Genomic DNA, 56,568 nt, shown 5'->3' with positions numbered 1-56,568 from the left:
AAACTTTTCCTTTAGCATCAATCTGAAAATAAGCATTTCCGCTTCTTGCATAAATTCTTGGCTCTTGATTATCATATCTGTAGAAATCATTTAGATTAGGATAAATTTCATCATAAATAAAATCACATAAAATTTTTCCTTCTTCATTTATAATCCCAGCTTTGTTTTGTTTCTTAGCGAAAATTAAGCCATTGAGATAACTAAATTTATCATAAATCGGTGGTATCGTAATTTTTAAAGTTTCGTGATTAATTAAACCTGTTTTTCCATTTTTTACAATAAATTTAGAATGTCGTGGTCCATATTCAGTCCAATTTGAGATTTCATCGTATTCCAACGGAAGAATTATTTTTTTGTCGATATTAATAATCCCAAATTTTTTGTTCTTGGAAACAATAAAATAACTATGATTATCGAAAATGGGTACAATCAAATTATATCCGTCAATTAGCACTTTGTTATTGATGTTAATTACTTTATTGTCTGCAATAAACAAATTCTTTTTACTTAGTTCTTCATCATCAAATTTATCATAGAGCGGGTATATTTCGTGGTATTGAAGAGGAATTTTGATCTGTCCCTTTTCATCAATGATTCCAAAACTATCCCCAATTGCAACACTCAGAAATGGTGTTCCCTCAATTTCATCCATTCTGTCATATACAAAAGGTATCAAAGTTTCACCTTGCCAATCAACCATTCCAAACTTATTTTTCAGATTTTTAAAAATTATGATTGGATCATCTATTGTAAAATCATTGTAAACAGGCTCATAAGAAAGTCCTATTTCTTTGAGTTCCTTATTTAAAATGTGATAAATTTTTCCTTTTCTTGCATTATAATATTCGGAATAAACTCCATGACTGGTATCGTAAGGTTCTATAAAGTCATATTCTAGGGGAATTTTAAATTCACCATTGGTCTTTATCATTCCATACTTCCCGTTTCTTTTGACAATCGCATTTTTGAAGGTATCGAATACACTTGCAGAATCAAATTTATTATTTGGAAACGCAGCTTGAGCTTTTAAATTTATAAATTCAAATTTGCCGTCTCTTTCCACAAGAGCTGCACCATTTTTAAAATAGGTAGAAGCATCTCTTTTAAAAAAATCTTTAGAAAAATCTGTAATGTCTGTACGATGAATTTTATCATAAATAAAATCTGCAAGTTGCTTACCTTGATTATCGAAAACAGCCCACTTCCCGTTTTTCTTTACAATTACATTAGTATCGAGCATTTGCTGATCAACTTCGGGATATATAATTGGAATAATCTCATTACCTTTCTTATTTATAAATCCCCACTTGCCGCTTTTTTGAACAGCGCATAAGCCACTTGATCTAAAATAATCAACCTTATCATACTGAGGAGGAATCACAAATTGCCCTTGAATATTAATAAATCCCCATTTTTGCTTTTTTCTGGCAGAAGCAAGTCCTTCAGAAAAAATGTTGATTGCTTCAAAATCTCCTTCTAATTTTAAATTTTTTTTTGTGATGAAAAATTCTTTGCCATTATTTTTCGCATATGCCAATCCATTTTCAAAAGGATTCAAAAAATCATATTCAAAAGGAATTATAACTAAACTGTCTTTATTTATGAATCCCCATTTATTTGGTTGATGAAGATTTACTCTAATCCAACCCGTCTCTTCATCTTTTTCGAAATATGAAATGTTTTTTCTTGACAAATCAATCATTTCCTGTGAATTTGAATTACAAGAAATAAAAAATAATACAACGATAAAGAACAGATTTTTCATTTTTTAAGAAATTTCCAGCTCAATGACATACCCTTCATGCCCTCTCACATTTATAAAGTTCCCACCTTCGAAGCTCAGATACTGTCCTTTAATTCCAACCAACTTTCCGGTAAACTCCGGTTTTTTATCTAAAGTGAAAGAAGTTATTTTTTCCGGTTTTGAAAAAGGATAATCAAACTTCCACATATTTTCACCTTCAGAATAGAACTTCTGGAAATCTTCAGGGAAATACTCTCTGATTTTCTGCTGAAAATCCTGCAAATCAATCTCATCTTCAAAATCGTCCTGAAGCATCTTGCGCCAGTTGGTTTTATCGGCAACATGCTCTTTCAGGGCAACTTCTATCATTCCCGCTTCGTAACGGTTTTCTGTTCTTGCAATCGGAAGTGCAAATGTGGCTCCCTGATCAATCCATCGTGTAGGAATTTGCGAGTTTCTGGTAACACCTACTTTCACATCGCCTGTGTAAGCTAAGTAAACAGTGTGCGGCTGCAGCTGAATTTGTTTTTCCACGTCAAGATCTCTTTCACCAACGCCCAAATGCGCTGTAGAAAGCTCCGGACGAATAATGGTATCACTGGCATACGGACTTTCGAAGAAACAGTTTTTGCAGAAACCCATTCTGTACACTGTTTTGTCCAATCCGCAGTTTACACACTGGTAACCTGTATATTTTATTGTCAGATTTTTTCCGAACAGCTCATTCATGTGAATCAGATCGCCGGAAAGATTGAGATAATATTGTATAGGCTGAGCATCAAAACTCGTCATTTTTAAAATTTGCCCTTGGAACTTCATAGTATTAAAATAAAAAAATAAAGGTATTGATTTTTATGCAAAAATATTTTTAAAATTATTTGTGGTATTTTAAAAATAAAATATATTTGTGAAAATAAAACACTTATTATTATGAAAAAAATCTATGCGATTCTATCGTTGTTTGCAACGATTTCTTTGTTTTCTCAAACAACAATCTACTCTGAAAATTTTGGCACACCTGCAGCAACAACCGTTCTGACGACCTATACTGGTTATCAAAACAGCAGTCCCATTGTTTATTCCGGTACGGCAGACGTCAGAACATCTACACCTTCGGAAGGATATACAGGAGCCAGCGGCAACGGATGTGTATTTTTAGGTGCCACTACTCTAGCATCAGGAAATCCGGCAAAAACTCTGATTATTGAAGGAGTCAATACCACGAATTTTACTGGTATAACAATGTCTTTGGGTCATCAAAAGAGCACCAATGCCGGAAGCAACGAATTGACAATTGAAGTGAGTTCAGACGGATCGAGCTGGTCGCCACTCACATACACACGACCTACCGGAACCGCAACATCAAACTGGATTTTGATCAATCCTACAGGAACAATACCGGCAACAGCAAATTTGAGAATAAAATTAACCAATGTTTTAGATTCTAATGTGGGTTTTAGAGTTGATGACATAAAACTTACAGGAACTGCGGTAAGTTTGGCTTCCAACGAAAGCAATAAGAAAGAATTTAAGATTTATCCTACTTTGGTTACAGACGGTAAGATTTATATTATGTCAGGTAAAAATTCTGATAAAAAAATAAAAATCTTCGATCAAATGGGAAGATTGCTTACTGAAAAGACGATTAAACATGAACTCAACATTTCTGAATTTCCAAAAGGAAATTACATTTTAAATGTAGAAGAAAATCATAATTTGGTATCCCAAAAAATCGTAATTAAGTAATCATAATATTTATTCAAGAAAAAGAATCTCAGTTTTTTTATTGAGATTCTTTTTTAGTTTATGAATATATTTGTGGAAGAAATTTAGCCATGACATATCTCATTACCGGCGGAAGCGGATTTATCGGTTCTCATCTAATAGAAAACCTGTTGAAAAACGGACATTCTGTCATCAGCATCGATAATTTTGATGATTTCTACGATTATAAAATCAAAATCAGGAATACTTTAGAATCTGTAGGTTTCAATTCTTCATTTAATTTTAAAGATAAACTAAATGATATTCAGGCTCTGACTGAACAGACAAAATCTGAACGTTTCCAGCTTTACAACGTTGATATCAGAGATAAAAACGGTTTAGAAGAAATTTTTAAAAATCATACAATTGATTTAATAATTCATCTCGCTGCACTTGCCGGCGTGAGACCATCCATCGAAAGGCCGTTAGATTATGAGGAAGTCAATATCAAAGGAACCATGCATCTGTGGGAGCTGGCGAAAGATTTCGGGATTAAAAAAATGATCTGCGCTTCATCATCCAGCATTTACGGTAACAACGAAAAAATACCTTTTTCAGAAAGTGACGCCGTTGACCAACCTATTTCTCCCTATGCCGCCACAAAAAGAGCTGTTGAAATCTTAGGCAATGTTTATCACAGTCTGTATAAAATCGACATGATTCATTTGAGATTTTTTACTGTTTACGGTCCGAGACAACGCCCCGATCTTGCCATTCATAAATTCACAAAACTTATTTCTGAAAATAAAGAAATCCCGTTCTATGGCGACGGATCCACCGCACGGGATTATACTTTTATAGACGACATCATCCATGGAATTATTGGTTCAATAGAATATTTGGAGAACAGTGACAGGGCTTATGAAATTATTAATTTAGGTGAAAACGAAGTGATCACACTCAACGAAATGGTCGCTACGTTAGAAAAAGCTTTGGGACAGACAGCAAACCGAAAAAATCTGCCAATGCAGGCCGGTGATGTCACAAAAACGAACGCAGATATTGCCAAAGCAGCCACATTATTGGCTTATAAACCTACTGCAAACTTCCAAAATGGCATAAAAATTTTCGTGGAATGGTTTTTGAGAAATCGAGAACAGAATAGCTGACAGAGTGTGTAAATACTTCACGCTGTTCATAAATATTTAACAAAAAGAATTGAAAATCAAGTATAAAAAAGGCTATAATATAACCTAATTTTATACTTTTGCAAAAATTAAAATATTATGTACTGGACATTAGAATTAGCATCCTACTTAAGTGACGCGCCTTGGCCAATGACAAAGGCAGAATTGATCGACTACGCAATCAGAACCGGTGCACCGATGGAGGTGGTAGAAAATCTTCAGGCTATCGAAGATGAAGGTGAAGTTTACGATGCCATCGACGAAATCTGGAGCGACTATCCTACAGACGAGGATTATCTTTGGAACGAAGACGAATATTAAGATAGCAACAGCTGATGGCTTCCGTCATTGGCTTTTTTATATAATTACTAACGCAATTAGCCACAGGTTATTTGCTAAAAGCTAAATAAATGAGTTTTTTAAACAAAGTTCTTAAAGGGTTTTTGGGAGACAAGAAAGCGCAGGACCTAAAGGAAGTAAAAAAAGTTGTAACAAAAATCAAAGCTGTTGAGCCTGGAATTCAGCAATTGTCTGATGATGGTTTAAGAGAAAAAACGGCCGAGTTTAAAGAAAATATCAGTTCTGCAACCAGCAAAATTACTGCTCAGGTTGAAGAAACAAAAGAGCTTATCAAAAACTCAACTAATGTTGACGAAAAAGAAGCTTTATTCTCAAAAATCGACACACTGAAGAAAGAATCGTACGAAATTGAAGAGAAAGTACTTCTTCAGATTCTTCCGGAAGTTTTTGCTTTAGTAAAAGAAACAGCAAGACGATGGGCTGAAAACGGAGAAATCCGTGTGACGGCTACAGAATGGGACAGACAACTGGCTGCCTCTGGAAAAGATTTTGTAGAAATTCAGGGTGACCAGGCGGTTTGGAAAAACCATTGGGATGCTGCCGGAACTCCGGTAAACTGGGATATGGTACATTACGATGTGCAGTTTATTGGTGGGGTTATTCTTCACAGCGGTAAAATTGCCGAGATGGCAACCGGTGAAGGTAAAACTTTGGTAGGAACACTTCCTATTTTCCTTAATGCTCTGCCAGGGAGAGGCGTACACGTGGTAACCGTGAATGATTATTTGGCAAAACGTGACTCCGCGTGGATGGGACCATTGTACCAGTTCCACGGAATGTCTATCGACTGTATCGACAATCATCAGCCGAATTCAGACGGAAGAAGAAAAGCATACAATTCAGACATTACCTACGGAACGAATAACGAATTTGGTTTTGATTACCTGAGAGACAACATGGTGAGCTCTCCGACAGAATTGGTTCAGAGAGAATTAAACTTTGCCATTGTGGATGAGGTAGATTCAGTTTTGGTAGATGATGCAAGAACGCCGTTGATTATTTCCGGACCGGTACCTCAGGGTGACAGACAGGAATTTGATGTTCTGAAACCTTCTATCGACAGAATTGTTGAGGTTCAGAAAAAAACAGTTTCTGCAATATTTAATGAAGCTAAAAAATTAATCGCTGCCGGAAATACCAAGGAAGGTGGGTTTAAATTACTTCAGGCTTACAGAGGTCTTCCGAAAAACAGACAGCTGATTAAATTCTTATCAGAAAGCGGAAACCGTGCATTGCTTCAGAAAGTTGAGGCTCAGTACATGGCAGACAACAACCGCGAAATGCCGACGGTTGATAAAGATCTATACTTCGTTATTGAAGAAAAAAATAATCAGGTAGACCTTACAGACAAAGGTGTAGAATACATGTCTCAGGGGAATTCAGATAATAACTTCTTTGTACTTCCTGATATCGGAACTGAAATCGCAGAGGTTGAAGCTAAAAATTTATCTAAAGAAGAAGAATTTGAAGCTAAAGAAAGACTTTTTGCAGATTTTGCTGAGAAATCAGAGAGAGTTCACACCATGAGTCAGTTGCTTAAAGCTTACACATTGTTTGAAAAAGATGATGAGTATGTTGTAATCGACGGTGAAGTAAAAATCGTTGACGAGCAGACTGGCCGTATTATGGAAGGTCGCCGTTATTCAGATGGTTTGCACCAGGCGATTGAAGCTAAAGAAAGTGTAAAAATCGAAGCGGCAACGCAGACTTTTGCTACCGTAACCCTTCAGAACTATTTCCGTATGTACAACAAACTTGCGGGGATGACGGGTACAGCTGAAACTGAAGCAGGTGAACTTTGGCAGATTTATAAATTAGACGTTGTGGTAATTCCTACCAACCGTCAAATTTTGAGAAATGACAAACAGGATTTGGTTTTCAAAACCAACAGAGAAAAATACAATGCCGTAATTGAAGAAGTTGAGCAGTTAACAGCTGCAGGAAGACCTGTTTTGGTCGGTACAACATCGGTTGAGATTTCTCAGTTGCTTTCAAAAGCACTTCAGTTAAGAAAAATTCCACACCAGGTTTTAAATGCGAAACTTCACAAGAAAGAAGCGGAAATCGTTGCAGGAGCTGGACAGCCGGGAGTTGTAACTATTGCAACCAACATGGCAGGTCGTGGAACGGATATTAAACTTTCAAAAGAAGTGAAAGAATCCGGTGGTTTAGCAATTATCGGTACAGAAAGACACGATTCAAGACGTGTGGACAGACAGTTGAGAGGTAGAGCGGGGCGTCAGGGAGATCCTGGAAGTTCGCAGTTCTATGTTTCTTTGGAAGACAACTTAATGCGTTTATTCGGTTCTGAAAGAATTGCTAAAATGATGGACAGAATGGGTCATAAAGAAGGTGAAGTAATTCAGCATTCTATGATTTCAAAATCTATTGAGAGAGCTCAGAAAAAAGTGGAGGAAAACAACTTCGGAACAAGAAAAAGACTTCTTGAGTACGATGATGTCATGAACAAGCAGCGTGATGTCATCTACAAAAGAAGAAAGAACGCACTTTTTGGAGATCACCTGAAGTATGACATCACAAATATGATTTTCGATGTTGCCAATTCTATCGTTGCGAAAGGAAAAGCTACCGGAAGTTATAAAGAATTTGAGTACGAAATCATCAAAACTTTCACAATGGAATCTCCAGTTTCAGAGGACGATTTCAAAGCTAAGACTGTTGCAGATCTTACGAATACTTTGTTCAGCGCAGCTCAGGAAGATTACAACATGAAACTGAATCTGTTGAAAGAAAAATCTTTCCCGATTATAGAAAATGTTTTCCAGACGCAGGGTTCAATGTTTAAAATGATTCAGGTTCCTTTCACAGACGGTATCAAAACAATGACAATTGTTACTGATTTGAAAGAAGCTTATGATTCTAAATGTGAAACCATGATCAACGATTTTGAAAAGAACATCACTCTTTCCATCATCGATGAAAACTGGAAACTTCACCTCCGTGAAATGGATGATTTGAGAAAATCTTCTCAGGGAGCTGTTTACGAGCAGAAAGATCCGTTGGTAATTTATAAACAGGAATCTTTCCACCTTTTCAGTGAAATGATCGATAAATTAAACAGAGAAATTATTTCATTCTTATACAAAGGAGAGATTCCTGCATAAGAGATAAATTTCATTTTATATAAAAACCGTTTCTTTTGAGACGGTTTTTTTGTTATTTACTGAATATTAATTGTGATTTAAATATGACAAATATCAATTTTAAGATTTATTTAGAATAATTAAAAAGAATATATTTGCAGAAAATTAAGTCTACATGAATAAGCTATTGATTTGTGCTTCACTATTAGGAACAGTGTTCGCATTTGCACAGGAAAAAGATTCTGCCAACTCCAAAAATATAGAAGAAGTTATCATTAATACCGTACTTAAGAAGGATAGTGAGTACTCAAACAAAATGCCTTTAAAAGCTATTGAAGATCCTCAGGTTCTATCTTCAGTGAGCAGAGTTGCTCTGGAAAATCAGGCAATCTTTACTGTAGATGACGCTTACAGAAACGTAACTGGTTTGCAAAAAATGTGGAATGCTACAAGCAGAGCGGGCGACGGAGGTGCATTTGTAGTTTTGAGAGGTTTTGTATCTAGCAGTTCTATGAGAAACGGCTTAGTATCTCCTGTTACAACAACGGTTGATGCTATTAATTTAGAAAAATTAGAAGTTTTAAAAGGCCCTTCAGGAACTTTGTATGGAAGTAATGTTGCTTCTTACGGCGGTCTTATCAACAGAGTTACCAAAAAACCAAACGAAACTTTTGGTGGAAATGTTTCTTTAATGGCTGGAAGCTATAATACTTACAGAGCACAGGCTGATTTAAATACCCCTCTTACACAGGATAAAAAACTTCTATTAAGAATAAACACGGCTTACACGAACGAGGGTAGCTTTCAGAAAACAGATCAGAAAAATTCTTTCTTCGCATTTACGCCATCTCTTACGTACAATGCTTCAGATAAATTACAGTTTAATGTAGAATACGAAATGTTCAACACCAGAGCGGTTGGTGAGCAGTTATTTTTCTATCTTTCACCTAATGCATTAGGCGGAATAGACAATATGCTTGATCTGGAGAAAAAAGGTCTGGATTATAAGCAGTCTTATTTAGGAGATGATCTGTACACAACTGCAAGAGTAAATAACATCTTCGGTCAGATTAATTATAAAATCAACGACAATATCAGATCGTCTACTAATATCAATAATTCTCATAGCTATTCTGACGGTTTCGGGCCTTACTTTTCTGCTGGTGTTGTGGCAGATCAGGTATTTGTTAACAGATACGACCAGGGAACAAGAGACAGCAAAAAGTCATGGTTTCAGATTCAGCAGAATTTCAACTTAGATTATACTTTCGGAAACGGTATGAGAAACAGAACAGTTGCTGGTTTTGATTTCTTACAAACTAAAGACCGATCAAGATTTATTTACCTTACTGTAGATGGCGGATTTAATCCTGTTCCTGCAAACGGTGGAGATTACTCAGGATTCAACGGTACCGTGATGGGTAACCTTTACAGCAATCCCGGCAACATCGGCAACTATGATGTAAATTCAGATCTTAATACTTACAGTGGTTACGTGTCCAACGTATTTACCCCTGTTACCGGTCTAAATTTGGTAGTGGGAATCCGATATGAAAGCAATGAATCTAAGGGAGGTGATGTTTTCATGGTACCAACAGATCCGTACACTCAGTCTGCATGGTCGCCAAAAGCCGGTTTGGTTTATGAGATTGCCAAAGATAAATTCTCAGTTTTTGGAAATTATCAGAACAGCTTTAAAAGCAATGGATACTATACGTTTAATTCAGCCGGAAATATAGCTTTATCTGATCCCGAAAGAGCGAATCAGTTTGAAGGAGGTTTTAAAACCAATTTAATTAACGGAAAAATTAACGCAACAGTAAGTTATTACGACATTAAAGCTAAAAATTATCTTGTAACGACCGGCTATACTGCAAACAACAGAGCTATCCAAAATCAAACAGGTGAAATACACAGCAAAGGCATTGAGCTTGAAGTAAATGCTTATCTGGTAAAAGGATTCTCTTTAATCGGAGGTCTCGCATATAATGACACAGAAGATCTATCAACTGGTCTGAGACCTGCCACAGCCGGTTCGCATTGGTTAGGAAACTTTAATGCAAGCTACCAGTTTCTGGATGGAAGCCTTAAAGGTCTTGGATTTGGCGTTGGTGGAAACTATGCAGGTGAAAATAAAATTCTCAACAACCTTGAGACAGACGGAACAGTTACATCCTTTACCCTTCCTAAATTTTTTGTCCTGAACGCCAATGCATTTTTTGATGCTAAAAAATTCAGAATCGGAGTAAAAGTAGACAACTTTACCAATCAGCATTATTGGATTGGATATTCTACTGCAAACCCCCAAAAACTCATCAATGCCCTTGGAACGGTTACATACAAGTTCTAAAATCAAAAATTTATAAATTCGCTATTCCTGAAATTATTCGGGAATAGTTTTTTGTTTTAAGTCATGAGAAAAAAACATCACCATAAAAAGAAACCCTCCGCATTTAAAAAATGGACAGGCAAAATCCATCTCTGGCTGGGACTGTCCGTTGGGCTTATTATTTTTATCGTTTCCATCACCGGAACTCTGTTTGTCTTTAAAGATGAAGTGGAAAATTTCACAAGAAAAGAAGTCATCTACCACAACGAACAGAATATCGCTCAAAAGCAGGTATTGCCCATCCGTGTTCTGGAGAAAATGGTTGATGAACAGGTGAAAGAGAAATATAAAATCCATTGGGTGAATGTTCCCATTGATAAAAAAATGTCTTATCAGTTCTATTGGTACGAGCACAACACCACAGCCTGGAATTATTTTGATGAATTTCCTGTCTACAAATCAGCTTACGTCAATCCTTACACAGGAAAAGTTTTAGAGGTATTCGACGAGAAAAACGGCTTTTTTCAGATCGTAAAGTGCATTCACTGGAGCTTTTTGCTGAAGCAGGACTGGGGAAAATATGTTGTGGGAATTCCCGTTATTATCTTCGTCATTATGCTGATTTCAGGCATAATTCTTTGGTGGCCAAAAAACAAAGCTGCAAGAAAGCAAAGATTCTCATTCAAATGGAAAAATATTAAAAGCTGGAAAAGAAAAAACTATGATCTTCATAACGTCCTGGGTTTCTACGCCTCTATTTTTGCTTTAATCTTCTCAATTACCGGTTTATTTTATGCATTCTTTGTAGTTCAGGCGATGATTTATTTTGTTTTTTCGGGTGGCAGCACAGTCTATCCCGATTTTTCTCACATCACTACAAAAGCACCAGTTGAAATGAGAAACGAAACCACTTTAGACAAAGTCATTTCAACCGTTCATGCAAAATATCCAAGTTCTTACGGCTTTGCAATTGATTTGGGGCATCCGCACATGGATGACCATGAGCACCCGAATTTCTCAGTTTTTGTGAAGCATCTTTCCTACTCTTACCACAAGAACAGCAGTCTGATCTTCGATGAAAATTCTGGTGAACTGCTCCATACCTACAACCACGAAGACAAGAACTTTGGCGAAAAAACAGTAGCCGCGAATTACGACATCCACGTTGGATCTATTTTAGGATTACCTACAAAAATCATTGCATTTATTGTCAGTCTCATTTGCGCTTCACTTCCGGTTACCGGCTTTTTAATTTGGTGGGGACGGAGAAAAAAGACTAAAAAAACAATCCAGATTCTGAAATAAAATACGTTTCATAACTATTAATACAATCTTTTTTATAAATTTATTGCCTCGAAATTATACAATAAGAAAATGTCAGTAGTAGATTTGTCAAAACAGGTTGCATTAGGTATCGATATCGGTGGAACCAATACTAAATTTGGTCTCGTCAACCACAGAGGTCAGATTTTAACCAAAGGTTCCCTATCAACCGACCAATACGGCACACCTGAAGAGTTTGTAGACGCACTTTACAGCGAAATTCAGCCTTTGATTGAAGAGTTTTCCGACAGTGGAATTGAAGGTATCGGTGTAGGCGCTCCCAACGCAAACTACTACAGAGGAACAATAGAACTTGCTCCAAATCTTCCGTGGAAAGGCGTTATCAGTTTTGCTGATTTAATGACCGCAAAATTCAACAGTCCATGCAAGATGACCAACGATGCCAACGCAGCAGCTTTGGGCGAAATGATGTACGGCGCAGCGAGAGGCATGAGAGATTTCATCATGATTACCCTCGGAACCGGTGTAGGAAGCGGAATTGTTTCCGGCGGACATCTTATTTACGGCAGCGACGGATTTGCCGGAGAATTAGGTCATACCATCGTAAAACCTGGCGGCAGAAAACACTGGAGCACAGGATCTGAAGGCAGCCTCGAGTCTTATGCATCAGCTACCGGAATTGCTATCACAGCCAAGAAAATGCGTGCAGAGTTCCCGGAATCTATGCTGAATCAATATCCTGAAGAGTCAATCAATTCCAAAACAGTTCATGAATGTGCTTTGAAAGGCGATCCTGTAGCTGTTGAAGTTTTTAGGTATACAGGTCAAAAACTGGGTGAGGCACTCGCCAATTTTGTGATGTTCTCTTCCCCACAGGCCATCCTTTTGTTTGGCGGTGTGATTAAAGCAGGAGATTTTATTTTAAAACCTGCAAAACTTCACATGGAAAGAAATCTTCTTCCGATTTTCAGAAATAAAGTAAGATTGGTGTTCTCTGAATTGGATGAAGCTGATGCCGCTATTTTGGGTGCAAGCGCGTTGGTTTGGGAGAAATAAATTTTAGTTTAAATTAATAACATAAAGCATTCTTTCGGGGATGCTTTTTCGCTTGAATATGAGTAGTGAAAAGAGATAGCGTTCCTACGGAACGCGCCAGCAACACTGATTATTTTCTCTACACAGATATTGCTCCTATGGAGCAGTCAATAATGAAGTGACAAGCTACAAATCCCTAAAAAGCCGCAGAGCGGCGTCCTGTAATAGAAACAATATGCAGCCACACGCAAAAAGCTCCGTAGGAGCGGCCTGCTAATTCCTGTAAAATCTCTAAAAAATATTTCTCACAAAAAATTCTTCACATGGAAAGAAATCTTCTTCCGATTTTCAGAAATAAAGTGAGGTTGGTGTTCTCTGAACTGGATGAAGCTGATGCTGCTAATTTAGGCGCAAGTGCATTGGTTTGGGAAAAATAAATTTTAGTTTAAATTAATAACACAAAGCATTCTTTCGGGGATGCTTTTTCATTTGAATACTAGTAGTGAAAAGAGATAGCGTTCCTACGGAACGCGCCAGCACAATCGACTGTTCTCTACACAGATATTGCTCCTATGGAGCAGTCAATAATCAAATGTCAATCGAAAATCCTGGAAAAGCCGCAGAGCGGCGTCCTGTTAATAGAAACAATATGCAGCCACACACAAAAAGCTCCGTAGTAGCGGACTGTTAATTCCTGTAAAATCTCTTAGAAATATTTCTCCAAAAAAATTCACCCGCATCAGTCTTCCAATTTACCCGCATGATTTACTCAATTCATCCGCATGAATTCTTTAACTCACCCGAATGAATTTTTGATTTAAATTTAAACCTGTAAAATTTAGACGTGTAAACCTGTAAATTCACACGTCTAAATCTTCCAAATTACACGTCTGAATTCTTTAGTTTACACGTCTCATTTTTTGTGATGCTCTTTTTAAATTTCAATTATTTACGGAATCATACTTTAAACCCAACTCTTTTGGCAAGATTTTTCCTAATTTTGATAGGCTTTTAAAAGCATTTTAAATTTAAATAAGATTCAATAAAAAAATGGATACAAATCAATTTGAACAGATCACTTTTGGCGGAGGATGTTTTTGGTGTGTTGAGAGCTGTTTCAACATGCTGAAAGGCGTAGAATCGGCTGTTTCCGGATATTCCGGCGGACATAAAGACAACCCGACCTATGAGGAAGTCTGCACCGGACAGACCGGTCATGCCGAAGTGGTACAGCTTACCTACGATCCTCATGTAATTTCCTACGAACAGTTGATGGATGTATTTTTCTTCCTTCATGATCCTACCCAACTCAACAGACAAGGCAACGACATCGGAACCCAGTACAGATCGGTGATTTACTACAAAGACGAGGCAGAAAAAGCAAAGGCAGAAGCAGCTATGAAATTGTCACAGGAATCTGGAAGATGGAACGGAACTTACGTTACGGAACTTTCTCCTCTCGAAAAATTCTGGCCGGCTGAACAGTATCATCAGGGATATTACAACGAAAATCCTACTCAGCCGTATTGCAGCGCAGTGGTAGGTCCCAAAATTCAGAAGTTTAAAAAACATTACGGAGAATTGGGATTAATTACAGAAGGTTAAGGCTTAGGTTAAGACTTAAGCAGAGATTATGTCTAAAGGTAAAACAAGGCAAAACATGTATTTATCTTAATACACACTTACCGATGCTTCCTTAAAAAACTTAACAACTAACGGTTTAATTACTTAGTGTAGATGCTTCCAGCATGACAAAATCATGTATTATTCATACAAAAATGCAGGCTGATAGCCTGCATTTCTTATTATCGTAAATTACTCTGTACTATTTTATTTCCACACATCCCACTCTACCACCGGCATTTCCTGTTGGCTGAGTCTGGAAATCATCCGCTGCAGCGTGGATGATCATACCTTTTCCGAGAATATTTTTGGTTTCATCTACACAGTCAAGACACCATTTGTCAGTTTTGAAAGTCAACTCAGCGTTTCCTTTTGCGTCCGCAGTAAGATTCCCAATGTCACCCATGTGGAAATGTTCACCACCCCATCTTCCGTGATCCATCTTTGAAGGATTCCAGTGCCCTCCTGTTGATTCGCCGTCAGCTGAGGAGCAGTCGGCTTTTTCGTGAAGGTGAACTGCGTGAATTCCCGGTGTGAGATTTTTAGCTTTAATCTTCAGTGTTACTTCACCTCCGGATTCGGTAAAACTTACGGTTCCGGCAGTTGTCGTATTGCTTTTCGGAAGGATGTCGTAGGTTTTACTGGCTCCGCAAGATACGGTGAACAGGGCAAAACCACCTAATAATGTAATTGTTTTTAAATTCATTTTATTAATATTTTAGAATGTGAATAATTTTAAAATGAAAAAAATCTTAAACCAAAGAAGTCTTAAGATATCATCAAAATACGGTTCGGAGTTTAAAAATTACCATTCAGTATATTTTAATTGAACGCGTTTGATGAACTGTGTACTTTTACATCAAATTATTAGCCAATGAAAACTTTCAGTCTCAGATTACTCCTTTTAAGTTTCACCTTTATTTTTATTTCTGCATCTTCCCAGATAAAGATTTCAGGAAAGGTAAGCTATAAAAACAGAGGAATTTCTCAGGTAAATATTACACTGAAAGACACGTACGACGGAACAACATCCGACAGCGAAGGGAATTTTTCATTTGAAACTTCCGAAAAGGGAAATCATATTCTACAGTTTTCGCATCCAAAGTATATCGATACCGAAAAGTCTTTGCTGATTGAAAATCAGAACATTGAACTGCGAGTGGATATGAAAGAACAGATCAGTGAGATTGATGCCGTAGTGATCACAGCAGGTTCTATTGAGGCGAGCGATAGGAACAGAGCCACTGCACTGCTTTCTCCACTGGATATTTATACCACAGCTGGCGCAGACGGACAGATTTCTTCTGCATTAAATTATCTTCCGGGAGTACAGAAAGTAGGCGAAACTGAAGGGCTTTTCATCCGTGGCGGGACAGGTTCTGAAGCTAAAATCTTCATGGACGGAAGCCTTATCAACAATTATTTTTCAAATTCAGTTCCGGGAATTGCGGGAAGAGACCGTTTCAATACTTCACTTTTTAAAGGAAATATATTCTCAAGTGGTGGCTATTCCGCTTTGTACGGGCAGGCACTTTCAGGTGCTTTGATGCTGGAAAGTGTAGATCTTCCCGACCAGTCTTCCTATGATTTTGGAGTGGCTCCGATTTTCTTAAACGCTTCATTTCAGAGAGTGAATGATGAGAAAACACATTCCTATGGGGCAAGTGCAGGCTATTCCAATTTAAAACTGATGCAGGAAGTCTTTAATTTTAATACCAATTTCCATGAACCACCGAGTGGCTTTAATGGCGATGCCAATTTTAGAATTAAAACAAAGGCCGGCGGCTTTCTGAAATACTATGGTATGTTCAGTACCGATGTAATGGGCGTAAAAATGCCCAGTCTTGAACCTGATTATGAACATTCATTAGTTAATTTAAAAGGAAAAAACACTTTTCAAACACTGTCTTACCGTCAGAAATTTGGAAGATACCTTTTAAATTTAGGAACATCATATTCATTCAACCGTTCGGATCTGCGTTTTGCAACAGAAAATCAATCTGTAAAATCAGACGAAACGAGAGTTTTGAATGACGGAAATTATCTGAACTTCAAAGCAGTTTTAGAAAGAAAGATCAACAGAATAAGTGCTGTACGGGGTGGTTTTGAATTAAATCATGCTCAGGAAGAACTTTCTGTTCAGGACATCAACAAAAATTATTCAGATCTTATTTCTTCGGCTTTTGTGGAAACAGATTTAGGTTTCAGCAACAGGTTTTCAGCTAAAATCGGGGCACGAGGTGAATATTCTTCTTTCCTGAGAGCCGCTAATTTCGCACCTAGAGTAGCTTTAGCCTACCGCTTGGCAAAAGACTGGACGACTTCCCTCGCCTACGGAATCTTCTATCAAAATCCGGAAAGCAGATACATCAATTCACCTGCAAAACTCGGTTTTCAGCAGTCTCAGCATTATATTTTCCAGCTTCAGGGCAATGTGGAAGGAAGAAGTTTACGGTTTGAAGCATTCTACAAAAACTATGATGATCTGATCAAAGTGCAGAATGTCGCCAACATTCCCGGGCAGTATCAACCCGTGCAGACAGCCGTGAGCAACAACGGAAATGGATTTGCCAAAGGTGTTGAATTCTTTTTCAGAGACAAAAAGACCTTCGAAAATATTGATTACTGGGTGAGCTACTCGTTTTTAGATTCAAAAAGAGATTTCCTGAATTATCCGATGAGTTTAAAACCATCATTCGCTTCTGAACATACTGTTGCTGTAGTGGCCAAAAGGTTTTTCCCTAAACTTAAATTCGGAACTAACCTGTCATTTAATTATGCCAAAGGCCGTCCGTACTATGACATTGTAAGCAACAACGGCGAAAATATCATCCGGAATGAAGGCAGTCTGAAAGATTTCAGTTCGCTCAATTTAAGCTTCAATTATCTGCCTAATCTTGGTAGAAAAGATTCGAAGGCGTTTACTATTTTTGTTTTGAGTGTTTCCAATGTTTTGGGGAGAAATAATGTTTACGGATACAATTTTTCATCCAGTGGGAACTTTAGATCAGCAGTCGTTCCGCCTGTGAATACCTTTGTATTTGTTGGAATGTTTATCAGTTTCGGAGTAGATAAAACGCAGGATGCCATCAACAACAATCTTTAAAAAAATCAATTATATTTAACTTTAAAAATTTTACAATCATGAAAAAATTACTTTTAAGTCTGGCTTTAAGTTTAGTAAGCTTATCCTCTTTTGCACAGACCACTTACGAAAAAGCAATGTCTGATAAAATTGCAAAGATCGAAACCAGTAAAACCGCTGATGAATTCCATGCTTTGTCTAATGATTTCGTAAGAATTGCCGAGAAAGAAAAAGGAAAATGGCTTCCAAATTATTACGCAGCACTGGCACAGATTCAGAAAGGAAGAACACTGATGCGTGAAGGAAAAATGGATCAGCTGGACGCCGCTGCAGATGCGGCACAGAAATATGTAGATCTCGCAATGGCTGCAGATGCCAACAATTCTGAGATCTATCTACTTCAGAAAATGATCTACTCTCTGAAAATGGTCGTGAACCCAATGGAAAGATACATGACTTTTGGAATGAAAGCCGACGAGCAACTGAAAAAAGCAGAAAGTTTAAACCCTCAAAACCCGAGAGTGGCTCTGATAAAAGCAGAAGATACCTATTTTACTCCTGCGCAGTACGGCGGAAGCCAGACCAAAGGAATTGAACTCTTCAAAGTGGCTTTGGAAAAATACAGTTCATTTAAACCTAAAACTGCATTAGATCCAAACTGGGGCAAATCTGAAGCTGAATATTTTGTCAGTCAGGCTGCAGGAAAATAATCTAATTTTGTGCAATGCTTTTTGAGCCTGTATACAATTTATGAAACGTAAGAATCTTATCACATTAGCCTGGATATCATTAGGAACGTCAATGTTTTTCTTTTTCGCCTTTACAGACGAAAAGACACTGGAGAACTTTGTGCTGACCATACTCATTTCCTTCATGTACTCTTTTATTCTGGGTGCAGGAAACTGTTTGATCAATGATTATCTGAACAAAAAATTTCCGTGGTCTGAGGCCACTACAAAAAGAGGAATCATCAGCATTGTGACGATATTGATTGCGAATATTATTCTCGTGTATTTCTGCAATTACATGAATTTTGTGGTCTTCCAGAAAGCGGCAACTACCGAAGAATATTTTACCGGAAGGTATAATTTTATCAACTGGTTTACCATCAATGTTGCGCTGCTGATCTCGGCCTTTCTTCATGCGAAAGGTTTTATGGATGAGCTGAAGAAAACCTCCAGAAAAGAAGTTGTAGAGCAGAAACTCATTGCCAAATCTGCCAACGCACAGTTTGAAAGTTTAAAAAATCAGCTCGACCCTCACTTCCTTTTTAATTCTCTGAATGTTTTAAGTTCGTTAATCGATGAAAATCCGAAACAGGCTCAGAAGTTTACAGCCTCAATGTCAAAGATTTACAGATACGTTCTGGAGCAGAAAGATAAAGAACTGGTGACGGTACAGGATGAGCTGGATTTTGCTAAAACCTACTGTGAACTGTTGAAAACAAGGTTCGAGGACAGTGTAGATTTTGAATTTAATGTCAATGAAAATGACCTGAGAAAATTCGTTGTTCCGCTTTCGCTACAGCTGCTTCTGGAGAACTGCATCAAACATAATTTTGCGACCTCATCAAAACCATTGATCATCAAAGTTTTTACAGAAAATGACTGCCTCTGTATTGAAAACAATCTTCAGGCAAGGGAACAGCTGAAAGAAAGCGCAGGAATCGGTCTGTCAAACATCGTTCAGCGTTACGCTCTATTAACCAGGAGAAATGTCTTCATTGAAAAATCTGAAGATTATTTTAAAATTAAATTACCGATACTTGCTGAAAAACCACAAATCGTCAGCGAAAAAACGCATGACGATAACGAAGCTTATCAAAGAGCCAGGAAAAAAGTAAAAGAAATGAAATCATTTTATGCAAACCTCATCTCGTACTGCATTGTGATTCCTTTTTTAATTTTTGTAAATCTGTTTACAAGCAGAGAATATCTTTGGTTTTGGTGGCCGATGTTGGGTTGGGGAATTGGTGTGGCATCGCACGGATTTCAGGTTTTTGCAATTGGAGACTCCTGGCAGGAAAGAAAAATTCAGGAAATTATGAACAAACAAAAAAACGGAAATAATGGATCAGTTTAATCAAAATGACTTTCGGTATCAGCAGGCCAAAAAACAGGTCGAAAAGCTGCGCGGCTTCTATGGACATCTGTTCTCATACGTTGCTGTGAATATCCTGATTGCGGTATTTAATTATTACGATTTACGACCTGGAGAAACTTATTTTCAGTTTAAAAATTTTACGACGGCAACTTTCTGGGGAATTGGTGTTCTGATACATGCCCTGTTTGTATTTTTCCCAAGGTTCAGCTTTTTCAGAAACTGGGAAGAGAAAAAAATAAAAGAACTGATGAATAAAAACAATCAGCATGGAAATTCTTGAAACCATCTTCTACTTATCAGTCGCCGTCTGGTTTGCAACAGAAATCTATTACAAAAGAATTTTAAAGTCTGATGAAACGGCTGAAAAAAAGGACAGCTCAACCCTGAATATCCTCTGGATTGTGATTATGCCATCAGTTTTTTTGGGCGTATTTATTTCAAAAACAACTGCATTTGAGATTACTGATCAGGACTGGATTTACTTTTCAGGTTTAACCATGATTATCACAGGTGTTTTGATCCGATGGATGATTATTAGGAGTCTCGGAAAATATTTTACTGTAGATGTCAGCATCCGGCAGGACCATAAGATTAAGCAGGATGGCATTTATCAGATTTTGAGGCATCCGTCGTACAGTTTTGCACTGCTTACATTTTTAGGTCTTGGCCTGTATCTCAATAACTGGATTTCTTTAATTATTGTTTTTATTCCCGTCTGCATCGCGTTCAGATACAGGATTGCTGTAGAAGAAAAAGCTTTGATAGAAACTTTCGGAGATGATTACCTCAACTACCGAAAAAGAACAAAAATGCTGATCCCGTTAATTTATTAAGATCAGTTTACTTATTAAAAAAATAATCCCGATTCGTCTGAGTCGGGATTTTTGCTGTTCAGTCGCCAAAAATGACCGTTCGGTTAGATAAAGTTGAATTGGGGTGGTTTTCTGTTCTACATTTGTCTCAACAAAAACAAACAGATACTAATTTTTAAAATAAAACATCATGGAAAATCTTACTTACAACAAAGAAAACTTAGCTTACGAAAAAGCAGCAAAGAGAGTAAAAGACCTCAAAGGTTTTTATGGAAATCTTGCTTCATACTGCATCGTCATTCCGTTTTTAATCATTATTAATATGATCACATCACCTCAACATTTGTGGTTTTACTGGCCGATGTTAGGATGGGGAATTGGAATTGTTGCTCATGCCGTAAACACTTTCGGGATCGGAAAAGACTGGGAAGAGAAAAAGATTCAGGAAATCATGGACAGAGAAAAAAGAAACGTAAAATCACTTTAATTACAAATTAATAACAATTTAAAAATAAACATCATGGAATATCAAACTGCACAACAAAGAGTAAAAGACCTGAAATCATTCTACAAAAACTGCATGTGGTTCGGAATCGTAGCTTTAATCATCTTTACGAGAAGATTTATCAAATACGGAGATTTTACTGAAGCCATTTCAACCGGTTCAATCATTCTTACAGTCTGGGGAATCATCATTGCGGTAAAAGCGGTAAAACTGTTTATTTTAAATTCTGAATGGGAGGAAAAGATTTTACAGGACGAAATGAACAAGACCAAAAAGCCGATAAATTTTTAAGGAAAGAAAGATTTAATTACTTTTATAGTTCAGATTTAAAACTAAAAAACGACCTATGCTCAGAACGCTCATCATCGAAGACGAAAAACCCGCAGCCCGAAAGCTTGAAAGAATGCTCAGCGAATTTCCGGACATAGAAATCGTTGCCAAAATAGAGTCTGTGGAAGAAGGCGTACAGTGGTTTTCTGAGAATGAACATCCGCAGCTGATCTTTTCTGATATCGTTCTGGGCGACGGCCTCTCGTTTGACATTTTTGAAAAAACGCCGACAAAGGCTTTCATTATTTATACCACTGCGTTTGACCAATACACACTGAAAGCATTTAAACTCAACAGCATCGACTATCTTCTGAAACCGATTATGGATGAGGATCTCGCTTCTGCGGTAGAAAAATTCAGATCATTCATTCCTTCAGGTAACGCCGTTAATTCTCAGGAAATTAAAGATTTAATTAAAAAAGACAAATCTACTCTCTCCAGGGTTTTAGTTAAAATCGGTTATAATCTAAAAATTGTCCAGACCTCGGAAATCAGCTGTTTTTTCAGCGAAAATAAAATTGTTTATCTGCAAACTTCGGACAGGTCTTATCCTTCAGATTTCACTTTAGATGAACTTACGGAAGTTCTTGATGACCAAAAGTTTTTCCGGGTAAACAGGCAGTTTATAATCAATTCAGATTATATTAAAAATATTCACACTTCGCCCAATTATAAAGTAGAATTAAATTTCCAGCCTGATGAAGAAATTACTGTGAGCCGGGAGCGTGTAAAGGATTTTAAAGACTGGCTGGTTTCATAAAAATACAGAAGCCGGAAAATTTCCCGGCCTCTTTCGCAAATATTATCTAAATGAGCGGTTGAACGCTACTTTTCTGTCCTTGCCACCTTTTTTCTGGTTCTGAACATATCTCTGATACTGTTGTCTGGTAAGAATGCTTTTGATTCTGGCTTCATATCCTCTTTCGGTAAGTCTTTCTCTTTCCAAAGATTTTATCTGTCTTTCCTGAGATGCAGACAGTCCCAATCCGTACCAGCCGTTTTGATTTTGTCTGTTTTCTACACGGTCATGCTTCACTTCTACTCTTCTTTGCTGTGCTGTGATGGCTACTGCAACAAATAAACTTGCTGCTAAAACTAATTTTTTCATAAGGCTTTATTTTTTAAGGTTAATTAATTGTTTTCTGTTTTAAATGAAACAATAGACATGCCCTAAAACGCCATTAATAAAGGCTTATAGAAGTATAACTGATTTGTATAGATGAATGATGAAATTGTGTCGACGAATGTAATTTTGGGATCTAAAATTTTATTTATAATCGATTCTGTTGGCTTCGGTATCTTCCAGCTGTCTGATAACTGATGCCGGAATCTGGTCGCTGTCGATAGGAAAACTGATGGAGTCAGGAATAAAGTTTTTTCTGTCTGCTTTCTGAAATATTTCAAAAAGAGCAATCGGCTCCTGATTAAAACTAATACACGTACTTATAAAATGCAGTTCATAGAGCTTATATTCTGGATTTTTCATCTTCTCATTGATATCTTTTATTCTTGAGATAAAATGCCTTTGGCGGATAAACGTATTGCTGTTCATGATGATGAAAACATAATCTGAATACGCTGTGATTTTCCCGAAATACTTGTGACGGTCGCCACCGCTTCTTTCAACAAAATATTCGCCTGAAGTTTCAGACTTATAAATTTCTGTTGCGGAGCGCCAGATTCTGTCTTCTTTCGACTGCAGAGGATTCTCCGGAAGGTTTCTGTTGTAGGAATACCAGCAGCCCACGAGTCTGTCGAGCAGTTCTGTGTTTTGTTTTACGTTGTTCATATCAATTCTCAGATCATTAAAGTTAAACGACTCTGTATTGGAGTTGATAAAATCTATATAATTTGAATAGCCCAAAACCTTAACAATCTTCGTCAGTTTTGCCAGATTCGGCTTACTTAAAACTGAATTTTCATTTTGGTAATATTTCTTCAGCTTATTGATGATCAAATGTTCATATAAATAATTGGAGCCCAGCAATTCCGGATCTTTTTTAATGCTTTTTTCATTATTGTCACTGATGATCAGATCATTGATTTCGTCAACAATGTAAGACCATTCCGTTTTGGAAACATCTTCCCAGCGGTTTTTCTTTAGAAACTGGAGGCTAAGGAAATTCATCAGTTTCTCAAGATGTAAAATATCTTCTTTTCTCATTATCTACTTTTATGATAAGACTAATTTAAGATTTTTTTAATTCTTAAAAAGATTTTTGCAGGACTTTTATATTTTCAAATCAAAGGATATTTGAGTAGAAAAATTAAAGAAAACAAAATGAAAACAGAAATTGTATTAGAAAACGAAAATCTTTGGCAAAGAATTCAGGGATTTTCATTAGATCAGGAGAATGCGACATTTCCATTCTCAAAAAAACTGGCAAAAGAAGAAAACTGGAGTGCAGAATTCACCCGGAAAGCGATTGAAGAGTACAAAAAGTTTGTGTACCTCTGCTGTATCTTGCCTCACGGCGCATCACCAAGTGAAACCGTAGATAAAGTCTGGCACATGCATTTGATTTACACTCAGAATTACTGGGAAGATTTCTGCCCGAATATCCTGAAAAGAAGTCTTCATCACCACCCATCCACAGGAGGAAACTCTGAAAACACAAAACATCAGAACTGGTTCTCAGAAACTCTGGAAAACTATCGTAAAGTTTTCGGCTTGGAGCCACCAGCTGAAATCTGGAACGGTCAGATTTCAAAACTTAAACCTAAGATATCTTGGCTGAAGAATTTAAAATTGACTTCTTTCTTCACTGCTCTCCTCCTTCTTGGATCCTGCTCAGACTCGGTTTCAGGAGTTTTGGTAACGGTTATCGGTGGATTCATTGCCTTTTTTGTGGTGCTGAATATTTTTGCAGCAATTCTTGGAACCGCGTTCGGTAAAAACAAAGACAAAAACGGAAGCAACGGAGAAGGAGGAAGCATTTCCAGCGATGGAGGCTCCAGTTGCAGCAGCGGCGGTGATTCAGGAGGAAGCAGTTGCGGCGGCGGAGGTTGCGGTGGATGCGGCGGAGGAGGATGTGGAAGCTAAAAAAAATAATGATATGAAAAGTACAGCATTACATTCAGTTTCAGTAATCACGGCGCTGTTCTGGTTGTTCATCAGTCATCAGACACTTAATCCGATTACTTTAAAAGGTCCTGCCTTTCTGCAGTTTTATCTGATTATTTTAACTGGATTATGTGTGACAGTTATCCTCGGAAAACTTTTAAAGATCAATAACCTGAGGTCAATACTTTATTTCCTCATCATCATTTTTAGTTTAGGAATAATCAAACTCATCAGAGGAATTTACCTGGGAAAACCTGTCGTCTATCTGACAGTTATTCTGATGATAGAAATAACTGTAATTCTATTTTTTAAATCAACACACTTCAACAAAAAGTTGAAATAATCAGTTTTACATTTAACAAACAAAAACCCGAAACAAAGATGCTTCGGGATTATTTATGTCTTATCATTAAATAATAATGAAGAGAGTTCCTAAATCTGCGAAATCTTAAAATTTTAAGAAATCACACCGCTTCCAATCAGTTCATCCTCCAGATACCAAGCAGCAAACTGTCCTTCTGCAATAGCTGATTGAGGATTTTCAAATTCCATAAAAAAGGCATTTTCAAACTGATAGATTACAGCTTTCTGAAGTTCCTGTCTGTAACGGAATCTCGCCATCACCTCCATAGATTCACCATTTTTCAGTCTTAAATCTTCACGAACCCAGTGCAGTTCAGTATTATCAATTTTTAAAGCTTTCTTATGCAGACCCGGGAAGCTGTGGCCCTCACCAACAAAGATGATATTGTTTTCCATATCTCTGGAAACGATAAAACAGGATTCTTTATGACCCCCAATTCCCAGACCTTTACTTTGACCGATGGTGAAAAACTGTGCACCCTGATGCTTGCCAATTACTTTTCCGTCAGATTTTTTATAATTTATTTTTCTGCTTAAAAATTCAAGTTCATCTTCTTTTGAAGAAAATACCGGAATTTCCTGAGAAAACAATGGAGAATCTTTAAAAATTTCGATGATCTCACCTTCTTTCGGCACCAATTGCTGTTGTAGAAACTGTGGCAAACTAACTTTCCCAATAAAACACAGACCTTGCGAATCTTTTTTGTCAGCAGTTACCAATTCCATTTCTCTGGCAATTTCTCTCACCTGAGGTTTCGTCAGCTCTCCGATTGGAAATAATGCTTTTGAAAGCTGATCCTGATTCAACTGACATAAAAAATACGACTGGTCTTTGTTATTGTCTTTTCCTGCCAGAAGATGAAAGATTTCTTTTCCGTTTTCATCAATTGTAGAATCTACTCGTGCATAATGACCTGTTGCAACTTTATCCGCACCAAGCGACATTGCAGTCTTCATAAAAACATCGAATTTCACTTCCCTATTGCACAGAACATCAGGATTTGGAGTTCTTCCCTTCTGATATTCGTCAAACATATAGTCAACGATTCTTTCTTTGTACAAATCGCTCATATCAATCACCTGAAACGGAATTCCCAGCTTCTGAGCAACCATTAAAGCATCATTACTGTCTTCAATCCACGGACACTCGTCTTCCAAAGTTACGGAAGCATCGTTCCAGTTTCTCATAAAAAGAGCCACGACTTCGTGACCTTGCTGTTGCAGCAAATACGCCGTAACACTTGAATCTACACCTCCGGAGAGGCCTACTACTACTTTCATTTAATTCAATTTTACGAAACTCTTAACGGGAGTTCTTAGTTGAGCCGCAAAATTACGACAATCTCATTCGCAAAAAAAATGATATTTTTAAGGATTGATAAAAACGATATTCTTTACAGACTTGCTTTTGTATTACTTAAAATTTAATCAAAAATTGCGCTCACCGCTGTCAAGAAGTGATTTTGTTTAAGTTTGAAAGATTTTGTTCACGTTAAAAATTACATGATATGAGAAAACTTTTTATTGCGACTTCAGTTTTGATTTCCACTTTTGCCTATTCGCAGATCGCGATCGGCAACGCCCCAGAAAGCCCCAGCCGATGGACTTTCGGAGGCGGAATTGGCTTTGGTTTCGGAAGTAATTCTATGTTCAACATTCAGGCAGCACCCAGAGTTGGTTACCGTTTAACAGAAGATCTTGAGGCCGGAATCACGGGGACGGTGATGTGGCAGACTTCAGACTTTTACAGGTCAACCATGTTTGGAGTGGGGCCTTTCGCCAACTATTATTTCGCAAGATCATTCTATGTAGGTGCAAATCTTCAGCATTTTTTTATTAATTATGAAGATAAAATTTACGGTTACAAATCATCCGACGAAGAGACTGCGCTCTATCTTGGTGGCGGATATCTTCAGAGAATCGGCAACAACTCTTTCCTGCAGCTTGGTGTAATGTATAATGTGTTGTACAGGGAAAACAACAGCATTTTTGCAAGCGGACTTATGCCGAATATCGGTTTTGTAGTCGGTTTGTAATTGAAACACCCGGAGCTTTTACTTTTCGAAGAGCATTTTGGTGAGAAAATCTTTCTCGCCCTTCCCTCTCGCAGGAGAATATTCTCTTCCATAGTAAATAATCTGAAGATGAAGTTTGTTCCAGACGTCTTCTTTCCAGAGCATTTTGGCGTCCCGTTCTGTTTCCACCACATTTTTACCGGAAGTCAGTTTCCATTGAATCATCAAACGGTGAATGTGCGTGTCGACAGGAAATGCAGGAAACCCAAACGCCTGACTCATCACCACAGAGGCTGTTTTATGACCAACACCGGGAAGCGCCTCAAGCTCTTCAAAAGTTTGAGGGACAATGCCGTTGTGGTTTTCCAAGAGGAGTTCAGCCATTCTTTTCAGGTTTTTGGCTTTAGTATTGGAAAGTCCGATTTCTTTAATCAGTTCTTTGATTTGAAATTCTTCCAGCTTTGCCATTCTTTGAGGCGTACCAGCAACAGCGAAAAGCTCAGGCGTAACCTGATTCACCTTTTTATCAGTTGTCTGAGCCGAAAGTGCCACCGCCACCATCAATGTGTAAGGATCTGTATGATCCAGCGGAATCGGAACTTCAGGATAAAGTTTCTCCAATTCCTGCTGAATGATGACGGCTCTTTGTTTTTTTGTCATTTAAACTATAAATTTGAGCAAAATTAAAAAATATGTTGAAAGTCGGAGACGCTTTACCAAATTTTGAAAGTGTAAATCAGGATGGCGAAACAATTAATTCTGAAAGATTCAAAGGTCAGAAACTGGTGATATTCTTTTATCCTCAGGCGAGTACGCCAACGTGTACTGTTGAAGCCTGTAATTTAAGCGACAATTATTCTGAATTGGAAAAAGCAGGTTTTCAATTGCTTGGAATCAGTGGAGATTCTGTAAAAAAGCAGAAAAATTTTCATTCTAAATTTGCCTTTCCTTACGACTTAATTGCTGATGAAAGCCGTGATATTATCGAGAAATTCGGTGTTTGGCAGGAAAAGAAAACTTTCGGTAAAACGTACATGGGAATCGTAAGAACCACTTTTATCTTCAACGAAAAGGGAATCTGCACCAGAGTAATTGAAAAAGTGACTTCGAAGACTGCAGCGCAGCAGATTTTGGAGGAAAATTAAATTTCTTTAGCAATCTCTTTGTCTTCCCTTCTGCTCCACTCACTCCAAGAGCCGACGTACAGATTGGGAATATCGAAACCAGCTTCATGCAAAGCTAAAATTGTGTGACATGCAGTTACGCCCGAACCGCAATGGACAATCAGCTTTTGAGGTAGACCTTTTAAAAGTGCTGAATATTTTTCCTTTAAAATTTCAGGTTTCAAGAAATATCCATTTACATCTAAATTTTCCGAAAAAGGAATATTGATTGCTTTAGGAATATGACCTGCCACCAAATCAATCGGTTCTGATTCGCCTATGTAGCGGTATGAATCTCTAACATCAATCACAGTTGCAGAATTGTTTATCAATTCATTTTCAACATCTTCCAAGGTTGACAACGGATGAAGCCAGTTTTTAACTTCAATTAAATCTGACTTACTGAAATCTTCTTTTCCAGAAGAGAATTCCAATCCTTCTTTCTCAGCAGCATGAATTCCTCCGTCTAAAATTCTTACGTTATCCAATCCAAAAGCTGTGAGCATCCACCACGCTCTCGCTGCAGCATTGGCTCCGTTTTTATCATCGTAAATCACAATATCTGAATCCTTCGAGATTCCTAATTTGGAAATTGTTTCGGCAAATTTCTCCAAATCCGGAAGCGGGTGCCTTCCACCAAAAGCTGCGTCTTCTCCGATTTCAGCCAAATCTTTATCCAAATCTATAAATCTTGCTCCTTTCAAATGGTTTTCAATATAATTCTGGTAGGCATCTTTTCCGGCTCTGGCATCAAGTATGATCAGATTTTCTGTTAGATTTCTTAAATCGAAAGCGGAAATTATTGATGACATATTAAAATTTTTGGTGAATAGATTTTGGCTAAAGCCGTTTGATTCAGCACTAAAGAAAGCGGGCTAAAGCCCGCTCCTATTGATAAAATTTTAAGAATAAAATTTTTATTGATAAACAAAACTCAACGTCTGCTTCAAATCCGGATGCAGACTTTTTGAAACCGGACAGTTGTAAGCAATTTCTTCAATAACTTTCTTCTGCTCATCAGAATACTGATCTTTAAAAATAAACTCACATTTGATTTCGCTGATTCTGCGCGGATTTGCAGCCATCACTTTTTCAAGATTACAGTAAGCACCATCGATGTTGATGCCTTTGTCTTTACCTAAAATTGCAATAGTTGTAAGAGCACATTCTGCCAGAGAAGTTGCACACATATCGGTTGGTGAAAATTTCTCGCCTTTCCCGTGATTGTCTGTCGGAGCATCACTTTCTATGATTGTTCCGGATTGTAAGTGTTCTGCGGAGCATCTTAAATCTCCTAAGTATGTTATTTTTGAAGTCATAATTTTTATATTTCTAAAGAGACGATGTCTCAAAAATGAAAAACATCTTTTGCTTTATTGTAAGCACTTTCAAAATTAAGCAAATTCAGTTTATGAGGCGCTTTTTCTACGCTCATAAAATTTATGACCTGTTCTGTCGGCATATTTCCCACCAGATCATCTTTTGCCATAGGGCAACCGCCAATCCCTTTAATAGCAGAATCGAATCTTCGGCAACCTTTGTCGTACGCGGCTTTCAATTTGGTATAAGAATCTTCGTAACGGTTATGAAAATGCGCTCCGAAATGAATTTCAGGAAACTTTTGAGGAATTTCGCCGAACAGCAGTTCAATTGTTTCAGTCGTGGCAACGCCGGTGGTATCTGAGAGAAGAATATTATCAATCCCGATTTCCGAAAATCTTTTAGCCCAAAACTCTACATCCTCCAACTTCCACATTTCGCCGTACGGATTTCCAAAAGCCATAGAAAAATAGATATTGAGACTGCGGTTTTCAGATTTTGTGAGTTCAAGAATCTTAATAATATCTATGAAGGCTTCTTCCTGACTCTTGTTGGTATTGCGGTGCTGAAAAGTTTCAGAAATGGAAAAAGGAAACCCCAAAACATCGATTGAACCGTGCTTCAAAGCTTTCTCAGCTCCCCTGAAATTTCCGATAATGGCAGAAACTTTTGTTTTCGAATCTGATTTATCAATATTTTCGGCAACCTCAGCTGAATCAGCCATTTGAGGAATCGCTTTTGGAGACACAAAACTCAGGCAGTCGAGCACATCAAAGCCTACATCCATCAAAGCGTTGATATAGTCTATCTTTTTGGTGGTGGGTATAAATTCTCCCCAGCCCTGCATGGCATCCCGTGGACATTCTGTAAGAAACATTTTTCTATTTTGATTTTCTCAAATATAATAAAACTTAATAATTTAAACGTCTATTTCAAAATATCACAGAATCAATTGATTTAAAAGTGTTTAGAGCTCTCTATATCATTCAGAATTATTAAGTGAATTACCTGTTTTATAATTAAAAAAAACTTAAAAGTGGCGTATAAATTATTTAATTGACATTTAAATTAGATTTAATTTAAACATATTCAATCAAAAAAGAAATTATCGTGATGAAATTTTACTAAATAATTTTAAAATTAAATTGATTTGGTAAAGGAATTGCAATAGACATCAAAACGCCTAAAACCTTTGTGCCATGAACATTTCTTACTATGATTTCAAGAATTTGGAAAATCAGGATCAGTGCAGTCTGGTGCTTCACAACGGAAAAATCGTTAACGAAAGAACGATGAATGATCTGAAATATACATTATATGAATTTTCAACTTTTACGGTTGAACTGATGCACAATCTCTCCAACGAAAAACTCGCTGTGATTAATGTTTTTCAAAACAGAGCTGCGTACGCAGTATAGAAATTAAATCATTTTTAAATAAAATCAGGGAAGCATTTAGCTTCCTTTTTTATTGGTATCTAAGTATAAAATTTTGACATTTTTCGGGCATCCTGATTTTACATCGTATATTTGTGAAAATTTAAAATCAATAATGAGTACGATAGAATTTAACCAACTCTGGAAAGAAAAATTACTGAACCGTTTTCTTACTTACGTAAAAATATACTCTACCAGCGATGCTGAAAGCGAAACGACACCGTCTACAGAAAGACAGTGGGACATTGCAAAATACATCACTCAGGAACTGAAAAATATTGGCCTGGAAGATGTTTCAATAGACGATCACGGCTATATCATGGGCTACGTACCTTCAAATCTGGAAAATGACAGCCAGCCAACCATCGGATTCATTTCTCATTATGATACTTCACCGGATTTCAGCGGGGAAAATGTGAAACCTCAGATTTGGGAAAATTATGACGGAAGCGATCTGGTATTAAATCAGACTTCAGGATTTACTCTTTCGCCCTCAAAATTTGAAAGTTTAAAGAAATACATCGGTCAGACTCTGATTACCACCGACGGAAACACGCTTCTGGGAGCTGATGACAAGGCCGGTTGTGCAGAAATTGTAACTGCCGCAGAATATCTTATCGCTCATCCTGAAATCAAACACGGAAGAATTGCCGTTGGATTCACACCTGACGAAGAAATCGGAAGAGGAGCACATAAATTTGATGTTGCCAAATTCGGAGCAGAATTCGCTTACACTATGGATGGTGGCGAAGTAGGCGAACTGGAATATGAAAATTTCAATGCAGCCGGTGCGGTTGTAAAAATCCACGGACTGAGCGTGCATCCTGGTTATGCTTTCGGAAAAATGGTGAATGCTGCTTTGCTCGCTGCAGAATTTATCCACATGTTGCCTGCTAATGAAACTCCTGCAACCACAAAAGGTTTCGATGGTTTTTATCATTTAATGGAAGTTACAGCTGATATTTCTGAAGCTAAACTTCAATACATCATCCGTGACCATGACGAAGAAAAATATGAGGCAAGAAAAAAAATCATGGAGGAAAAAATTGCTGAATTTAACCAAAAACACGGTGAGGGAACTGCTGAAATTGAAATTAAAGAGCAGTACAGAAACATGAAACAGCAGTTTGAAGGCAAAATGCACATTATAGATTTGGCGGCTAAAGCAATGACGGAAGCCGGAATTGAGCCTAAAATCAAAGCCATCAGAGGTGGAACCGACGGTGCCCAGCTATCTTACATGGGCTTGCCTTGTCCGAATATTTTTGCAGGGGGAATCAACTTCCACGGACCTTACGAATATGTAGCGCTGGAAAGCATGATGAAGGCGACTGAAGTGATTGTGAATATTGTGAAAGCGTAAGGCTTTTGCCTACAACATAAAAAACCCGGCGAAATCTGCCGGGTTTTTTGGTTCATTGAATTTTGGTTTTAAAATATCCCTGCATACTTTTTGAAACTCCTCCCTTAACGACGCAACTGTAATTTACATAACCAAAAATACTGTCGTTCTTTTGAAAATCAGATTTATTTAAATGTAAAATTTCATATCTAGGAACGGCTCCAATAAATTTCACTTCATCTTTCAAAGTTTTGGGATCATAATCGTGGACTCTAAAAGTTCCATCAAAAACCTTAATCATAATGCCATTACTGATATAACCATCGTAATTGTTTAAGGAAATATTAATCGTATCTCCACTTTTTTCTGCACTACATTTGTAGTTGTCAAAAGAAGCTGTAAAATTCAAAAGTCCTGAATTCTGAAGTATATAAGCAGTTCGGGTTTTACTTTCCAGTTTTTCCTTTTTGAATAACCGCAGCTCAGGAAATTTTGAAAGCAATCTAATCGTGTCATTATGAACTAAGTCTTCATCAACAACTACTTTTTCATAACATGAGATCACTTTCTCTTTTTTCTCTCTGCATCCCATAAGAATAAAAGATAAAAAAATCAGGGAAAATAATCTCATCACTTTGTATTTTAATGAGGAATTTCCTCGGTCAGAACATCATTTCCGGCCTTGTCAAAATAAGTGCAGGTGAAATGATCTAAATCTACAATCCATTTTTCAACACCGTTTTCAGCGCAGTCTCTGCAGAACTGCATATAATCTGTTCCGCCTTGCTGATGGATCTTTAACTGCTTAGCAAACTTTTCCTGATTAACGGTTTCATTGATCTCCAAATCATCGTATTGTGGTTGAGATTTAGTTTTAAAATCATTTTCGCCAAAATATTCTGTGTGGCTGTCTTTTACCCAGGTTGTAAAGTTTTTCACTCCGAAACTTTTAATTTCCTGAATATATTTCGGGAATTCTGCTCCTGATTTTACTTTGCTGTGTGCGTCTTCAATTTGCTGTACTGTAAACATTTGTATTTTTTTAATGAAATTATCTGTATTTTTCTAAAACGCAAATTTAAATATTTTGAAAATTTCTTTTACAGAAATATTGAATGACCGTTCAACGAAAATTATAACGAACTGTTTTTCTTGCATTAAAATATTTTATTTCTGCTTTTCAGCCCATAGAGCCATTTTTCTGTTTAAAACGTCCAATGGAAGACAACCCTGACTAAGAACTTCGTCATGAAACTTAGCCAGATTAAATTTTGTTCCCAGTTCTTTCTGATATTTCTCTCTCAATTCACGGATTCGAAGTGAACCGATTTTATAGCCTAAAGCCTGTCCGGGCATCGCCATATATCTTTCCACTTCGGCAGTAGCACCGGCTTCATCGTACGCAATATTGCTCAGAAAATATGCAATCGCCTCTTCCCTGCTCATTTTTCCGGTGTGAAGACCTGTATCTACCACTAATCTCACAGCGCGCAGCATCTGATCACTCAAATAACCCATTTTTTGGTAAGGGTCGGTGTAAAGTCCGAATTCAGGGCCTAATGTTTCACAATAATGCGCCCAGCCTTCGCCATAAGCACCCAACCATCCGAAACGCATAAACCTGGGTAACTTTGTATTTTCCTGCTGAAGCGACACCTGATAATGATGTCCGGGAATAGCCTCATGCAGAAACAGCGATTCCATGCCAGAAGTCACATTAAACTTTGAAGGATCTGGAAGCGGGATGTAAAAAATCCCCGGTCTCCCGCCATCCGGAGTTCCCTGAATATATTCTGCACTTGCACTCGCTTCTCTGAACTTTTCTGTTTGTCTCACCTCAAATTTTGTTTTTGGAGTGACACTGAACATGGTTTTCAGCTTCGGTGTAATTTTAGCCAGAATACCGTTAAATGCTTTCAATACCTCATCAGAACTCTTATAAGGCATTGCTTTAGGGTCGTTTTTTACGTGGGTAATAAATTCTTCCAGCGTTCCTGTAAAGCCCACCTGCTGTTTAACTTTTTCCATTTCAGAACGGAGCATTGCGACCTGTTGAAGACCTGTTTTGTTGATTTCATCGGGATTCTGATCAGTAGTCGTCCAGCTTTTTACGTAAAAAGAATAAATGGAGCCTCCGTTTGGCAGACTGTTGTAACCATCTGTATCTCTTGCTTTTGGATAATATTCCTTTTCAAGAAAATCGCCTAATTTATTATAAGAAGGTATTATGTTTCTCTCCACAGATTCGTGAAAAAGTCTGGTGAATTTTGCTTTTGTCTCTTCAGAAAATTCTTTCGGAAACTTTTTCAGCGGACCAAAGAAAATATTTTTCTCTTTGTCTGAAGTAATAATTTCCTCCGATCTCATTTGTGGGATCATTTTAATAACCAGCTTTTTAGGCAGAACAATTTTAGCATTAATTCCTTCATTAAAATTATGAACAGCAGCATCTGCCCACGCCGGAAATTTCTCCATTCTTTTCAGCCAGTTTTCGTAATCTTTTTCTGTCTCAAAAGGCTGGCTTCCTTCCCCACTTCCCAAAAGCGGAAACGTCAGCGGTAATCCACCAAACTGTGTGAACGGAATGTATTCAGGATGAAAATTGTAAGCTCCTATCTTATCTTTTAATGTAAAATCCAACACATCGTAAATTACTTTTTTATCATCAGGAAGATTTTCGTAATCTACATTTTCCAGCTGTTTCTGCACAGAAGTATAAAAAGCTACCTCTCCGGTAATAAAATCTTTATCAATATTGACGGGCAACTGGTCGTTATACCTCTGGTCTCCCTGCTGCGTTGCTTCAAGAGGATAGAGCTTCAGATACTGCTCATAATAATTGGCTGCAATAGAATCTATATCTTTAGGAGTAACTTTGGTAAGCGGAGAATCTGTTTTTCGGCAAGAGGTAAAAGCGGTTGCGATTCCTAAGCAAAAAAGGCTTCCCAGTACAATATTTCGCATGATTATCAAATTTTTGAAGAAAACAAATGTAATGAATATCCTCTGAAATTATATTTATATTAAATTTTAAAAAAAAATTAAAAAAATTTTTCACATTCACTCAATTTTCTATCTTTGTTAAAACAATTAACATTCATACCATTACGGATCTTTTCTAAGAAATAATGAAAGGGATTTTAAAAATTTACCACCCGGACGAAACGCTTAAATACAATATCAATCACACTTATTGCAAAGCCGTTTACCTTAATCAGAAACACTTTTTGGAAGTAGAAATCACTACAGACGACAGTCTGGATCATGTGGACGATGATTCTCTGCAATACAACTTTCCTCAGATTTCAATGGAAGTTTTCGATTTCCCAATAGAATCCGGCGAGATTGAAGACAAAACTTTTCTCATTAACGATTCAGACGAAGATTCCTACACAGAAGTAGATCTTTTTGATGACGAAGATGCGTTTCTCTATGACAGCGAACTTTGCTTCGAAAAAGATGAGAATGGCGAACTTCAGTTGATCTGGAAAGGTCATATTGATGATTTCTACACCGGCTCAGATAATCCTCTTCCATTCAGACTAAAGTGTGAACTGAAGCAGGATGAGATTGAGATAGACGAAGATTAAATTCAGATAAATTAACGGAAAATCACATCATTTCTCTTCATTCGTTTTGAAGGGAAATTTTTTGCTGGGCTATGAAAAGCTTTTTTTAAGCATATTTTAAGATAAATATTGATAATATTCCTTTATTTTTGTCGTTTAAACTACTAAAAAATACAGATTAATGCTTGTAACAGAACTTACTCATGTTTTATTTGCACAGGTCGCAGCGCCTGTAGTAACTGCAGAAAGTGCCGAGTTTTCATTTTGGAACATCATGTTCCACGGAGGTGCTTTTGCCAAAATCGTAATGGCAACCGTACTTTTGTTGGGTATTTTTTCTGTCTATCTGTTCTTCGAAAGGTTTTTCTTTATTAAAAGGGTAACTTCGAAAACAGATTCCAATTTCATGAACAATATCGAGGATTTTGTGAGAAACGGAAAAATAGATTCTGCATTAGACTACTGTAAAACGCAGAATTCTCCGGAAGCGAGAATTCTGGAAAAAGGAATTTCGAGACTGGGAAGACCGGTTTCTGATATCGTAAGTGCGATGGAATCTCAGGCTCAGGTAGAGGTTGCCAACATGGAAAAAAATCTTAACCTTTTGGCCGTAGTACCAAGTATTGCACCGATGCTGGGACTTTTGGGAACCGTAATCGGGATGATTATTGCTTTCTTTAATCTGTCTCATGCAGAAGGTTCTTTCTCTCCGAAGACTTTATCAGAAGGTATTTATACCGCTTTGGGTCAGACAGCTGTAGGTTTGGCAGTTGCTATTCCTGCAAACTTTGCTTATAACATTCTTTTAACGAGAATTGATAAATTTGTTTTGAATGCTCAGAATATGTCCGGAGAATTTTTGGATATTATCAACAAACCTTTATAATCTTTAACGATGAAAATTCAAAGAAGAAATAAAGCCAACCCGGAATTCAGTTTAGCAGCGATGACAGACGTTATTTTGCTGATGCTGATATTCTTTATGATCACCTCATCGGCAGCCAATCAAAGCTCCATCGATGTGAAGCTACCGAAAGCAGATACTGCAACAGATAATACTCCCAATCCATTAACAGTGACGATTAATGCGGAAGGAAGTTATTTTGTAGACGACAAACCTGTACCGAGAGAGCAGGTAGAACAGACAATTGTGACCTTGCTGAATTCGAGAGACGGAAAATCTTTTACAATCCGTGCCGACGAAAACACGATGCATAAAGATGTAATTTTTGCCATGGAAATAGCAGAAAAACACAAACTGAATATTGCAATTGCTACGGTAAAAGAAAATTAATTTTATTCTTAACGTTTTAAACGTAAAAAGTTTTAATTTTAATTTAAATCAAAAATTTTTAACTAAATTAAAATTCAGACATCAAACCAAAGGTTAGATTTAATTATAAAAAATCTCAGAAACTTTTTAAGTTAAACAACTGATAATGAGAAGTTATACACTCGACAAAAACGAACACAACAAAGACCGGATCAAGAGCGGAATTCTATCTGTTTTGATATGGTCGGCGATTCTGTTGTTTGTATTCATCTATAAACTTAAACCGACCGAGGAAGAGAAAAAACCGGAAATCATTACTACGATGCTTGTGAATTTCGGTGACAACAGAAACGGTGACGGCTTTGAGGAACCCGCTCCACAGGAAGGTAGCCAGGCCGCAAAAGTGGATGAAACCACAGCTGAACCGGTAGAAAACAAAACCGAGCCGAATACAGTCATTAAAACTGAACCTAAAGTAGAGAGCAAAAAAGCCGATGTCAAAGAAAAAGCAATTTCGGGAAATGACAACCGTAAAGTTGCTAAAAAAGACGACGCAAAAAAAGACACGAAATCGACAGCCAGCCCTACTAAAAGCAAAACTAAAGGCGGATCAACAGCAGCCAACAGCAAAACCGGAAACGGTGATGGCAAAGGAAATGCTGCTATCGGAAACCTGTTAAGCGGCAGAGGTAAAAACCCCGGAAATCAGGGCGATGGCAAAGGTCCAGGAAACGCCGGAGATCCTTTAGGCGGCGACGGAAATGGTGACAGCAAAATAGGAATCGACAGAAGTCTGACGGATTATATTCCCGGAACAATGGGAAGAGGCGGTGCACAGCCTAGCCATAAATGCACAGCCAGCGGCTCGATCAGAATCGCTTATACCGTGGACAAAGCCGGAAACATAATATCCGCCAAAAGATCTGGTGGAATTTCAGACCCCTGCGTGGTACAGACATCTGTTTCCTGGGTTAAGAAATACGTCAAGGCCGAGAAATCCAGCGTTTCGTCCACCGGAACTTATAATATTACATTCTAAAAAATACAAAAGCACTTTATTCAAGTGCTTTTTTTATTTATATGAAGGATATAATTGATTTCTATTTGTTTTTTACAATTGCCTGATTTGTCTTAATATTTGACCAGAAATTACATTTTGGCGATTTCTGAAATTCTGTTTATAACCGGCAGAGCAAAGATTCCGCTCGTCTGAAGATACAGCTCGTAGAAGGTTTTTGCTTTGTCTAAAAAGTCGTTATTATTTAAAACTTTCCCGTTGTAGTAGAAAAGATTTCCGAGCATTTCATAGTAATCTTTGTGATCTCTTTCCTGTCTTTCTTTTACAATTTCAATCACTTCTTCTTTTGGTTTTGCCGAAAGTTCTTTAAAATCAAATTTAAAAATATCTTTCATTAAAGAATCGAAATCGAGTTCTTTCTGCATTAAACTTTCTTCAGGTTTGTCCAAAATCAGTTTTTCTAAAGCTTGAGATAGCTGACGGATGAGTCTTAGGGTGAATTCTTTATCTGTGATCATAACTTTTCTTTTAATTTAAAATTTTGAATTTAAAAAGATTAATCCTTCCAATTCATTTCTATGAACTTCAACTTCTTTTTTGAAGTTTATTTTATCAGATTTATCGTTAATTTCCATTTCAAAAGCAGCAATAAATATTAATGTCTCTTCTTTTATTTCGGATAACACCATATCTAAAATTATTAAAGGTGATTTACATTTTTTACAAAGTAGAAACTGTTCCTCATAATATCCTGCATCAACATTGATTTTTCTTACTTCTACAAATTCTATTTTAGTGCCATCAATTAAAATAAAACTGGAGTCTTTTGTCTGAAAATAGGATCTTATTGAAGGTTCTTTTTCTTTCAGTTTATTAGATTTAAAATCTATTCTGAATGTTTTTCCAATCTGGTCTTTCGTAATATCTCCAATTTTTAAATAGCCAATATCCCATCCGCCCTGCGCAGATAAAATAGAATTAAAAGAAAGAATTAAAAATAAGACTAAGCCAAATTTGATTTTCATATCATTCTAAATTATAAGAAGTATTTCTTTTTAAGCAAAAAACAAATACGCCAATCCAATTGCTGTAATCACGCCCACCAAATCCGCCAAAAGCATAGCAACAACCGTATATCTCGTGTTCTTCACGGCTACAGCTCCGAAATAAACTGCAATCACGTAGAACGTCGTATCTGAACTTCCCTGAAGAACTGCTGCCAATTTCCCCTGAAAACTGTCTGCCCCGAAAGTTGCCATCGTATCCACCATCATTCCACGGGCTCCAGAGCCTGATAAAGGTTTGATTAAAGCTGTTGGAAGTCCGTCAACAAATCGTGCATCGAGATTTGCTGCATAGGCAACCCATTTCATTCCGTCGATAATAACGTCAAAAACACCGGAGGTTCTCAAAAGAGAAATGGCAATCAACATTCCGACTAAATACGGAATAATTTTTACACATGTATAAAAACCTTCTTTAGCGCCGTCAATAAAGGCATCAAAAACATTAATCTTTTTGTAAACGGCTCCAAGAACAATGGCTAAAAAAATGAAAAGTATTAAACCATTACTCAAAACTTTACTGAAATCATCAAGTTCATCTTTGCTCAGCTGAACCAGATAAACAACCAGAAGACCGACTAATACTGAAATTCCGCCAACATAGGCAAGGACGATAGGTTTTAAAAGATTTATTTTTTGGTATAATGATACGATAATCATTGCCGCCATGGTGGCTGCAAAAGTCGCAATCATGCAGGGAAGGAAAATATCAGTTGGTGTTTTTGAACCCATCGAGGCCCTGATTGCAATGATGGAAACGGGTATCAAGGTCATTCCTCCAGCATGGAGGCAGAGGAACATAATCTGTGAGTTGCTCGCCGTATCTTTATCTGGATTTAAAGTCTGTAAACTCTCCATCGCTTTCAGTCCGAAAGGTGTTGCCGCGTTATCTAAACCTAAAAGATTGGCACTGAAATTCATCAGCATGTGCCCAAAAGCAGGATGGTTTTTTGGAATTTCAGGGAAAAGTCGGGAGAAAAATGGCTGAATAAACCGGCTTAATAAATTAATCCCGCCTGCTTTCTCCGCAATGCTCATGAATCCCATAAAAAGGGTCATAATTCCAATCAAACCGATACAGATTTTCACAGCCGTTTCGGAAGTCCCAATCACACCATCGGCCTCCTGAATGCGGTATACCTGAACGTTCTGTTTCAGAGAATCGGTTTTATAGTGAATTCTGCTGTCGGCAAAATCATTTTTCTTCATCAGGCTGTCTCTCACGATTGGAGAAAGCATACTGATGTTTTGGGTTGCCACCTGAACAGTGTCGCCGCCTTTTCCGACAACCATATCGTTGAAAATGGTTTTGTAGTGGCTAGACGAAATGTATTTTATACTGGCAATGGCAATGGCGATAATGATAAAGGCCGACCAAATTCTGCTGAGAACCATTTATGTAAGATTAATTTTTAGAAAAGATAATAAATTTAATGAGATAAAACTGAAACTTTTAGCTTTAACCATTAAGATTTGATTAGGAGTTAAGAATATTAAGAAAGAACCTTCAATGTCACAATGATCTTACTTAAAAACAAAATTCTCCTATATGGTTTAAATTAAGTTATTTTTCATCCAGATAGACCAGCTCGCCCGCAAAATCATCATCCAAATTTTTCAAAACCTTTGCGTTGGCAGTCTTCTTTTGAAGCTCTTCTATAAAGAAATTTTTCTCAAAAAACTGGCGGTGAACTCCCGGCAAAAGCTCCATGAAATAATCCATACCGATTTTATTGTTGTGGAGATCCATTTTGGTTTCTAAAGGTTCGTTAGGGAATAATTCTTCGTGCAAATCTGTAATTTTTTTGCAGAACTCCAGTGCTTTTTCGGGTGAGGAAATTTTGCTGCAGTACATCATAATCAGGCAACACCAGAAAGCGTGTCTGAACGCATTACCTTCACCGTTTTTAGATGCTGTTTTCGGATACAGTTTTTGAGCAATGGAAAAAGCTTTTACCGTTCCATAGAAACTCATCATAGAAAAGAGAGGATGTGGCAAAACGGCTGACGAGAGCTTAAGAATTTTCTTAAAACTCATGCTTTTTACGGTGTTAAAAATTACTTTGAAAGTCCTCATAGGTTCGCTTTTGGCAAATGGCTAATTGCTTATGGCTTTGAAATCAAGCCGTATATTTTTAAAATAAATTAATCGCGTTTATTTAAACAAAAATCTCTCCCGAATAGAGAGAGATTGTATGATTTTCATTTTAAATATTAAGCTTTTACCGCTAATAAATTTACTGTTTTTGAGACTACTTCTTTGATTTCGGTTCTTTTTACGATGAAATCTACGAAACCTTTTTCCTGCAAAAATTCTGAAGTCTGGAAACCTTCCGGTAAGTCTCTACCAATGGTTTCACGAATTACTCTTGGTCCGGCAAATCCGATTAATGCTTTTGGTTCAGCCATGATGATGTCTGCGGTCATTGCAAAAGATGCGGTAATTCCACCGAAAGTCGGGTCACAAAGGTAAGCGATGTATAAAAGTCCGGCTTCTGAAAGCTGAGCCAGTTTCGCCTGAACTTTTGCCAACTGCATTAGTGAATACGTTGCTTCCTGCATTCTCGCACCACCAGACTGACAAATAATCATGTACGGAAGTCTTTTTTCGATACAGTAATCAATCGCTCTTCTGATTTTTTCACCCATCACAGAACCTAAAGATCCTCCGATGAACGCAAAATCCATACATGAAACCACCATTTCAGTTCCGTTTACGGTTCCGACTCCGTTTCTGATAGAGTCGGTAAGCTTTGTTTTCGCTTTTACTTCTTTCAGACGGTCGGTGTATGATTTTGTATCTTTAAAGCTGAGAATATCAATACTTTCAACATTTGCATCCAGCTCAGTGAATTTTCCTTCGTCAAAAAGAATGCTGAAAAACTCGGCACTTCCTATTCTTACGTGAAATCCGTCTTCAGGAGAAACATAATTGTTTTTCTTTAACTCGTCGTGTTCCACTACTTTTCCTGACGGAGTCTGATGCCAAAGACCTTTCGGTACATCTTTTTTCTCGTCGGTAGAAGTGGTAATATTTTGTGCTTTTCTTTTAAACCAGTCGAATGCCATATTATTGATTTGAAATTATTGATTTGAAGTTTGAAATTCAGGTTTGCCGATAAAAATTTTCATCTCAGACAATCTCAAATTTCAAACCTCAAATCTCAAATTAATTTATTTTAAAGTATTTACGTTATTTAAATCTTCAAATGCTCTTACCAATCTTTTAGAGAACGTTTCTTCGCCTTTTCTGATCCAAACTCTTGGGTCATAGAATTTTTTGTTCGGCTTATCGTCTCCGTCAGGATTTCCGATTTGAGTTTTCAGATATTCTACATTATCTACCATGTAATCTCTGATTCCCTCTGTATAAGCGAACTGAAGATCGGTATCTATATTCATCTTAATCACCCCGTAATCAATCGCTTCTCTGATTTCTTCTAAAGTAGAACCTGAACCACCGTGGAATACGAAATTAATCGGCTTCTCAGCAGTTCCGAATTTCTCCTGAACGAATTTCTGAGAATTGTCTAAGATTTTCGGAGTCAAAACTACGTTTCCTGATTTGTAAACACCGTGTACATTTCCGAAAGCTGCTGCAATCGTGAAGTTATCAGAAATTGCTTTCAGTTTTTCATAAGTGTACGCTACATCTTCAGGTTGAGTATATAATTTTGAATTGTCGATATCAGAATTGTCAACACCATCTTCCTCACCTCCTGTTACACCGATTTCAACTTCCAAAGTCATCTGCATTTTCGCCATTCTTTCGAAATATTCAGCAGAGATCTCAAGGTTTTCTTCTAAAGATTCTTCAGAAAGATCAAGCATGTGAGAAGAGTAAAGAGATTTTCCGGTCTGCTTGAAGAATTCTTCGTTAGCTTCCATCAAACCGTCGATCCAAGGCAACAATTTCTTTGCAGCGTGATCGGTATGTAAAATTACTGTCGCTCCGTAAGCTTCAGCCAAAGTATGAATATGTTTTGCTCCAGCGATACCACCTAAAATAGCTGATTTCTGAGCGTCATTGCTAAGTCCTTTTCCAGCGTTGAAAGATGCTCCACCGTTAGAAAACTGAATGATAACAGGTGAGTTTAGTTTTGCTGCAGTTTCCATTACTGCGTTCACGTTGCTCGAACCAATTACGTTCACTGCAGGCAATGCAAATTTGTTTTCTTTAGCATACTGAAAAATATCTGTAACTAACTGACCTGTGGCAACTCCTGCCGGAAAAATTCTGCTCATGTTTACTTTTTATATAAAATTAGGGTATGTTTGAAAAATTCTTGTAAAGGTAATAATTTTTAAGAAATGATTAATTTCTTTTATCCCGTCCCCAAAGTAGCTTCTGGCGGATGGTTTCGTAGAAACTTAAATTATTCGGCTGTACCAGTAACAGCTGGAAACTTGCCTTTCTGATCACAATTTCTTTATCCGTCTCAATATGAATTAATCTTGAATCTAAAGAAAGAGAATATTGCGGAACCCGGCTTTCAACTTTAAATTTAATTTCAACTTTATCGTTGACAACCAAAGGTCTTACATTCAGGTTATGCGGCGCAATCGGAGTAATGACAAAATTTTCGTTGTTCGGAGAAATAATCGGTCCACCGCAACTTAAAGAATAAGCGGTAGAACCCGTTGGCGTAGAAACAATGACGCCGTCGCCCCAGAAAACATTAAGAAATTCATTATTGATATAGGAATCTACCGTGACCATTGATGTGGTTTCTTTTCTGGAAATCGTCACATCATTTAAAGCATACGGAAAAAATTCGTCAGATTTTGGCGAAACTACTTCGATTACTGATCTTCGGCTGGTTTTCACATCTCCTTTTAAAATAGAATCTAACTCCTTGAAGGCTTCTTCTTTTGTAAAACTTGCCAGGAATCCAAGTCTTCCGGTGTTGACACCCACAACAGGAATTTCGAGATCTTCGATGAAAGTTAATGAATTTACAATCGTTCCGTCGCCACCAAAAGTGAAGAACAGATCAACTTTTTTGTCGATGAGATCCTGTTTGTTGCCAAAAGTCTCAAATATTTTTGAAAATTGTAGCGCGTCAGCCATTTCGTCAAACAAAACAGATTTTACGCCTCTGCTTTCCAGTTCAGAAATAAATTTGCTTAAATATAAAAAAGTATCAAGATCTTTTTTCTGAGAATATATGGCTGCCTTCATATTATATTTCGATAAATTTTTGTAAAAAACCTAAACGGTCTTTGAAAAGATCTGTTTTCTCGTCAGAATAGTATTTTTCAACAATTCTGTAATCATAACGGTCAAAAGTAGCGTCGATGGAAGCTAAATTCTCGTTACTGATTTTAATGGTGATGTGAATAAATTCGTCTGACATAAAACTGATAAATCCACCGTAGAACTTAGAATTGTTGCTCTCTACGATATTAGCAATTTCGGTCATAGAATATTTTCTTGCCGGAGTTTCTATCGTTAAGGTAGCACCGGTTTCCGAAAACAGAGGGTATTTTGAAAAGGTCTGAAACACATCATCACAGCAGATGTAGCCCAGATATTTTTCGTTTTTATTGATCACAGGAATCACGTTGGCATTGAATGTATAAAACAGACGGATGCTGTCCATGATATTATTATCCTCCAAAATGGCGAAGCGCTCGATCTGATGTTCGAGGTTCTTCAAAGTACCTTCTTCTTCATAAAGAAAGTCTTTGGCGATGGCTCCGTAAAAGTGGTGTGATTTTTTGATGAAAATATGCGTATATCCAAATGCTTCTAGGGTTTCCCTAGCCGATTCGATGGAGTCAGTCAGATGAAAACACGGAAAATCTTTTGAGATATAGTCCTTGATAAACATTGTGCTAATTTATAAAATTAAAAACGAAACCTTCCTGCTTTATTGCAGTTTTTTTTCATAAAAATAAAAAAAGTGAAATAAAAATTTGCCCGTAAAGAAATTTGAAGTATCTTTGTCGCCTTTCATTTTTACTTTTTATTAGATTTATTTCAAACTGCACTGTCTTTTGACAGACGCAGTTTTTTTATTTTAGGGCATATTCTGATTTTCGAAAACTGAATTTTGCTGTTTTTTTTAAACGCAAAGTCCGCTAAGATTTTTTTGAACTTCTACACGCTTATAAGTTTATACAAAGGCGTTCTACTTAGCGAAGAATTAATTTAAAACAATTATTATTTAATTCCTAAAGCTTTCGCAAATTCCCACATCACGATTCCTCCGCATACGCTTACATTTAAAGAATGCTTAGTTCCCAGTTGCGGAATTTCAATAAAAGAATCGATATTCTGAAGCACTTCATCACTGATTCCTTCCACTTCATTTCCTAAAATGACCGCGTATTTTTTTGAACTGTCAATTTTAAAATCAGTAATCATCGTGCTGTTAGTCGTCTGCTCGATTCCCACCACTTCAAATCCCTGACTTTTTAAATCATTGATTGTGACATTAATATCCGCTTCATGCGACCAATCCACACTTTCTGTCGCGCCCAAAGCAGCTTTGTGAATTTCACGGTGTGGCGGTTGCGGCGTAATTCCACATAAAATAATTTTCTCGACCAAAAACGCATCTGCCGTTCTGAAAGTCGCCCCTACATTGTGCATGCTTCTGATGTTATCCAAAACAACCACCAACGGAATTTTCTCAACTTTTTTAAACGTTTCTACATCAATTCTGTTGAGTTCTTCCAGTTTTAATTTATTTACCAAAATATATTTATTTCTTATTACAATTTACGAATTCTTCCGATTGAATGGATTTTAAAATTTTATTTCAAATTCATCTGTGAGAATCTGTGGGATCTTCTGTGAGAGATTTTTTTTGCTTACAGATTTACTTAATATTTCCCGCCCATTATCTGATGTACATTTCTTTCAATATTCTGAGCAATCGTCTCCATCGGAATATCATTTTCATCATTATTAAAAGGATCTTCGATTTCCTCAGCAATCAGTTCCAGACTCATCAGTACGTAATATACGAAAACCGTCAGCGGGATCATAAATAATCCAAGATTGATGACGTAAGCAACCGGCAAGGCCAATACATATAAAATAATGAATTTTTTAATGAAAGATGAGTAAGAATACGGAATCGGTGTGTTTTTTATTCTTTCGCAACCGCCACAAACATCCAGAAAACCGGAAATCTGAGTGTCTAAATACAGCATTTCAACATCAGAAATTTTCCCTTGTTTTTTTAGCTGATATAATTTTTCAGTTATCTGGATGATCAGATCATTGGGTCCATGATTTTTCAAAGAATTTTTAATTTCTGAATAATCCTCATCCAAAGCCAGCCTTGTCGATTCCTGAGAAAGATGTTTGGCTAAGAGATGTGGAAAAAACTTCAGATATTTTGAAATCTGCTCAGCAGATTCTTTGTCGTCCGTAAGAATAATATTGATTTTGATGGCGAAATTTCTAGTGTCATTTACAAGTTTTCCCCAAAGTTTTCGGCCTTCCCACCACCGGTCGTAAGCCGTGTTTGTCCTGAAAACCAAAAGCAGAGACAGCACAAATCCCAATAAAGAATGAATCATCCCCACATTGCTGACCTTCGATTTTGAGGTTAAATGTAAATATTCAATCTCAAGATATTGGATTCCATAGGAGTACAGCGCCATCAAAACCATCGTTGGAAACAGAATTTTCAGCGTATCACTTTTGTGTAAGCTGATCAGGATCTTCAGGAAATTTTTGGTGTTGTAGACTCTCATGGCTGATGTGCTTTTTGCAAAGATAAAATATTCGGATTATTGTTTTTCGTGGAAATTTTTATTTTGGGACTAAATAGCTCTCGCAGATTAAGCTGATGTCGCAGATTTAAATTAAATAATAGTTTTAAGATGCCACGAATGCACGAATTTTTATGAATTGATGGCTGAATTCTGAATTTTAAGTGAATAAAAATTACGATTGTCGCAATTTGTCCTATCAAGAATAACTTGTATTTCCTTGCTAAGTTTACACCTTTATATAACTTGAAAAAGACGGATGAAATTTAAATTCTTTGTTTGGCTTTGCGTTTAATTAAAAAGTCGGGCAAAATTCGGTTGTTCAAATAATAAAGATTTATTCGTGCATCCGTGGCATTTTCTCACCATAATTATTCACAATCATCCACACAGATCTGTGTAATCTGTGGTAACTAATTCCATCAAAATTTTTTCAAATTTCAAAAAAACACTATTTTTATTTCGCATTAAAAAACAAAACAGATGATTCTCGAAAACGTAGATGTAGTCAGCGACATCAGTAAAGAAGATTTTCAGGAAAATTATTTCAAAAAACAGAAGCCGCTTCTGATCAAAAACTACGCGAGTCGCTGGGAAGCTTTCGACAAATGGAATTTTGATTTTATTAAAGAAAAAGCGGGCGAACAGGAAGTTCCACTCTACGACAATAAACCTGCGGATGCAAAGAAAAGTTCAGATGCTCCCGTAACAAAGATGAAAATGAAGGATTATATCGACACGATAAAATCCAAACCTTCTGATCTGCGTATTTTCTTTTACATCATCACCGACCGACTTCCAGAATTGCTGAAAAACTTCACATATCCTGATTTGGGAATTAGGTTTTTCAAGCGGCTTCCGACTTTATTTTTTGGTGGAAGTGATGCGCATGTTCTGATGCATTACGATGTTGATCTGGGAGATTTTATGCATTTTCATTTTGAAGGAAAAAAAAGAATTTTGCTCTTTGACCAGAAACAGTCGAAGTTTTTATATAAAGTTCCGCTTTCGGTGCACACGGTTTACGACATCGATTATGAAAATCCTGATTACGAGAAATTTCCGGCTTTGAAATACGCCAAAGGCATTGAAATCTTTATGGAACACGGTGATGCGCTTTTTATTCCCGGAGCATTCTGGCATTTCAACAGATACTTAGAACCTGGTTTTTCAATGTCGCTCAGAGCTTTACCAAATAAACCTAAAGTTTTCGCGAATATGCTGTATCATGTTTTTATTATGCGCTACACCGACAAAATTTTACGGAAATTATTTAAATCGGAATGGGTAGATTATAAGCAAAAATGGGCGTATGAAAAGGCAACGGAGGCTTTGGAAAAGCACTTAAGTAAAAATAAAAGTTAATCCTCCAATATTTTTATGCCGCGAATGCACGAATTTTTATAAAAAGATAAAGATGATTTTTATTGCAAACAGAAATCTCATTCGTTAATTCGTGGCAATTCCAGCAGTACAATTTATTTTTAATCATCCTTGAAAATCTGTGCAATCCGTGGGAAACCAAAATCACCATTTCCCTCCTTCTTTTTTTATTCCTATTTTTACCAACCCAAATTTAAGTATATCTCAATGGCAAAGGCGACGAAGAAAGAAACCCCGTTAATGACGCAGTACAACACCATCAAGGCGAAATATCCTGATGCGCTTTTGCTTTTCAGAGTGGGCGATTTCTACGAAACCTTCGGTCAGGATGCCGTGAGAACTTCTCAGATTTTGGGGATTGTTCTGACGAAAAGAGCCAATGGCGAAGGTCATATCGAACTGGCGGGATTTCCGCATCATTCGGTGGATTCATATTTGCCTAAACTGGTGAGAGCCGGAATTCGTGTGGCGATTTGTGACCAACTGGAAGATCCAAAAACCGTCAAAGGAATTGTAAAACGTGGCGTAACAGAATTGGTGACGCCAGGAGTGACATTCAACGATCAGGTTCTGACTTCAAAAAAGAATAATTTCCTGCTTTCACTTCATAAAGAAAAAGAAAAATACGGAATCGCTTTGGTCGATGTTTCTACCGGAGAATTTTTGGTGAGCGAAGGAAATTTGGATAAAATTTTACACATCATTAACACGTTTGATCCGAGTGAAATTATTTACCAACGAAGCGTACAGATTCCCGATCAGCTGAAAAACAGAAACGTTTTCAAACTGGAAGACTGGGCTTATCAATATAATTTCGCTTATGAAAAACTAACGAATCAGTTTAAAACCAATTCATTAAAAGGTTTTGGTGTTGAAGGTTTACCTTTGGCAATTACCGCGGCAGGAGCAATTTTCGCTTATCTGGTTGAAGATACGCATCACAAATTACTGGCGCACATTACCAAAATTCAGATTATTCCGCAGGAAGATTATCTGATGATGGATCATTTTACGCTGAGAAATCTCGAAATCGTTTATCCAAGCCATCCGAAAGGAAAATCTTTGTTGGATATTATCGATAAAACTTCTACGCCGATGGGTGGAAGATTGTTGAGAAGACGAATTATTCTGCCTTTAAAATCTGTTGAAGAAATTGGCAGACGGCTTTCGTTAATTGACTTTTTAAATGAAAATGATCATTTAAAATATGAAATTTCCCAATTACTGAGGGCGATCTCAGATTTAGACCGATTGATGGGAAAACTTGCGGCGGAAAAAATTTCACCTAAAGAATTAGGTTATCTGCGTCAGAGTCTGATCAATATTCAGAAAATTAAAGGCTTGCTTCACCCTCACGCAGATGTCTTAGCCTGGTTGGAGCCATTGAATTCTTTAGATGACCTGATTCAGTTGCTGGAAAATCATTTGAATGAAGAGCTTCCTGTCAATTTAGCGAAAGGAAATGTGATCAAACAGAATATTTCCGAAGAACTTGATCATCTGAGAGGTCTGCAAAATAAAGGACGTGGTTTTCTCGACGAAATGTGTCAGCGGGAAGTGGATCGTACAGGAATTACAAGTCTGAAAATTGATTTTAATAATGTTTTCGGATATTTTATTGAAGTAAGAAATACCCACAAAGATAAAGTTCCAAGCGATTGGATCAGAAAGCAGACGTTGGTGAATGCAGAAAGATACATCACAGAAGAACTGAAAGAATACGAAAGTCAGATTCTGGGTGCTGAAGAAAAGATTAGCGTTCTGGAAAACCAACTGTACCGAAAAGTATGTTCGGATACGATGATTTACATGGACAGAATTCAGGAAAATTCGAATATTATTGCACAGCTTGATGTTGCAGTTGGTCTGTCTGAACTGGCGGTTTCTGAAAGCTATACCAAACCTGTTCTGAATGACGGTTTTAAAATTGACTTAAAGGAAGCCAGACATCCAATCATTGAAAATGCACTTCCTTTAGGCGAAAAATACATTCCGAATGATATCTTTTTAGATAAAGATTCGCAGCAGATCATTATGGTAACCGGCCCCAACATGGCGGGTAAATCGGCGATTCTGCGTCAGACGGCTATTGTTTGTCTGATGGCACAAATCGGAAGTTTTGTTCCTGCAAAACACGCTGAAATTGGAGTTTTAGATAAGATTTTTACAAGAGTTGGCGCGAGTGACAATATCTCTGCCGGCGAATCAACATTCATGGTGGAAATGAATGAGGCGGCGTATATTTTAAATAATATTTCAGACCGAAGTTTGATTTTACTGGACGAGATTGGTCGTGGAACTTCCACTTATGATGGGGTTTCCATTGCCTGGGCGATCGCAGAATATCTGCATCAGCATCCTTCGCAGGCAAAAACTTTATTTGCAACGCATTATCACGAGTTGAATGAAATGACCGTGAATTTTGAGCGTGTGAAAAACTTTCACGTTTCCATTCAGGAGAATAAAGGAAATATTATCTTTTTGAGAAAACTTATTTCAGGTGGAAGCGAGCACAGTTTCGGTATTCATGTGGCAAAACTGGCGGGAATGCCTTCAAAAGTTGTCAACCGGGCAAATGAAATTCTGAAAACTCTGGAAGCCAGCCGTTCGCAGGGAGGCTCTTCTGAAGGTGTAAAAAGGGTTACCGAAGAAAATATGCAGCTTTCTTTTTTCCAGTTGGATGATCCTGTTCTGGAAAACATCAGGGAAGAACTCACGAAAATTGATATTAATACTTTGACACCGATTGAAGCTTTGATGAAGCTGAATTCGATTAAAAAGATGATTGGGAAGTAGTCCTGTGATTTTATTTTTTAGTGAAAGTTACTGTTAATGGAATTTTGAATCTACAAAATATCTTCTCGCCATTCATGATACCGGGAGTCCATTTTTGCTTTATTTTTAAAAGTGCTCTTTCTGCTTCCTTATTAAAGGTAAGGTTGCTTCCAACAGATTTTACGTGTTCTATCGTACCTTCTTTGCCGACAATAAAAATCAGAGTACAGAACTCCTGATCAGCAGTGGTTACTATTTTCCTCATCCTGAAATTATTCGCAATCATATTTCTCAAAGCATCGGCACCAAGTGGAAAAGTTGCAGGTTGTTCAGCCTCCATTCTTATTTTTCCATCTCTGTGAGTCAAAGCCAGCTCATTGAGTTGACCGTAATCTTTGATAATATCCTGTCCGAAAGCAATGCAGTTAATGAGCAAAACCAGAAATATTGTAATTTTTTTCTTCATAGAAACAGTTAATTTTAGTGGAAATTCATTAGAACAGGAATCTGCATTTTACTTCTTACTAAGTTGCCGTTTTTCTTTTCAGGAACCCATTTTCCTTTAATTCGTTTTGCTGCAACTTTAACAGCATTATTAAACTTTTGATTTGTACCACTTACCTGAATTTCTGAGATTGTTCCATCTCTTTCAACAACGAAATTGAGGATTGATTTGAAACTTTCTTTACCTTTCGCCATTATCAAAGCATCAGAAGATATTTGGCTCTTTAATTTTTCAACAAAATCTTCTTTGTCATTTAAAAACAAGGCATCATGATCAGGATAATCATGGCATACTGTTATTATTTCGATGTCTTTTAGATCAACTTCTTTCACAGGTGAGCTGACAGGCCGTACATCCTGCGCTAAGAAAATTGCGGAGCAAAGTAAGAACAGAAATATTGAAATTTGTTTATTCATAATTATTTGAAAATAAAACTAGTCAAGCGCCATCATCACAGGAATTCTGAATCTGCTTCTCACGGTTTCACCTTTATATTTGGCGGGTTTCCATTTGTCTTTTATGCTTTTTACTGCTTTTATCACCTCAGCATCAAAATCAACATTTATTCCTTTTGCCTGAACATCACTAATAGAACCATTACGCTCAACTACAAAACTGACTATTGTTTTAAATTTTTTCTCTGTCGCACTTTCAAAAGAAGAAGTGACCATTACTTTATTAAATTTATCTCTGAAAATATTAATTCCTTTAGGAAATTCTGCCACTTCTGTAGGATTTTCATACACTTTTACGATACTTACAGGGAGCTCAGCATTACGGTCAACTGCCGGCGGCGGCGCAGGAGAATAGGTTCTTTGGGCTAAAATAATCTGACTGATAACCAGTAAGAAAATTGTTACTGTGTTTCTCATTACCTGAATTTTGTCAAAAGTAAAAAATTTTAAACAAAAACGACATCAGAAGATTGATGTCGTGTTATTTATAATTTGAAAGTATCTTACCATTTTCTCAAACCAATGGGAATATAGAAAATATATCTAACCGGTTTGCCTCCGATTTTGGCAGGTTTCCAGCGTTCGAAAACTTTTTTAACCGCTTCTTCGCCTGCGGCTGCGTGTTTTTTATTTTTGCTGATGGCAGCATATCTCCTAACATATCCATCTTTTTCTACAATAACATAAATCGTGGTGCTGAATTGCTCTTTATTTTTAATATCAATAATCGGCATATTTTCAGAAACTTTGTAGAGATAAGCCTTTTTACCGCCCGGATATTCAGGCTCCTCATCTGCTACTGTAACAACGTCTTTCAGATCCAGCCTTTTCTGTAATTCTGCGTAGTCTGGCAGTTCTTCAACTGTTTTTGCGACTTGCGGTTTCGGTTCGGTTTTAGGTTTTGTCTGAGCATTTAGATTAAATCCAAAGGATAAAATCATCATCAGCATAGTTAACTTTTTCATTCAATTATTTTTTTGCAAATTTAAAATAATCATCAATAACGCTTCCGCAACAAAAAAAATGCCTAATTGAATGAATTACAAAATTCTTATCAAGAAAATTGGATTTTTTTTGACAAATCAATTATGTTTGCAGTAAATAAACATGAAATGAAAATTAAATTTAGTTTAAGGTACCTTTTACTTACCTCTATTCTTTTTTGTGTGGAAATTCTGATCGCCACCGTTTTCAAAAACAATTTCTTCATAAGAGCCTATCTGGGCGATGTAATTGTGGTTATTTTACTATACACTTTCGTAAGAACTTTTATAAAAATAAACAGTATAAAACTGATTGTCGGAATTTTTATTTTTTCATGTCTTATCGAATTTGCACAACACTTTAATGTAGCCGAAAAATTAGGCTTCCAAAAAGGAAGCCTGATGTATATTGTGATCGGAAATTCATTTTCCTGGATTGACATTCTTTGTTATGCCATTGGATGCTTGCTTCTTCTGATTCCGGTTTATCTGAACAGAAATACCATGAGTTTCTGAAAAACCGTCATCATCAGCATCACAGCACCTCCCACAACAATAGAGCCTACAAGACCATAAAGCCAAAAGGTTAAATATTTCTTTACTGAATCGTTTTCTATTACCTTTATTTTCCAGACTGATGTGATGATAAATCCTAAAAATATCTGAAAAAGTATGACAATCGGTAAAAAAAGCAGAATTACGAAACCACCTAAATTTCCCATGAATAAAGATTTTATTTAGTTAAAAAAAATTATCTTCCAAACTGGTCGTATTTATCTTCTGCATATTTGATGAAGCGGTTCAGCAATGCAACATTATCTTTTTCCATTTTTGAAAGCTGATTATCTACATTATTTGAAACGGGAATATACCAGTCTGTCTGCTCAAAAAAGTATCGGTAGGTTGGTTTTTTAAAGGCATAGCCATGTCTTGCAAAAACTGCATTTTTTATGATTTCCATGTCCAGTTTTCTCAGGTTCTTCAGGTCTTTTTCGCTCAGTTTCTGTTTTGAAGCATTGATTTTAAAAACTGCGTCAGAAGCAAATCTGTTTTTGGAAGTCGTGTAAGATTCTGTTTTGCCCTCATCGTCGGTATATTTTTCCTTAAAGTCCTTAGGATTCTCCCAATCTATGAGATCAGAATCTTCATTAAGCATAAAATTAGGATTGTAGACAAATTCTTTCTTTGCCAGTTTCAGATTTTTCAAAGGAATATTTACACCCGTTTTTTTGTACGCTGCCCAACTTCCGGACATTGAATCTTTATAGATTTTCACCTCAAACCTTCCGTCTGTCTTATCATTTCCTGGTTCATCCAAAATAAATGAATTGGCAGTTTCGTTAAAAACGCCTCTGAAAGGCCTTTGATTTCCGTTTACAATGCTTTGCCCGTACACAGAATCCTTTGTAATTCTGTTGATTTTCAGTGACAGTTTTTTGTAATCTGTTCCTTCGTAAGAATCTTGGGTTTCGTTATCGAATATTTTACCTTTGCCAAAAAAATCGCCCGTGTAAATACCATAAAGTTCTTTGTGAATTTCAGGAACTACCACAGAATCTTTCTTTTCTGCAACGCTGTCGTTAGGTTTTTCTGTTGCTCCTTTATCCTTTTTACAGCTCACCAAAGTGGCAACCGAAAAAGCAAGAAGCGATAATTTTAAAATTTTCATATCTGTTTTTTTGTGATTAAATATTCTGTTAAAATGATATTGGGAACCCAACCGAGCCACGCAATGATTTCATAAACATCCATCGGGTTTGGGTGGAATAAATATACAATAATTACCTTCCAGATTCTCAGGGTAAGTGCAGAAATTGTGAGCGCAAAACTCCGCCACATCCACTGTTTATGTTCCCTGAATTTTCTTTTCCTTGCTAATTGATATGCTCTGAAAGTAGTAAACCACCAAAGACAGCCTAAAATAACGAAGGATGATTTAGCCAAAAAACCGCCATTGGCAAAAATTCCCATGTAAATTCCGGAAGGTGCGGCAAGGAAGAGAATCAGAAAAATATAAATTTTCCCTGCGTTTCTGTGAAAGTTTTTTAGGCCGAAATCTTTTCTTATTATCGCTAAAAAGCCACTCAGCAAAACAAAAATACTGGCGTAAACATGGGTGTAGAAAAACCAGAGATACTCTGGCCTCTCTTCCACCTCAGTCTGTTTGATCATTAAAAAACTCACATCTGTTTTAAGCGGGACATATTCTAAAGTAATTTTCAGCATCAGCCAAAAGAAATATCCGAAACCGATGATGAGAAGGGTTTTTATAAAGAGTGGGATATTTTTTTTGAGTGAAAGCATTTTAAAATTTACTCAAAATTGATCTTAAAAGGTATTTTATATCTTGATTTTACAGGTTCTCCATTTATTTTTCCCGGCTTCCATACTTTATTCTTCATTGAATTTAAAGCCCTTATAGCTTCTGCATTAAATGAACGGTCGTTTCCTTTAGCTTCCACATTGATGATCTGTCCGTTTTCTAAAATCACAAAGGTCAACTCACAACTAAACAATCCTTTTCCTTTGATTACACTTATATCAAAATTTTTACTAAACTCCTGTCTGAATTTATCCAAACCTCCCGGGAATTCAGCGCCCTGTTCTGTCATTGTGTAAATGCTGTCCTTTGAAATTTCTCTTTGTGGTTTGTCTATTTGAGCCTGTATACGCTCCTCTTGTGAAAAAACAAATGAGAACATCAAAATCATTAAGAGTCGCAGTCCTTTAATCATCATAATATTAGTTTAAATTATTTAAATCCTGAGCAATCAGCCATGCTTCACTCCAGCAGGCCTGAAAATTAAATCCTCCCGTCACGGCATCAATGTTTAAAACCTCTCCGGCAATGTAAAAATTCGGTAAAAGTTTTGACGACATATTCTTGAAGTTAATTTCCTTTAAATCAACACCTCCGGCGGTTACAAATTCATCTTTAAAAGTGGATTTACCGGTTACCTGAAATTTCTTTTTGCATAAATTTTCAATAATGGTCTGCATTTCCTTTCCGGAAATCTGCGCAACCTGTTTGTTTAAATTCACATTTGAAACTTCCAGAATTCTCTGCCAGAAACGGTTGGTTACTTCAAAAATTTTCGACGAGCCAATTGTTTTCTTTGGATTAGACTGTTTGAAATTAATAAATAATTCTTCAGCGTCATCCATATCTTTTGAAATAAAATTCACCTCAATTTCGAAATTATATTTCACTTTTGCAAGATTGATCGCTTCCCATGCCGAAATCTTCAGAATCGCAGGCCCCGAAAGTCCCCAGTGTGTAATTAACAGCGGTCCGCTTTCTTCTGTTTTCAGCTTGGGAATAGAAGTTTCTGCCATTTCAAAACTCGTTCCCAAAAGGTCTTTCAATAAATCATCTTTAATATTGAAAGTAAACAGTGACGGAACAAGATCAATAATTTTATGACCTAAATTTTCAATCATTTTCAATGATTTTGGCGAACTTCCGGTGGAATAAATGACATAATCGGCCTCAAAATCGCCAAGACTGGTTTTTACAAGATACAATTCATCAAGTTTCTGAATCTCTTTCACTGAACATTTTGTTTTTACCTCAACATTTTTCTTTTGAATTTCATTCAAAAAAGTATTGATAACCGTCTGCGAAGAATTGCTCTCAGGAAAAACCCTGTTGTCGTTTTCAATTTTTAAAGACACATTTCTCTGTTCGAACCAATCCATCGTGTCGCCTGGCTGAAATTTTGTGAAAACACTCAGTAATTCTTTATTTCCACGTGGATAAAACTGAACCAGTTCTCTCGGATCGAAACATGCATGCGTAACGTTACAGCGACCTCCGCCAGAAATTTTTACTTTCTGAAGAACATCAGAATTTTGCTCGAGAATCGTAATTTTATATTTTTTACCGTCAAGATTTGCTGCACAG

Annotated in this window: 61 protein-coding genes and 1 pseudogene (2 of these 62 only partly in view); 30 read left to right on the top strand and 32 right to left on the bottom strand. The window is 37.0% G+C overall.

All coding sequences use genetic code 11. The features are described 5' to 3' along the window. On the bottom strand, window positions 1-1,765 hold the 5' portion of the coding sequence (locus ASG21_RS17050) for a WG repeat-containing protein (protein WP_056083394.1). It extends 65 nt beyond the left edge of the window; the window shows 1,765 of its 1,830 coding nt (coding positions 1-1,765); its start codon is at window positions 1,763-1,765; the stop codon falls past the left edge of the window. Window positions 1,766-1,768: 3 nt separating this feature from the next. Then, window positions 1,769-2,563: a DUF2797 domain-containing protein gene (locus ASG21_RS17045; RefSeq protein ID WP_056083390.1), complete on the bottom strand. Its 795-nt coding sequence runs from the start codon at window positions 2,561-2,563 to the stop codon at window positions 1,769-1,771. A gap of 111 nt (window positions 2,564-2,674) precedes the next feature. On the opposite strand from ASG21_RS17045, the gene ASG21_RS17040 reads away from it, so the two are divergent. The 9 genes and pseudogenes from ASG21_RS17040 (at window position 2,675) to msrA (ending at window position 14,352) form a co-directional block, all read left to right on the top strand. Further along, entirely contained in the window at window positions 2,675-3,490 is an 816-nt protein-coding gene (locus ASG21_RS17040) for a T9SS type A sorting domain-containing protein (protein ID WP_056083386.1), read from the top strand. Window positions 3,491-3,579: 89 nt separating this feature from the next. Next, window positions 3,580-4,617 (top strand): GDP-mannose 4,6-dehydratase, encoded by a 1,038-nt coding sequence (locus tag ASG21_RS17035; RefSeq protein ID WP_056083383.1) that lies wholly within the window; start codon window positions 3,580-3,582, stop codon window positions 4,615-4,617. A 117-nt stretch (window positions 4,618-4,734) separates the two neighbouring features. After that, window positions 4,735-4,956 carry a DUF2795 domain-containing protein gene (locus tag ASG21_RS17030; protein WP_034709134.1) on the top strand — a complete coding sequence of 74 codons (222 nt, stop codon included), beginning with the start codon at window positions 4,735-4,737 and terminating at the stop codon, window positions 4,954-4,956. Window positions 4,957-5,045: 89 nt separating this feature from the next. After that, window positions 5,046-8,120 (top strand): preprotein translocase subunit SecA, encoded by a 3,075-nt coding sequence (gene secA / locus ASG21_RS17025; protein WP_056083380.1) that lies wholly within the window; start codon window positions 5,046-5,048, stop codon window positions 8,118-8,120. Window positions 8,121-8,274: 154 nt separating this feature from the next. Continuing rightward, a complete protein-coding gene (locus ASG21_RS17020) occupies window positions 8,275-10,449 on the top strand; it encodes a TonB-dependent receptor (RefSeq protein ID WP_056083377.1) in 2,175 nt (724 codons plus the stop codon). Window positions 10,450-10,512: 63 nt separating this feature from the next. Further along, complete coding sequence (locus tag ASG21_RS17015; RefSeq protein ID WP_056083374.1) at window positions 10,513-11,733, top strand: PepSY-associated TM helix domain-containing protein; 1,221 nt, start codon at window positions 10,513-10,515, stop codon at window positions 11,731-11,733. Window positions 11,734-11,802: 69 nt separating this feature from the next. Further along, window positions 11,803-12,768 (top strand): ROK family protein, encoded by a 966-nt coding sequence (locus ASG21_RS17010; RefSeq protein ID WP_056083371.1) that lies wholly within the window; start codon window positions 11,803-11,805, stop codon window positions 12,766-12,768. Window positions 12,769-13,064: 296 nt separating this feature from the next. After that, window positions 13,065-13,184 (top strand): annotated as a pseudogene (locus ASG21_RS20730) (ROK family protein); the annotation flags it as partial. A 613-nt stretch (window positions 13,185-13,797) separates the two neighbouring features. Further along, the gene (msrA, locus tag ASG21_RS17005; protein ID WP_056083366.1) at window positions 13,798-14,352 is read left to right on the top strand and encodes a peptide-methionine (S)-S-oxide reductase MsrA; all 555 of its coding nucleotides are present in this window, start codon (window positions 13,798-13,800) and stop codon (window positions 14,350-14,352) included. A gap of 220 nt (window positions 14,353-14,572) precedes the next feature. On the opposite strand, the gene ASG21_RS17000 is transcribed toward msrA, so the two are convergent. After that, the gene (locus tag ASG21_RS17000) at window positions 14,573-15,076 is read right to left on the bottom strand and encodes a superoxide dismutase family protein (protein WP_056083362.1); all 504 of its coding nucleotides are present in this window, start codon (window positions 15,074-15,076) and stop codon (window positions 14,573-14,575) included. 168 nt (window positions 15,077-15,244) lie between these two features. Here ASG21_RS17000 and ASG21_RS16995 point away from each other — a divergent pair, with 168 nt between their 5' ends. From ASG21_RS16995 to ASG21_RS16960, 8 genes are all read left to right on the top strand, one after another. Beyond that, window positions 15,245-17,476 (top strand): TonB-dependent receptor, encoded by a 2,232-nt coding sequence (locus ASG21_RS16995; protein WP_056083358.1) that lies wholly within the window; start codon window positions 15,245-15,247, stop codon window positions 17,474-17,476. 38 nt (window positions 17,477-17,514) lie between these two features. Continuing rightward, window positions 17,515-18,165 carry a hypothetical protein gene (locus ASG21_RS16990; protein WP_056083355.1) on the top strand — a complete coding sequence of 217 codons (651 nt, stop codon included), beginning with the start codon at window positions 17,515-17,517 and terminating at the stop codon, window positions 18,163-18,165. Window positions 18,166-18,205: 40 nt separating this feature from the next. Continuing rightward, complete coding sequence (locus tag ASG21_RS16985; protein ID WP_056083354.1) at window positions 18,206-19,537, top strand: 2TM domain-containing protein; 1,332 nt, start codon at window positions 18,206-18,208, stop codon at window positions 19,535-19,537. Then, window positions 19,524-19,838 carry a 2TM domain-containing protein gene (locus ASG21_RS16980; RefSeq protein WP_056083351.1) on the top strand — a complete coding sequence of 105 codons (315 nt, stop codon included), beginning with the start codon at window positions 19,524-19,526 and terminating at the stop codon, window positions 19,836-19,838. The genes ASG21_RS16985 and ASG21_RS16980 overlap by 14 nt, the downstream gene beginning before the upstream one ends. Beyond that, window positions 19,825-20,391: an isoprenylcysteine carboxylmethyltransferase family protein gene (locus ASG21_RS16975; RefSeq protein WP_056083349.1), complete on the top strand. Its 567-nt coding sequence runs from the start codon at window positions 19,825-19,827 to the stop codon at window positions 20,389-20,391. The genes ASG21_RS16980 and ASG21_RS16975 overlap by 14 nt, the downstream gene beginning before the upstream one ends. A gap of 169 nt (window positions 20,392-20,560) precedes the next feature. Then, window positions 20,561-20,857: a 2TM domain-containing protein gene (locus tag ASG21_RS16970; RefSeq protein ID WP_056083346.1), complete on the top strand. Its 297-nt coding sequence runs from the start codon at window positions 20,561-20,563 to the stop codon at window positions 20,855-20,857. 33 nt (window positions 20,858-20,890) lie between these two features. Continuing rightward, window positions 20,891-21,166 (top strand): 2TM domain-containing protein, encoded by a 276-nt coding sequence (locus tag ASG21_RS16965; RefSeq protein ID WP_056083343.1) that lies wholly within the window; start codon window positions 20,891-20,893, stop codon window positions 21,164-21,166. Window positions 21,167-21,221: 55 nt separating this feature from the next. Next, window positions 21,222-21,965 (top strand): LytTR family DNA-binding domain-containing protein, encoded by a 744-nt coding sequence (locus ASG21_RS16960; protein ID WP_056083341.1) that lies wholly within the window; start codon window positions 21,222-21,224, stop codon window positions 21,963-21,965. A 42-nt stretch (window positions 21,966-22,007) separates the two neighbouring features. On the opposite strand, the gene ASG21_RS16955 is transcribed toward ASG21_RS16960, so the two are convergent. Further along, a complete protein-coding gene (locus ASG21_RS16955) occupies window positions 22,008-22,313 on the bottom strand; it encodes a hypothetical protein (RefSeq protein ID WP_056083338.1) in 306 nt (101 codons plus the stop codon). Between the two features lie 159 nt (window positions 22,314-22,472). Further along, window positions 22,473-23,369: a hypothetical protein gene (locus ASG21_RS16950; protein WP_056083335.1), complete on the bottom strand. Its 897-nt coding sequence runs from the start codon at window positions 23,367-23,369 to the stop codon at window positions 22,473-22,475. A gap of 117 nt (window positions 23,370-23,486) precedes the next feature. On the opposite strand from ASG21_RS16950, the gene ASG21_RS16945 reads away from it, so the two are divergent. Together ASG21_RS16945 and ASG21_RS16940 are read left to right on the top strand one after the other, a co-directional pair. Continuing rightward, window positions 23,487-24,248 (top strand): hypothetical protein, encoded by a 762-nt coding sequence (locus ASG21_RS16945; RefSeq protein WP_056083791.1) that lies wholly within the window; start codon window positions 23,487-23,489, stop codon window positions 24,246-24,248. Further along, window positions 24,151-24,612, top strand: a complete 462-nt coding sequence (locus ASG21_RS16940; RefSeq protein ID WP_128414347.1) for a hypothetical protein — start codon at window positions 24,151-24,153, stop codon at window positions 24,610-24,612. The genes ASG21_RS16945 and ASG21_RS16940 overlap by 98 nt, the downstream gene beginning before the upstream one ends. A 113-nt stretch (window positions 24,613-24,725) precedes the next feature. On the opposite strand, the gene mnmA is transcribed toward ASG21_RS16940, so the two are convergent. Further along, window positions 24,726-25,913 carry a tRNA 2-thiouridine(34) synthase MnmA gene (mnmA, locus tag ASG21_RS16935; protein ID WP_056083329.1) on the bottom strand — a complete coding sequence of 396 codons (1,188 nt, stop codon included), beginning with the start codon at window positions 25,911-25,913 and terminating at the stop codon, window positions 24,726-24,728. Between the two features lie 227 nt (window positions 25,914-26,140). Between mnmA and ASG21_RS16930 the strand changes: the two genes are divergently transcribed. Next, window positions 26,141-26,668, top strand: coding sequence for a hypothetical protein (locus ASG21_RS16930; RefSeq protein WP_056083326.1), 528 nt, complete (start codon window positions 26,141-26,143; stop codon window positions 26,666-26,668). A gap of 18 nt (window positions 26,669-26,686) precedes the next feature. On the opposite strand, the gene nth is transcribed toward ASG21_RS16930, so the two are convergent. Next, on the bottom strand, window positions 26,687-27,307 hold the full coding sequence (gene nth, locus ASG21_RS16925) for an endonuclease III (RefSeq protein ID WP_056083323.1): 621 nt from the start codon (window positions 27,305-27,307) through the stop codon (window positions 26,687-26,689). Between the two features lie 32 nt (window positions 27,308-27,339). On the opposite strand from nth, the gene bcp reads away from it, so the two are divergent. Then, window positions 27,340-27,792: a thioredoxin-dependent thiol peroxidase gene (bcp, locus tag ASG21_RS16920; protein WP_056083321.1), complete on the top strand. Its 453-nt coding sequence runs from the start codon at window positions 27,340-27,342 to the stop codon at window positions 27,790-27,792. On the opposite strand, the gene ASG21_RS16915 is transcribed toward bcp, so the two are convergent. The 3 genes from ASG21_RS16915 to ASG21_RS16905 form a co-directional block, all read right to left on the bottom strand. Then, window positions 27,789-28,622 (bottom strand): sulfurtransferase, encoded by an 834-nt coding sequence (locus ASG21_RS16915; RefSeq protein WP_056083318.1) that lies wholly within the window; start codon window positions 28,620-28,622, stop codon window positions 27,789-27,791. The two genes, bcp and ASG21_RS16915, sit on opposite strands and share 4 nt — an antisense overlap. A 105-nt stretch (window positions 28,623-28,727) precedes the next feature. Then, window positions 28,728-29,129, bottom strand: coding sequence for an OsmC family protein (locus ASG21_RS16910; RefSeq protein ID WP_056083315.1), 402 nt, complete (start codon window positions 29,127-29,129; stop codon window positions 28,728-28,730). Window positions 29,130-29,158: 29 nt separating this feature from the next. After that, window positions 29,159-30,007 (bottom strand): hydroxymethylglutaryl-CoA lyase, encoded by an 849-nt coding sequence (locus tag ASG21_RS16905; protein ID WP_056083312.1) that lies wholly within the window; start codon window positions 30,005-30,007, stop codon window positions 29,159-29,161. Window positions 30,008-30,329: 322 nt separating this feature from the next. On the opposite strand from ASG21_RS16905, the gene ASG21_RS16900 reads away from it, so the two are divergent. Both ASG21_RS16900 and pepT read left to right on the top strand, forming a co-directional pair. Beyond that, on the top strand, window positions 30,330-30,548 hold the full coding sequence (locus ASG21_RS16900) for a hypothetical protein (protein ID WP_056083309.1): 219 nt from the start codon (window positions 30,330-30,332) through the stop codon (window positions 30,546-30,548). Window positions 30,549-30,681: 133 nt separating this feature from the next. Then, window positions 30,682-31,929, top strand: coding sequence for a peptidase T (gene pepT, locus ASG21_RS16895; RefSeq protein WP_056083301.1), 1,248 nt, complete (start codon window positions 30,682-30,684; stop codon window positions 31,927-31,929). A 52-nt stretch (window positions 31,930-31,981) separates the two neighbouring features. Here the strand turns inward: pepT and ASG21_RS16890 are convergent, their stop codons facing one another. The 3 genes from ASG21_RS16890 to ASG21_RS16880 all read right to left on the bottom strand — a co-directional run bounded on the left by ASG21_RS16890 (window position 31,982) and on the right by ASG21_RS16880 (window position 34,872). Beyond that, complete coding sequence (locus ASG21_RS16890) at window positions 31,982-32,539, bottom strand: hypothetical protein (RefSeq protein WP_056083298.1); 558 nt, start codon at window positions 32,537-32,539, stop codon at window positions 31,982-31,984. Window positions 32,540-32,550: 11 nt separating this feature from the next. Continuing rightward, the gene (locus ASG21_RS16885; RefSeq protein ID WP_056083295.1) at window positions 32,551-32,940 is read right to left on the bottom strand and encodes a DUF1398 family protein; all 390 of its coding nucleotides are present in this window, start codon (window positions 32,938-32,940) and stop codon (window positions 32,551-32,553) included. A 135-nt stretch (window positions 32,941-33,075) separates the two neighbouring features. Beyond that, a complete protein-coding gene (locus ASG21_RS16880; RefSeq protein ID WP_056083291.1) occupies window positions 33,076-34,872 on the bottom strand; it encodes a DUF885 domain-containing protein in 1,797 nt (598 codons plus the stop codon). Window positions 34,873-35,036: 164 nt separating this feature from the next. On the opposite strand from ASG21_RS16880, the gene ASG21_RS16875 reads away from it, so the two are divergent. The 4 genes from ASG21_RS16875 (at window position 35,037) to ASG21_RS16860 (ending at window position 37,789) form a co-directional block, all read left to right on the top strand. Next, window positions 35,037-35,498: a hypothetical protein gene (locus ASG21_RS16875; protein ID WP_056083288.1), complete on the top strand. Its 462-nt coding sequence runs from the start codon at window positions 35,037-35,039 to the stop codon at window positions 35,496-35,498. Between the two features lie 160 nt (window positions 35,499-35,658). Next, window positions 35,659-36,363: a MotA/TolQ/ExbB proton channel family protein gene (locus ASG21_RS16870; RefSeq protein WP_056083286.1), complete on the top strand. Its 705-nt coding sequence runs from the start codon at window positions 35,659-35,661 to the stop codon at window positions 36,361-36,363. Between the two features lie 9 nt (window positions 36,364-36,372). Beyond that, window positions 36,373-36,771, top strand: coding sequence for a biopolymer transporter ExbD (locus tag ASG21_RS16865; RefSeq protein WP_056083282.1), 399 nt, complete (start codon window positions 36,373-36,375; stop codon window positions 36,769-36,771). A 145-nt stretch (window positions 36,772-36,916) separates the two neighbouring features. Then, the gene (locus ASG21_RS16860; protein WP_056083279.1) at window positions 36,917-37,789 is read left to right on the top strand and encodes a hypothetical protein; all 873 of its coding nucleotides are present in this window, start codon (window positions 36,917-36,919) and stop codon (window positions 37,787-37,789) included. A gap of 110 nt (window positions 37,790-37,899) precedes the next feature. Here the strand turns inward: ASG21_RS16860 and ASG21_RS16855 are convergent, their stop codons facing one another. The 10 genes from ASG21_RS16855 to ASG21_RS16810 form a co-directional block, all read right to left on the bottom strand. Beyond that, the gene (locus ASG21_RS16855; RefSeq protein WP_056083276.1) at window positions 37,900-38,286 is read right to left on the bottom strand and encodes a hypothetical protein; all 387 of its coding nucleotides are present in this window, start codon (window positions 38,284-38,286) and stop codon (window positions 37,900-37,902) included. 15 nt (window positions 38,287-38,301) lie between these two features. After that, window positions 38,302-38,793, bottom strand: coding sequence for a hypothetical protein (locus tag ASG21_RS16850; protein ID WP_056083273.1), 492 nt, complete (start codon window positions 38,791-38,793; stop codon window positions 38,302-38,304). Between the two features lie 30 nt (window positions 38,794-38,823). Then, window positions 38,824-40,227: a spore maturation protein gene (locus ASG21_RS16845; RefSeq protein WP_056083270.1), complete on the bottom strand. Its 1,404-nt coding sequence runs from the start codon at window positions 40,225-40,227 to the stop codon at window positions 38,824-38,826. 169 nt (window positions 40,228-40,396) lie between these two features. After that, window positions 40,397-40,909: a hypothetical protein gene (locus tag ASG21_RS16840; RefSeq protein ID WP_056083266.1), complete on the bottom strand. Its 513-nt coding sequence runs from the start codon at window positions 40,907-40,909 to the stop codon at window positions 40,397-40,399. A gap of 137 nt (window positions 40,910-41,046) precedes the next feature. Next, window positions 41,047-41,901, bottom strand: coding sequence for an acetyl-CoA carboxylase, carboxyltransferase subunit beta (gene accD, locus ASG21_RS16835; RefSeq protein ID WP_056083262.1), 855 nt, complete (start codon window positions 41,899-41,901; stop codon window positions 41,047-41,049). Between the two features lie 105 nt (window positions 41,902-42,006). Further along, the gene (fbaA, locus tag ASG21_RS16830) at window positions 42,007-43,077 is read right to left on the bottom strand and encodes a class II fructose-bisphosphate aldolase (protein ID WP_056083261.1); all 1,071 of its coding nucleotides are present in this window, start codon (window positions 43,075-43,077) and stop codon (window positions 42,007-42,009) included. 70 nt (window positions 43,078-43,147) lie between these two features. Beyond that, entirely contained in the window at window positions 43,148-44,014 is an 867-nt protein-coding gene (locus ASG21_RS16825; RefSeq protein ID WP_056083258.1) for an NAD kinase, read from the bottom strand. 1 nt (window position 44,015) lies between these two features. Next, entirely contained in the window at window positions 44,016-44,666 is a 651-nt protein-coding gene (locus tag ASG21_RS16820; protein WP_056083255.1) for a CBS domain-containing protein, read from the bottom strand. A gap of 332 nt (window positions 44,667-44,998) precedes the next feature. Continuing rightward, a complete protein-coding gene (locus ASG21_RS16815) occupies window positions 44,999-45,535 on the bottom strand; it encodes an RNA methyltransferase (RefSeq protein WP_056083252.1) in 537 nt (178 codons plus the stop codon). A 128-nt stretch (window positions 45,536-45,663) separates the two neighbouring features. Then, complete coding sequence (locus ASG21_RS16810) at window positions 45,664-46,545, bottom strand: bestrophin family ion channel (RefSeq protein ID WP_056083249.1); 882 nt, start codon at window positions 46,543-46,545, stop codon at window positions 45,664-45,666. Window positions 46,546-47,046: 501 nt separating this feature from the next. Here ASG21_RS16810 and ASG21_RS16805 point away from each other — a divergent pair. Beyond that, window positions 47,047-47,928 (top strand): cupin-like domain-containing protein, encoded by an 882-nt coding sequence (locus ASG21_RS16805; RefSeq protein ID WP_056083246.1) that lies wholly within the window; start codon window positions 47,047-47,049, stop codon window positions 47,926-47,928. Between the two features lie 225 nt (window positions 47,929-48,153). Beyond that, window positions 48,154-50,742 carry a DNA mismatch repair protein MutS gene (gene mutS, locus ASG21_RS16800; protein WP_056083243.1) on the top strand — a complete coding sequence of 863 codons (2,589 nt, stop codon included), beginning with the start codon at window positions 48,154-48,156 and terminating at the stop codon, window positions 50,740-50,742. Between the two features lie 10 nt (window positions 50,743-50,752). On the opposite strand, the gene ASG21_RS16795 is transcribed toward mutS, so the two are convergent. From ASG21_RS16795 to ASG21_RS16780, 4 genes are all read right to left on the bottom strand, one after another. Then, on the bottom strand, window positions 50,753-51,187 hold the full coding sequence (locus ASG21_RS16795) for a hypothetical protein (RefSeq protein WP_056083240.1): 435 nt from the start codon (window positions 51,185-51,187) through the stop codon (window positions 50,753-50,755). A 14-nt stretch (window positions 51,188-51,201) separates the two neighbouring features. Further along, window positions 51,202-51,642, bottom strand: coding sequence for a hypothetical protein (locus ASG21_RS16790; RefSeq protein ID WP_056083237.1), 441 nt, complete (start codon window positions 51,640-51,642; stop codon window positions 51,202-51,204). A gap of 18 nt (window positions 51,643-51,660) precedes the next feature. After that, window positions 51,661-52,098 (bottom strand): energy transducer TonB, encoded by a 438-nt coding sequence (locus tag ASG21_RS16785; protein WP_056083234.1) that lies wholly within the window; start codon window positions 52,096-52,098, stop codon window positions 51,661-51,663. An 86-nt stretch (window positions 52,099-52,184) separates the two neighbouring features. After that, window positions 52,185-52,646, bottom strand: coding sequence for a hypothetical protein (locus ASG21_RS16780; RefSeq protein WP_128414346.1), 462 nt, complete (start codon window positions 52,644-52,646; stop codon window positions 52,185-52,187). A gap of 147 nt (window positions 52,647-52,793) precedes the next feature. Here ASG21_RS16780 and ASG21_RS16775 point away from each other — a divergent pair, with 147 nt between their 5' ends. After that, window positions 52,794-53,180, top strand: coding sequence for a DUF2809 domain-containing protein (locus tag ASG21_RS16775; RefSeq protein WP_056083788.1), 387 nt, complete (start codon window positions 52,794-52,796; stop codon window positions 53,178-53,180). On the opposite strand, the gene ASG21_RS16770 is transcribed toward ASG21_RS16775, so the two are convergent. The 5 genes in view from ASG21_RS16770 to ASG21_RS16750 are tightly spaced (at most 29 nt apart) and all read right to left on the bottom strand, a layout consistent with a single transcriptional unit that may run on beyond the window. Further along, window positions 53,150-53,386 (bottom strand): hypothetical protein, encoded by a 237-nt coding sequence (locus ASG21_RS16770; protein WP_056083225.1) that lies wholly within the window; start codon window positions 53,384-53,386, stop codon window positions 53,150-53,152. The genes ASG21_RS16775 and ASG21_RS16770 overlap by 31 nt on opposite strands. A 29-nt stretch (window positions 53,387-53,415) precedes the next feature. Further along, window positions 53,416-54,333, bottom strand: a complete 918-nt coding sequence (locus ASG21_RS16765) for a YARHG domain-containing protein (RefSeq protein ID WP_056083222.1) — start codon at window positions 54,331-54,333, stop codon at window positions 53,416-53,418. Further along, window positions 54,330-54,968 (bottom strand): DUF2306 domain-containing protein, encoded by a 639-nt coding sequence (locus tag ASG21_RS16760; RefSeq protein ID WP_056083219.1) that lies wholly within the window; start codon window positions 54,966-54,968, stop codon window positions 54,330-54,332. Before ASG21_RS16760 ends, ASG21_RS16765 begins: the two co-directional genes overlap by 4 nt. 8 nt (window positions 54,969-54,976) lie before the next feature. Next, entirely contained in the window at window positions 54,977-55,402 is a 426-nt protein-coding gene (locus ASG21_RS16755) for an energy transducer TonB (RefSeq protein WP_056083214.1), read from the bottom strand. A gap of 4 nt (window positions 55,403-55,406) precedes the next feature. After that, a protein-coding gene (locus ASG21_RS16750; protein WP_056083211.1) for an NAD(P)/FAD-dependent oxidoreductase crosses the window boundary here: on the bottom strand, window positions 55,407-56,568 show its 3' portion. Its footprint extends 44 nt past the window's final position; only the last 1,162 of its 1,206 coding nucleotides appear in the window; its start codon lies beyond the right edge, outside the window; its stop codon occupies window positions 55,407-55,409.

This window comes from Chryseobacterium sp. Leaf394 (genome assembly GCF_001424105.1).
Taxonomy (GTDB): Bacteria; Bacteroidota; Bacteroidia; order Flavobacteriales; family Weeksellaceae; genus Chryseobacterium.
This window is presented reverse-complemented; position numbering and strand designations above follow the sequence as displayed.

What these genes read in the sequence shown, in the direction of transcription:
- ASG21_RS17045 (WP_056083390.1), bottom strand. Translation starts at nt 2,563, where the DNA reads ATGAAGTTCCAAGGGCAAATTTTAAAAATGACGAGTTTTGATGCTCAG.
- ASG21_RS17040 (WP_056083386.1), top strand. Translation starts at nt 2,675, where the DNA reads ATGAAAAAAATCTATGCGATTCTATCGTTGTTTGCAACGATTTCTTTG.
- ASG21_RS17035 (WP_056083383.1), top strand. Translation starts at nt 3,580, where the DNA reads ATGACATATCTCATTACCGGCGGAAGCGGATTTATCGGTTCTCATCTA.
- ASG21_RS17030 (WP_034709134.1), top strand. Translation starts at nt 4,735, where the DNA reads ATGTACTGGACATTAGAATTAGCATCCTACTTAAGTGACGCGCCTTGG.
- secA (WP_056083380.1), top strand. Translation starts at nt 5,046, where the DNA reads ATGAGTTTTTTAAACAAAGTTCTTAAAGGGTTTTTGGGAGACAAGAAA.
- ASG21_RS17020 (WP_056083377.1), top strand. Translation starts at nt 8,275, where the DNA reads ATGAATAAGCTATTGATTTGTGCTTCACTATTAGGAACAGTGTTCGCA.
- ASG21_RS17015 (WP_056083374.1), top strand. Translation starts at nt 10,513, where the DNA reads ATGAGAAAAAAACATCACCATAAAAAGAAACCCTCCGCATTTAAAAAA.
- ASG21_RS17010 (WP_056083371.1), top strand. Translation starts at nt 11,803, where the DNA reads ATGTCAGTAGTAGATTTGTCAAAACAGGTTGCATTAGGTATCGATATC.
- msrA (WP_056083366.1), top strand. Translation starts at nt 13,798, where the DNA reads ATGGATACAAATCAATTTGAACAGATCACTTTTGGCGGAGGATGTTTT.
- ASG21_RS17000 (WP_056083362.1), bottom strand. Translation starts at nt 15,076, where the DNA reads ATGAATTTAAAAACAATTACATTATTAGGTGGTTTTGCCCTGTTCACC.
- ASG21_RS16995 (WP_056083358.1), top strand. Translation starts at nt 15,245, where the DNA reads ATGAAAACTTTCAGTCTCAGATTACTCCTTTTAAGTTTCACCTTTATT.
- ASG21_RS16990 (WP_056083355.1), top strand. Translation starts at nt 17,515, where the DNA reads ATGAAAAAATTACTTTTAAGTCTGGCTTTAAGTTTAGTAAGCTTATCC.
- ASG21_RS16985 (WP_056083354.1), top strand. Translation starts at nt 18,206, where the DNA reads ATGAAACGTAAGAATCTTATCACATTAGCCTGGATATCATTAGGAACG.
- ASG21_RS16980 (WP_056083351.1), top strand. Translation starts at nt 19,524, where the DNA reads ATGGATCAGTTTAATCAAAATGACTTTCGGTATCAGCAGGCCAAAAAA.
- ASG21_RS16975 (WP_056083349.1), top strand. Translation starts at nt 19,825, where the DNA reads ATGGAAATTCTTGAAACCATCTTCTACTTATCAGTCGCCGTCTGGTTT.
- ASG21_RS16970 (WP_056083346.1), top strand. Translation starts at nt 20,561, where the DNA reads ATGGAAAATCTTACTTACAACAAAGAAAACTTAGCTTACGAAAAAGCA.
- ASG21_RS16965 (WP_056083343.1), top strand. Translation starts at nt 20,891, where the DNA reads ATGGAATATCAAACTGCACAACAAAGAGTAAAAGACCTGAAATCATTC.
- ASG21_RS16960 (WP_056083341.1), top strand. Translation starts at nt 21,222, where the DNA reads ATGCTCAGAACGCTCATCATCGAAGACGAAAAACCCGCAGCCCGAAAG.
- ASG21_RS16955 (WP_056083338.1), bottom strand. Translation starts at nt 22,313, where the DNA reads ATGAAAAAATTAGTTTTAGCAGCAAGTTTATTTGTTGCAGTAGCCATC.
- ASG21_RS16950 (WP_056083335.1), bottom strand. Translation starts at nt 23,369, where the DNA reads ATGAGAAAAGAAGATATTTTACATCTTGAGAAACTGATGAATTTCCTT.
- ASG21_RS16945 (WP_056083791.1), top strand. Translation starts at nt 23,487, where the DNA reads ATGAAAACAGAAATTGTATTAGAAAACGAAAATCTTTGGCAAAGAATT.
- ASG21_RS16940 (WP_128414347.1), top strand. Translation starts at nt 24,151, where the DNA reads ATGGAGGCTCCAGTTGCAGCAGCGGCGGTGATTCAGGAGGAAGCAGTT.
- mnmA (WP_056083329.1), bottom strand. Translation starts at nt 25,913, where the DNA reads ATGAAAGTAGTAGTAGGCCTCTCCGGAGGTGTAGATTCAAGTGTTACG.
- ASG21_RS16930 (WP_056083326.1), top strand. Translation starts at nt 26,141, where the DNA reads ATGAGAAAACTTTTTATTGCGACTTCAGTTTTGATTTCCACTTTTGCC.
- nth (WP_056083323.1), bottom strand. Translation starts at nt 27,307, where the DNA reads ATGACAAAAAAACAAAGAGCCGTCATCATTCAGCAGGAATTGGAGAAA.
- bcp (WP_056083321.1), top strand. Translation starts at nt 27,340, where the DNA reads ATGTTGAAAGTCGGAGACGCTTTACCAAATTTTGAAAGTGTAAATCAG.
- ASG21_RS16915 (WP_056083318.1), bottom strand. Translation starts at nt 28,622, where the DNA reads ATGTCATCAATAATTTCCGCTTTCGATTTAAGAAATCTAACAGAAAAT.
- ASG21_RS16910 (WP_056083315.1), bottom strand. Translation starts at nt 29,129, where the DNA reads ATGACTTCAAAAATAACATACTTAGGAGATTTAAGATGCTCCGCAGAA.
- ASG21_RS16905 (WP_056083312.1), bottom strand. Translation starts at nt 30,007, where the DNA reads ATGTTTCTTACAGAATGTCCACGGGATGCCATGCAGGGCTGGGGAGAA.
- ASG21_RS16900 (WP_056083309.1), top strand. Translation starts at nt 30,330, where the DNA reads ATGAACATTTCTTACTATGATTTCAAGAATTTGGAAAATCAGGATCAG.
- pepT (WP_056083301.1), top strand. Translation starts at nt 30,682, where the DNA reads ATGAGTACGATAGAATTTAACCAACTCTGGAAAGAAAAATTACTGAAC.
- ASG21_RS16890 (WP_056083298.1), bottom strand. Translation starts at nt 32,539, where the DNA reads ATGAGATTATTTTCCCTGATTTTTTTATCTTTTATTCTTATGGGATGC.
- ASG21_RS16885 (WP_056083295.1), bottom strand. Translation starts at nt 32,940, where the DNA reads ATGTTTACAGTACAGCAAATTGAAGACGCACACAGCAAAGTAAAATCA.
- ASG21_RS16880 (WP_056083291.1), bottom strand. Translation starts at nt 34,872, where the DNA reads ATGCGAAATATTGTACTGGGAAGCCTTTTTTGCTTAGGAATCGCAACC.
- ASG21_RS16875 (WP_056083288.1), top strand. Translation starts at nt 35,037, where the DNA reads ATGAAAGGGATTTTAAAAATTTACCACCCGGACGAAACGCTTAAATAC.
- ASG21_RS16870 (WP_056083286.1), top strand. Translation starts at nt 35,659, where the DNA reads ATGCTTGTAACAGAACTTACTCATGTTTTATTTGCACAGGTCGCAGCG.
- ASG21_RS16865 (WP_056083282.1), top strand. Translation starts at nt 36,373, where the DNA reads ATGAAAATTCAAAGAAGAAATAAAGCCAACCCGGAATTCAGTTTAGCA.
- ASG21_RS16860 (WP_056083279.1), top strand. Translation starts at nt 36,917, where the DNA reads ATGAGAAGTTATACACTCGACAAAAACGAACACAACAAAGACCGGATC.
- ASG21_RS16855 (WP_056083276.1), bottom strand. Translation starts at nt 38,286, where the DNA reads ATGATCACAGATAAAGAATTCACCCTAAGACTCATCCGTCAGCTATCT.
- ASG21_RS16850 (WP_056083273.1), bottom strand. Translation starts at nt 38,793, where the DNA reads ATGAAAATCAAATTTGGCTTAGTCTTATTTTTAATTCTTTCTTTTAAT.
- ASG21_RS16845 (WP_056083270.1), bottom strand. Translation starts at nt 40,227, where the DNA reads ATGGTTCTCAGCAGAATTTGGTCGGCCTTTATCATTATCGCCATTGCC.
- ASG21_RS16840 (WP_056083266.1), bottom strand. Translation starts at nt 40,909, where the DNA reads ATGAGGACTTTCAAAGTAATTTTTAACACCGTAAAAAGCATGAGTTTT.
- accD (WP_056083262.1), bottom strand. Translation starts at nt 41,901, where the DNA reads ATGGCATTCGACTGGTTTAAAAGAAAAGCACAAAATATTACCACTTCT.
- fbaA (WP_056083261.1), bottom strand. Translation starts at nt 43,077, where the DNA reads ATGAGCAGAATTTTTCCGGCAGGAGTTGCCACAGGTCAGTTAGTTACA.
- ASG21_RS16825 (WP_056083258.1), bottom strand. Translation starts at nt 44,014, where the DNA reads ATGAAGGCAGCCATATATTCTCAGAAAAAAGATCTTGATACTTTTTTA.
- ASG21_RS16820 (WP_056083255.1), bottom strand. Translation starts at nt 44,666, where the DNA reads ATGTTTATCAAGGACTATATCTCAAAAGATTTTCCGTGTTTTCATCTG.
- ASG21_RS16810 (WP_056083249.1), bottom strand. Translation starts at nt 46,545, where the DNA reads ATGAGAGTCTACAACACCAAAAATTTCCTGAAGATCCTGATCAGCTTA.
- ASG21_RS16805 (WP_056083246.1), top strand. Translation starts at nt 47,047, where the DNA reads ATGATTCTCGAAAACGTAGATGTAGTCAGCGACATCAGTAAAGAAGAT.
- mutS (WP_056083243.1), top strand. Translation starts at nt 48,154, where the DNA reads ATGGCAAAGGCGACGAAGAAAGAAACCCCGTTAATGACGCAGTACAAC.
- ASG21_RS16795 (WP_056083240.1), bottom strand. Translation starts at nt 51,187, where the DNA reads ATGAAGAAAAAAATTACAATATTTCTGGTTTTGCTCATTAACTGCATT.
- ASG21_RS16790 (WP_056083237.1), bottom strand. Translation starts at nt 51,642, where the DNA reads ATGAATAAACAAATTTCAATATTTCTGTTCTTACTTTGCTCCGCAATT.
- ASG21_RS16785 (WP_056083234.1), bottom strand. Translation starts at nt 52,098, where the DNA reads ATGAGAAACACAGTAACAATTTTCTTACTGGTTATCAGTCAGATTATT.
- ASG21_RS16780 (WP_128414346.1), bottom strand. Translation starts at nt 52,646, where the DNA reads ATGAAAAAGTTAACTATGCTGATGATGATTTTATCCTTTGGATTTAAT.
- ASG21_RS16775 (WP_056083788.1), top strand. Translation starts at nt 52,794, where the DNA reads ATGAAAATTAAATTTAGTTTAAGGTACCTTTTACTTACCTCTATTCTT.
- ASG21_RS16770 (WP_056083225.1), bottom strand. Translation starts at nt 53,386, where the DNA reads ATGGGAAATTTAGGTGGTTTCGTAATTCTGCTTTTTTTACCGATTGTC.
- ASG21_RS16765 (WP_056083222.1), bottom strand. Translation starts at nt 54,333, where the DNA reads ATGAAAATTTTAAAATTATCGCTTCTTGCTTTTTCGGTTGCCACTTTG.
- ASG21_RS16760 (WP_056083219.1), bottom strand. Translation starts at nt 54,968, where the DNA reads ATGCTTTCACTCAAAAAAAATATCCCACTCTTTATAAAAACCCTTCTC.
- ASG21_RS16755 (WP_056083214.1), bottom strand. Translation starts at nt 55,402, where the DNA reads ATGATGATTAAAGGACTGCGACTCTTAATGATTTTGATGTTCTCATTT.